Here is a 57671-nt window from a genome sequence, read left to right as displayed (position 1 = left end):
AGAGCCAGATAGGCCAGGGCGCCACGCGATTGCTTGTCGTAAGCCAGCGCCGGCATGCCGTAGCTCGGTGCTTCGGCCAGGCGAATGTTGCGCGGGATCACCGTGTCGTACAACTGATCGCCGAAGTGTTCCTTGAGCTGCGCCGAAACATCGTTCATCAGGCTCAGGCGCGGGTCGTACATGGTCCGCAGCAGGCCTTCGACCTTCAGGTTCGGATTGAGCAGCTCGGCGATGCGCTTGATGTTATCCACAAGGTCGCTCAAACCTTCCAGAGCGAAGTATTCGCATTGCATGGGGATAATCACCCCGTCAGCGGCGACCAATGCGTTGAGCGTGAGCATCGACAGCGACGGCGGGCAGTCGATCAGAATGTAATCGTAGTTATCCCTGATCGGCGCCAGCGCGCTGCGCAGACGGCTTTCCTTCATCTGCATTTCCAGCAGCACCACTTCGGCCGCGGTCAGATCACGGTTGGCCGGCAGCAGTTGATAACCGCCGTGCTCGGAGAAGTGCATCGCCTGGCCCAGGTCGCATTCACCGATCAGCAGATCGTAGACCGAGTTTTCCAGACCATGTTTATCCACACCGCTACCCATGGTGGCGTTGCCCTGTGGATCGAGATCGATCAACAGCACCCGGCGCTTGGTCGCGACCAGGGATGCTGCGAGGTTGATGCAGGTGGTGGTCTTGCCCACACCACCCTTCTGGTTCGCTATCGCGAATACCTTAGCCATTCTTGCTTGTGTTCCCAATCATGCCGTGCGGCGCAGTATCAGCAGATGGCGTTGGCCTTGGCAACCGGGGACGGCCAGGGCGTGTTCGCTATCGAGTTTGAAATCTGCCGGCAATGCTACCAGCTCATCGGCCGGATGAACGCCCTTCATTGCCAGCCAGCGTGTATCGGCATCGCCCAAGTGGCGAGTCCAGTTGGTGAAGTTTTCCATGCTGCTGAATGCCCGGGAAATGATCCCGTTGAATGGCTGCGCAGGCTGGAAGGCTTCGACGCGACTGTGGATAACTTGCAGGTTATCCAGCTTCAGCTCCAGTTTGACCTGAGTCAGGAAGCGGGTTTTCTTGCCGTTGCTGTCCAGACAGGTCACCTGCGAGTCCGGGTACAGGATCGCCAGCGGGATACCAGGCATGCCACCGCCACTGCCGACATCGAGCCAGCGACCGTTTTCGATAAACGACATCACGCTGAGACTATCGAGCAAGTGCCGCGAAACCATTTCGTCCGGATCGCGCACAGCGGTCAGGTTGTAGGCCTGGTTCCATTTGATCAACAGGGCCAGATAACCCAGCAGCAATTCGTGCTGGGTTTCACTGAGATTGACACCGAGCGCGCGGGCTCCTGTGGATAACTCTTCGGCGTGTTGCGAAGTGACCTTGGCACTCAAGCGCTTTGCTCCAACTGACGGCCCGCGCCGCGTTTTTTCAAATGAATCATCAACAGCGAAATCGCCGCCGGGGTTACGCCCGGGATTCGCGAAGCCTGGCCCAGCGTTTCGGGACGTGTGGCGCCGAGCTTGCTCTGGATCTCCTTGGACAGACCGGAGATGTTGGTGTAATCGATATCCACAGGCAATTTCGTGTCTTCGCTGGCGCGCAGACGGGCGATCTCGTCCTGTTGGCGGTCGATGTAACCGGCGTATTTGGTCTTGATCTCGACCTGCTCGGCGACCTGTGGATCTTCGGCGCCCTGCCCGGTCACTTCGACCAGACCGGCGTAATCGATTTCCGGACGGCTCAACAGGTTGAGCAAGTTGTATTCGTGGGTCAGCGGCGTGCCGAATTTCTCGGCAATCGCATCGCCCTGCGGGGTGTTCGGCCGCACCCAGGTGCTTTTCAGGCGCTGTTCTTCAAGCTCGATGCTTTCGCGTTTCTTGCAGAAGGCCGCCCAGCGCGCGTCATCGACCAGACCGAGCTCGCGACCTTTTTCGGTCAGACGCAGGTCGGCATTGTCTTCACGCAGAATCAGGCGGTACTCGGCGCGAGACGTGAACATGCGGTACGGCTCTTGGGTGCCGAGGGTGATCAGGTCGTCGACTAGAACGCCGATGTACGCTTCATCGCGGCGCGGACACCAGGCTTCTTTGCCCTTCGCGCGCAGTGCAGCGTTGGCCCCGGCGAGCAGACCTTGAGCGCCGGCTTCTTCGTAACCGGTGGTGCCGTTGATCTGCCCGGCGAAAAACAGACCGCCGATGACTTTGGTTTCCAGGCTGTACTTCAGGTCGCGCGGATCGAAGTAGTCGTACTCGATCGCATAGCCCGGACGCACGATGTGTGCGTTTTCCATGCCGCGGATCGATTGCACGATCTGCAATTGCACGTCGAACGGCAGGCTTGTGGATATCCCGTTCGGATACAGCTCATGGGTGGTCAGACCTTCCGGTTCGATGAACACCTGATGGCTTTCCTTGTCGGCAAAGCGATGAATCTTGTCTTCGATCGACGGGCAATAACGCGGGCCGACGCCTTCGATTTCACCGGCAGCGGAATACATCGGCGAACGATCGAGGTTCGCCGCGATGATTTCGTGGGTGCGGGCATTGGTATGGGTGATCCAGCAGCTGACCTGACGGGGATGCTGTTCCTTGTTGCCCATGAACGACATCACCGGGATCGGAGTGTCACCCGGCTGCTCGGTCATCACCGAGAAATCCACAGATTTCCCATCAATACGCGGCGGTGTACCGGTTTTCAGGCGCCCGACACGCAATGGCAACTCACGCAGACGGTGGGCCAGAGCAATCGACGGTGGATCACCGGCGCGACCGCCGGAGAAATTCTGCAAACCGATGTGGATAAGTCCGCCGAGGAAGGTACCGGTGGTCAACACCACGGAATCGGCGAAGAAACGCAGCCCCATCTGTGTAACCACACCACGGACTTGCTCCTGCTCGACGATCAGGTCGTCAGCAGCCTGTTGAAATATCCACAGGTTCGGCTGGTTTTCAAGAATTTCGCGTACAGCTGCCTTGTAGAGAATCCGGTCGGCTTGCGCACGGGTCGCCCGTACGGCCGGACCCTTGCGGCTGTTCAACACGCGAAACTGGATGCCGCCCTTATCGGTAGCCATGGCCATCGCGCCGCCGAGGGCATCGATTTCCTTGACCAGATGGCTTTTGCCGATGCCACCGATGGCCGGGTTGCAACTCATGGCGCCGAGGGTTTCCACGTTATGCGTCAGCAAGAGGGTTTTTGCCCCCATGCGAGCTGACGCCAGTGCTGCCTCGGTACCGGCATGACCGCCGCCGATGACGATCACTTCAAAACGGGAAGAGAAATCCACCACGCACCTCGTGCCTGCTTAAGTAGGTCATTCAGGAAATAGTTGAGCTCAGGTTTCTGGACCTGGTCGGCAAGTATAGGGACTTCGCCCTTTCTAAAGAACCCTTTGCACAAAATTTAACCAGCTGTGGAGAACTCGAGGTTAAAAGAATAAAAAAGAGAGAAATTTATAAAACCTTTGTTTTTATGTTTATTCTTACTGAACCACCTTTCTGTGGATAGATCGCTACAGGCCTTGTTTTTCAACATGTACAGAGATCCAAAACTCTGTGCTCATGTAGCAATGAGGCCATTGGATAACCGGTTTAAGCCTGTGGATGAAAGGGGTAGTTACCCACAGCGCAGGTTATATCCAGTTTTCAACCCCATTTATCAACTGCCCTCAGTGGCAGTTATTCACAGGGCTTAATCCACAGAAAATCGCCAACAAGGCTTTTTCCGGACGCAAAAAAGCGCCAGCGAAGGATCGGTGACGCTTGGCAAGCCAAGGGCAGGAAAATAAAAAGGCTATTGTGAGAGGACGTAACAGAGGCTAATAATAGCCATTATCATTAACTCGTCAGTTTTCCCATGTCCCTACCCGCCCACACCGCTGCGATCGAGCGAATATACGAGCAACATCATTCGTGGCTATATGGTTGGCTCAAGGGCAGACTGCACAACGGCTGCGATGCAGCCGATGTGGCGCATGACACGTTTTTGCGAGTTCTGGCCGCGCGCAATGCAGCTTATATTCGTGAGCCGAGGGATTACCTGACGACCATTGCACGCGGGCTGGTCATTGATCGTTATAGACGCAGGGCCATTGAAAGCGCTTATCTGCAGGCCCTCGCAGCTCGGCCGGAAGCGACGACCGTCAGCGAAGAAGACAGAGCGCTGATCATTGAAACCCTGGTTGCTGTGGATAAAGCATTGACCGGATTGGGCACGCGCACACGGCAGATCTTCATGCTTTCGCAAGTCGACGGACTGACTTATCAACAGATCGCTGTGCAATTGGAGGTTTCGCTGACCACAGTGAAAAAACACATGGTTCGCGCCCTGACTGAATGCGCCCTGATCATGGCGCAACCATGATGGCCGCCGCTGCAGATCGTCAGGTATTCGAAACTGCCGCCAGCTGGTATGTCCAGTTTCAATCCCAGCCACCGAGCCTTGCCGAACAAAAGGCCTGGCAGATGTGGATAGACAGCGATCCAGCGCATCTGGCGGCGTGGAACCAGATGGAACAATTGCAGCGCCACCTCGGTACGCTGCCGCAGGATCTGAAACGACGTGCGCTCAATAGCGGCCAACGAAGACGCCAGGTACTCAAACTGCTGTTGCTCGCAGCGGGAACAGGTTTCGTTGGCTGGAACGTTCAACGACACACATCTCTCGGCAACGTCTGGGCCGACTATAAAACCGGTGTAGGTCAGCGTCGCACCATCAGCCTGGCCGATGGCAGCCAGGTCCAGCTCAACACCGACTCGGCCATTGATGTCTCTTTCGATGCAGCACAACGCCTGATCCAACTGCGTGCCGGTGAAATCCTCGTCCAAACCGGCAAGCTTGGCGATCAGCGGCCGTTCTATGTGCAAACCCGTGACGGGCGGATCCATGCATTAGGCACCCGGTTCTCGGTGCATCAGATGCGGAACTCAACCCGGGTCGGCGTACTGCAGGATCGAGTCAGCGTTCAACCTGCGCAGTCATCCAGTGCTGCGCTCATCCTGAACGCAGGCGAAGGCGCGGATTTCGACAGTCGGCACATCGGCCTCAGGCATCCCTTCCAGTCATCAGAAGTGGCCTGGATCAGCGGCCAGTTGATCGTTCTCGATGCGCGCCTGGGCGATGTCATCACAGAGTTGGGGCGCTATCGCAGCGGTGTATTGCACTGTGATCGCCGCGCTCGGGATCTGCGGGTCTCCGGGACCTTCCGGCTCGATTCGACCGACGCAGTGCTGGCCAATCTCAAGGCTTCGTTGCCGATCAACGTCCGCTATTTCAGTCGTTACTGGGTCTCGATCAGCCACAACGTTTGATCAAAAAAACGCCTGGGAAAAATAATCGCAAACAGGGTTATCTTTTTGCGTCCTGAGCCGGCCCTACAGGTAATCGCGATCAACGCGGCTCTTCGCCACCTTCAGGGCTAATCCACACATGCGTCTTCCCACGTTCCGTCAGCGCTTTTCTCCACACTGCATTGCATACACCTTATTGATGGCCAGCACTGCGTCCTGTCTGGTGATCAGCAACAGCGCCTTCGCGGCGTCGACATCCCAGCGCTTCGCCATTGCCGCCGGCCCGCTGGATAGTGCCTTGAGCCAGTTCGCCGCTACCGCCAATGTGATTCTGTCGTTCTCGCCGCAGCAGACCAGCCGCTTGCGCAGTGCCGGGCTGAACGGCGACTTCAGCGTCGAACAAGGTTTCGCTCAATTGCTGCAAGGCTCGGGTTTACAGGCAGTGCCACAAGCACCCGGCAGTTTCATTCTGCAGAACGTGCCCAACGGTGACTCCCTGGAACTGGCGCCGACCAACATCAATGCGCAGTTGGGCAATCCAATGAATCTCGATTACGCCGCCGACGTCGGCTACAAGGCGCAAAACAGCCGGATCGGTACGAAAACCAGTACGCCGCTGTCGGAAACACCGCGTTCGGTGTCAGTGGTGACCGGGCAGCGGATCAGAGATCAGAAATCCCAGACACTCACCGACGTACTCGGCTACGTGCCGGGGATCTTCGCCCCACCTTTTGCCGCCGGCGACAGCTTGGCTGGCGACCTGTTCTATATCCGTGGTTTCAACGCCACCGATTACGGCTACGGTTTGCTGCGCGATGGACTGCGCGTGCAGGGCAATCGCTATGACACCAGCACCGAGCCGTACGGACTTGAGCGGGTCGAGGTGTTCCGTGGCCCGTCTTCGCTGCTGTATGGCGAAAATGCGCCAGGCGGTCTGGTCAATCTGGTCAGCAAACGCCCGACCGCCGCGCCTCAGGGCGAAGTGCAACTGGGCTATGGCTCGAACAATCGCCGGCAAATCGGCGTAGATGTCTCCGGCCAGCTCAATGACAGCGGCAACGTTCTCGGACGCGTGGTGATGCTGGGACGCAAATCCGATACCCAGACCGATCACGTGCCTGACGACCGTATTTATATCGCCCCTTCGCTGACCCTGAATTTCGACGATTTCAATACGCTGACGCTGCTGGCCAACTACCAAAAAGACCACACCAACATGGAGCTTGGCCTGCCCGCCGCCGGCACGTTGCTGAGCAATCCCAACGGCCAGCTATCCAAAGACACCATGCTCGGTGACCCGGACTGGAATACCTTCGAACGGGAAACCTGGAGCACCGGTTACGAGTTCAGCCACTCGTTCAACGATGACTGGCAGTTCCGCCAGAACTCGCGCTACATGCAGTCGCGCATCACTCGCCACGAAACCTGGCCGGGCAATCTGAACAACGCCGGTTTCGGCACGCGGTTGAACGTGACCGCCTACGATCGCTTCAACAAATCCATGGTGTATTCGCTGGATAACCAGCTCGAAGGCAAGTTCCAGGCGGGGGATCTGGAAAATACCGTGCTGTTTGGCGCCAGCTACGATCGCACCTCGTTCAACCAGGACTGGAATGCCGGCATTGTCGGGCCGATCGACATCTACAACCCGGTTTACCTGCGTGATCCGACCACGCCGATTGCCGTACAAAACACATTGCTCGAGCAGCAGATGAAGGGTGTTTATGCACAGATTCAGAGCAAGTACGACAACTGGCTGTTCCTGCTCGGCGGGCGCCAGGACTGGGTCGACAGTGACTTCCGCGACAAGGTGGCCCGAGGCAGCAACATCAGCTCCGAGGACAAGAAGTTCACCTATCAGGGCGGCGTGATGTATCAGTTCGACAACGGCATGACGCCGTATGTCAGCTATTCCACGGCGTTCGTGCCGGTGCAGCAGATTTCCAACGTCGGTGCGCCGCTTGATCCGATCACCAGCAGCCAGTACGAAGTGGGCTTGAAGTACGAACCGATCGGCTGGGACACCGCGTTCACCGCTTCGGTGTATGACCTGCGCAAGGAGGACGACACCTATTTCGACGCAACGACTTCGACCTATCGCCAGGTGGGCGAAAGCCGCGCCAAGGGCGTCGAGCTGGAACTAAACAGCAACCTGACGCAGAACCTCAATGTCACGGCGGCCTATACCTACACCGACGCGAAGATCACCAAGGATGCAGCAACATCGCTGGTTAAAGGACATCAAATGACCGGCGTGCCGCGTAATCAGGCCTCGGTCTGGGCGAAATATCGCTTCCTCGACAGTGATCTGAAAGGCTTGTATGTGGCCGGTGGCGTGCGCTACTTCGACAGTGCGTTTGCTTACACTTCGCCGTCTCTATACGGAAAGCTAGATGCCGGTGACGTTACATTGGTCGACGCGGCAGTTGGTTACCAGATCGATACACACTGGAGTGTCGATTTGAATGCGAAGAACCTGTTCGACAAGGAATATGTGTCGGGATGCAACGACGCCGGCCGCTGTTACTGGGGCGAGGATCGTACTTTGCTCGGTACGGTGTCCTATAACTGGTGACCAAAAAGGGGCTGCGGATGAATTATCCACAGCCCCTTCTTTTATTTGCCGATGCAGAAGCTGGAGAAAATCCTTCCGAGCAAATCATCAGAGCTGAACGCCCCGGTAATCTCACCCAGGGAATGCTGAGCCTGGCGCAGATCTTCGGCGAGCAATTCGCCTGCCCCGGCCAGGGTCAGTTGCGCGCGGCCATGTTCCAGTGCCGCGCTGGCGTGACGCAGTGCTTCCAGATGCCGGCGACGTGCGCTGAAGCTGCTTTCCGAAGTCTGCTCGTAACCCATGCACGCCTTGAGGTGGTCCCGCAGCAGATCGAGGCCTTCGGCGGACTTGGCGCTGAGACTGATGGTCACGTGGCCGTCGTCACTGGTCTCCAGAGAAACCGCATCACCGGTCAGATCGGCTTTGTTGCGGATAAGGGTGACCTTCGCCGGGTCCGGTCGAGACTCGAGAAATTCTGGCCATAAGGCAAAAGGATCCAGTGCCTCTGGTGCGGTCGCATCGACCACCAGTAAAACCCGATCCGCTTCACCAATGGCTTTCAAGGCCCGTTCAACACCGATTTTTTCCACACGATCATCGGTGTCACGCAGGCCTGCGGTATCGACAACGTGCAACGGCATACCGTCGATGTGGATATGTTCGCGCAGGATATCCCGCGTGGTGCCGGCAATCTCGGTAACGATGGCAGCCTCGCGACCGGCCAAGGCATTCAACAGGCTGGATTTACCGGCATTCGGCCGGCCTGCGATGACGACGGTCATGCCATCACGCAATAACGCGCCCTGCCCCGCTTCGCGCAATACTGTGGATAACTCATCGCGTACTTTGTCGAGCATGCTCAGCACATGGCCGTCGGCGAGAAAGTCGATTTCCTCTTCCGGGAAGTCGATGGCGGCTTCGACGTAGATACGCAAGCCGATCAGTTGCTCGGTCAGGTTATGCACACGCTGGGAAAACGCACCCTGCAATGAACGCAGCGCATTGCGCGCAGCCTGGGCAGAACTGGCTTCGATCAAATCGGCGATTGCCTCGGCCTGGGCCAGATCGAGTTTGTCATTGAGGAAGGCGCGCTCGCTGAATTCCCCAGGACGGGCCAGACGACAACCCAGTTCCAGGCAGCGCTTGAGCAACATGTCCAGCACGATCGGGCCGCCGTGACCTTGGAGTTCCAGCACGTCTTCGCCGGTGAACGAGTTCGGCCCCGGGAAATACAAAGCCAGACCTTCATCCAGCACTTGCCGGTCGTCACTGAAAAACGGCCCGTAATGGGCGTAACGCGGTTTCAGTTCTCGGCCGCTGATGGCTTTTGCCGCCATGCTGGCCAACGGCCCGGAAATACGGACGATGCCCACACCGCCGCGCCCTTGAGCAGTGGCGACAGCAGCGATGGTTTCACGGGGTGTGCTCATAAAGCGGCATCCAGACAAAAGTGGCAGATAGCAAAACGCCCCACTAGGGGGCGTTTTGAGTGGTTTTATCCACAGTGCAAGTTACGCCTCGGCTTTTTTCGTCGCCGCTTCGATCTTACGCGTGATGTACCACTGTTGTGCAATCGACAGGCAGTTGTTCACAACCCAGTACAGCACCAGACCAGCAGGGAACCACAGGAAGAAGAAGGTGAAGATGATTGGCATCATTTTCATGACCTTCGCCTGCATCGGATCCGGAGGCGTCGGGTTCAACTGCTGCTGGATGAACATGGTTGCGCCCATGATGATCGGCAGAATGAAGAACGGATCCTTGATCGACAGGTCAGTGATCCACAGCATGAACGGCGCCTGACGCATTTCCACGCTTTCCAGCAGAACCCAGTACAGCGACAGGAAGACCGGCATCTGTACGAGGATCGGCAAGCAGCCACCCAGTGGATTGATCTTCTCTTTCTTGTACAGCTCCATCATGGCCTGCGACATTTTCTGCCGGTCATCGCCATGTTGCTCTTTCAGCGCAGCCAGTTTCGGAGCCACGGCACGCATGCGCGCCATCGATTTGTAGCTGGCAGCCGACAGCGGGAAGAAAATCCCTTTGATCAGCATGGTCAGGAAGATGATCGACCAGCCCCAGTTACCGACAATGGCGTGGATATGTTGCAGCAGCCAGAAGATCGGCTGGGCAATGAACCACAGAATGCCGTAGTCGACGGTCAGTTCCAGACCTGGGGACAACTCTTTCAGTACAGCCTGACTTTTCGGACCGGCGTACAGCACAGCGCTGGTTTCAACTTTTGCACCTGGAGCAGCGGTCAGAGTAGGACCGGTGTAACCGATGATGTAGTTGCCTTTGCTGTCTTTACGGGTCTGGACGATGTTGTTTTCGCCCTTGGCCGGAATCCACGCAGTCACGAAGTAGTGCTGCAGCCAGGCTACCCAACCACCGGTGACGGTTTCCTTGAGCTGCGCCTTGTCCATGTCCTTCATCGACACTTTCTTGTACGGCTCGGAACTTGTCCACAGGGCAGCGCCCAGGTAAGTCGCGGTGCCAGTAGCAGTGGTCGACGAAGGATCAGCGCTGGCATCGCGCTTCAACTGGGCAAACATTGCGCCGTTCCAGGGCTGAGCGCTCTGGTTATCCACAATGTAGGAGACAGCAACGTCGTACAGGCCACGTTTCAGGGTGAAACGCTTGATGTAGTTGACGCCGTCCTTGCTGAATTTCAGGTCAACGACGAGTTGATCCTGACCGTCAGCCAGTTGGTAAACCTTCTTCTCCGAGGAATAAACCGGACGACCGGCCGGGTTTGCATCCGGGCCGTTGGTACCGATCAGACCGCTTTGCGCCAGATATACACGTTCGCCGCCGTTATCGAACAGCTGGAACGGAACGTCAGGACGATCCTGACGACGTGGATACAAAGGCAGAGTCAGTTGCGCAACGTCGCCACCCTGCGGATCGATCGCCAGATCGAGCACATCGGTCTTGACCTGAATCAGATCCTTGCTGGCGGCGACCGGCGTTTCGGCAGGTGCGCTGGTATCGCTGGCGGCGCGCGGAATATCGTCACTGGCGGCATTTGTGCCAGTGGCGGTGTCCGGCAAACCGGATGTAGTCGTACTGGAAGCAACATTCTGAGTCGGCAGGGCAGCCTGGCCATAATCCTGGTTCCATTTAAGAACCATGACGTAGGACACGATTGCCAGGGCGACGATCAGGATCGTGCGTTTGATATCCATGATTACTCGGCCATCGAAGAAGAACGGGAGGTAGGGACAGGTGGAACCGGGTCATAACCACCGGGATTCCACGGATGACAGCGACCTAAACGACGAAAGGTCAGCCAGCCACCGCGCAGAAGGCCATGATTTTCAATGGCTTCATACGCGTAGCAGGAACAACTGGGGTAGAAGCGACAGTGGCTGGCCATTAAAGGACTAATGGCATAGCGATAAAACTGGATCGGAACGAGGGCCAGTTTACGCATCGGTACTGTCTACCCCTACAGTTTCGGTTTTGACTGCCGGAACGGGCTTGTTGCGTGCCAGACGCTTCCAGAGTTTGCCGAAATGCTGAATCAATTCGGGGTTTTCTACATCACCCAAACCTTTGCGCGCGACGATAACGATGTCCCAGCCGACCAGTGAATCCTGGTGCAGACGGAACGATTCGCGCATCAGACGTTTGAGGCGATTGCGCTCAACGGAGAGCTTTACGCTCTTTTTCCCGATAACCAGCCCGAGACGGGGGTGATCAAGATCGTTGTTGCGTGCAAGGAGCAGGAGATTTTTCCCCGGAACCTTGCCGGTAGGGGAGTCAAAGACTGCCTTGAAATGCCGGGGGGTAAGCAGACGCTTTTCCCGACTGAAGTCCTGACTCACCTCCAGTACCGGATTATCAAACTGCCAGACGCGCACGACCTTTGGCGCGACGACGCGACAGGACTGCGCGGCCGTTCTTGGTAGCCATGCGAGCACGGAAACCGTGGGTACGAGCGCGTTTGATAGTGCTTGGTTGGAAAGTACGTTTCATGTCGTGTTACCTGGTTCGTCCACAACGGGCCGGAATGGCCCCCGTTTTAAGAGACCGGGGATTCTAGAGAAAGCAAGCCTTCAGGTCAATTTCCAACCAGCGTTTCCTTATAAATAGATCCGGGCAGGTTTTTAGCTTGAACGCCTGTCAGCCAGATATAGAAATAAAGAAGGGAATTATTTAAAGCTTTTCTGTAAAGCTTGTAAAAGCTAGGCACGCCATCTTCTGTGGATAACTGCCATGAAGCCTTATTCCACGGGATGTACAGAGAATGACAACTACAGTGGAAAACCGTGTTCAGCCTGTGCTGCGCTATCGGATAAGCTGTGTGTGGAATGGCCTGTTATCCACAGGCTGGTTATCCACCGGGTTTAGCCCCCAGTTGTCCAGTGCCCTCAGAGGCATTTATCCACAGGGCTTATTCACATGCCGTTGGTCGCCTTTTAATGCGTTAACGCGTTGATAAATGATGGTGACGAACCTACCTGCATGTGGATAAGTGAATCGCTCGCCGCTACAATGGCCGCTTGTTTTTGCCTCACCGGCTTTCAACTTAGGGGATATCCGTGTCAGTGGAACTTTGGCAGCAGTGCGTGGAGCTTTTGCGCGAAGAGCTGCCTGCCCAACAATTCAACACCTGGATCCGTCCACTACAGGTCGAAGCCGAAGGCGACGAGTTGCGCGTTTACGCACCGAATCGTTTCGTGTTGGACTGGGTCAACGAAAAGTACCTGGGCCGCGTCCTTGAACTGCTGGATGAGCACGGCAATGGCTCGACGCCGGCGCTGTCCTTGTTAATAGGCAGCAAACGCAGCTCGGCACCTCGTGCCGCACCCAATGCGCCACTGGCGGCCGCGCAGGTTGCTCAGGCGCAGGCCAATAATGTGCCAGCGAGCAATCCGGCACCGACGCCAGCCCCTGCTCCGGCCAAACGTTCCACACAGAAGGCCGCTGAAGTCAGCGAAGAACCTTCCCGCGACAGCTTCGACCCGATGGCCGGCGCCGCTTCGCAGCAGGCCCCTGTTCGCGCGGAGCAGCGCACCGTGCAGGTAGAAGGTGCGCTCAAGCACACCAGTTACCTGAATCGCACGTTCACCTTCGAAAACTTCGTTGAAGGTAAATCCAACCAGCTCGCCCGTGCGGCGGCTTGGCAAGTGGCGGACAATCCCAAGCACGGTTACAACCCGCTCTTCCTTTATGGTGGCGTCGGCTTGGGTAAAACCCACTTGATGCACGCGGTGGGCAACCATCTATTAAAGAAGAATCCGAATGCCAAGGTCGTGTACCTGCATTCCGAGCGCTTTGTGGCCGACATGGTCAAGGCGTTGCAACTGAACGCCATCAACGAATTCAAGCGTTTCTACCGGTCGGTGGACGCCTTGCTGATCGACGATATTCAGTTCTTCGCTCGCAAGGAGCGTTCCCAGGAAGAGTTTTTCCACACCTTCAACGCGTTGCTTGAAGGTGGTCAGCAGGTCATTCTCACCAGTGACCGCTACCCGAAAGAAATCGAAGGCCTTGAAGAACGCCTCAAATCCCGCTTCGGTTGGGGCCTGACGGTTGCTGTCGAGCCGCCGGAACTGGAAACCCGCGTGGCGATCCTGATGAAGAAGGCCGATCAGGCCAAAGTCGAGTTGCCTCACGATGCCGCGTTCTTCATTGCCCAGCGCATTCGCTCCAACGTCCGTGAGCTGGAAGGTGCGCTGAAACGCGTAATCGCCCACTCGCACTTCATGGGCCGCGACATCACCATCGAGCTGATCCGCGAATCCCTGAAAGACTTGCTGGCGTTGCAGGACAAACTGGTCTCTGTGGATAACATTCAGCGCACCGTCGCCGAGTATTACAAGATCAAGATTTCCGACCTGCTGTCCAAGCGGCGTTCGCGCTCGGTGGCTCGTCCGCGTCAGGTCGCCATGGCATTGTCCAAGGAACTGACCAACCACAGCCTGCCGGAAATCGGCGATGTGTTTGGCGGCCGCGACCACACCACCGTGTTGCACGCCTGCCGCAAGATCAACGAACTTAAGGAATCCGACGCGGACATCCGCGAGGACTACAAGAACCTGCTGCGTACACTGACCACTTGATGAACACCAGCGCAGCTTATTAAGGCAAGGGACTAGACCATGCATTTCACCATTCAACGCGAAGCCCTGTTGAAACCCCTGCAACTGGTCGCAGGCGTCGTCGAGCGCCGACAGACCTTGCCGGTACTGTCCAACGTGCTGTTGGTCGTCGAAGGCCAGCAACTGTCGCTGACCGGTACCGACCTGGAAGTCGAGCTGGTCGGTCGTGTGCAACTCGAAGAGCCGGCCGAAACGGGCTCGATCACCGTGCCGGCGCGCAAACTGATGGACATCTGCAAGAGCCTGCCCAACGACGCGCTCATCGACATCAAGGTCGACGAGCAGAAGCTGGTGGTGAAGGCCGGCCGTAGCCGCTTCACCCTGTCGACCCTGCCGGCCAACGACTTCCCGACTGTTGAAGAAGGCCCGGGCTCGCTGACGTGCAGCCTGGAGCAGAGCAAACTGCGTCGCTTGATCGAACGCACCAGCTTCGCCATGGCCCAGCAGGACGTGCGTTATTACCTCAACGGCATGTTGCTGGAAGTTTCCGCTGGTGTGATCCGCGCCGTGGCCACCGACGGTCACCGTTTGGCGATGTGCTCGATGCAGGCCGATATCGGTCAGCCGGATCGTCATCAGGTGATCGTACCGCGCAAAGGTATCCTCGAACTGGCGCGTCTGCTCACCGAGCCGGACGGCAATGTCAGCATCGTCCTTGGTCAGCATCACATCCGCGCCACCACGGGCGAGTTCACTTTCACCTCGAAACTGGTCGACGGTAAATTCCCGGATTACGAGCGCGTCCTGCCGAAAGGTGGCGACAAACTGGTACTCGGCGATCGTCAGGCATTGCGTGAAGCGTTCAGCCGTACGGCGATTCTGTCCAACGAGAAGTACCGCGGTATCCGTCTTCAGCTGGCCAGCGGTCAGTTGAAGATCCAGGCCAACAACCCGGAGCAGGAAGAAGCGGAAGAGGAAGTGGGTGTTGAATACAACGGCGGCTCGCTGGAGATCGGCTTCAACGTCAGCTACCTGCTCGACGTGCTGGGCGTGATGACCACTGAGCAGGTTCGCCTGATCCTGTCCGACTCCAACAGCAGTGCGCTGGTGCAAGAGTCCGACAATGACGACTCGGCTTACGTTGTCATGCCGATGCGTCTGTAATCAGCTGATCCTGAATGTCGTTAAGTCGTGTTTCGGTCACCGCGGTGCGTAATCTACACCCGGTGACCTTCTCCCCCTCCCCCCGCATCAATATTCTTTACGGCGCCAACGGCAGCGGCAAAACCAGTGTTCTGGAAGCCATTCATCTGCTGGGGCTTGCCCGTTCGTTTCGCAGCACGCGGCTGTTGCCGGTCATTCAGTACGAACAGCTCGCCTGTACTGTATTTGGTCAGGTTGAGCTGGCTGAAGGCGGACACAGTGCGCTGGGGATTTCTCGCGACCGTCAGGGCGAGTTCCAGATTCGCATCGATGGCCAGAACGCCCGTAGCGCTGCGCAGCTGGCGGAGATCCTGCCGTTGCAGTTGATCAACCCGGACAGCTTTCGTCTGCTGGAAGGCGCGCCGAAGATTCGCCGGCAGTTTCTCGACTGGGGTGTGTTCCACGTCGAGCCGCGTTTCATGGCCACTTGGCAGCGTTTGCAGAAGGCGCTGCGCCAGAGAAACTCCTGGCTGCGGCATGGTACACTTGACGCCGTTTCGCAAGCGGTTTGGGACAGGGAACTGTGCCAGGCCAGCGCTGAAATCGATGAATACCGCCGCGCTTACATCACAGCCTTGAAACCGGTCTTCGAACAGACCTTGAGCGAACTGGTTGAGCTCGAGGGTTTGACGCTCAGCTATTACCGAGGCTGGGACAAGGACCGCGAATTGAGCGCCGTGCTTGCCGGTTCCGTGCAGCGGGACCAGCAGATGGGGCACACCCAGGCCGGACCGCAACGAGCTGATTTGCGTCTCAGATTGGGCGCACACAATGCCGCGGACATCCTGTCCCGGGGTCAGCAGAAGCTTGTGGTCTGTGCACTACGGATTGCCCAAGGGCACCTGGTCAGCCAGGCCCGCCGCGGACAGTGTATTTATCTGGTGGATGACTTGCCGTCCGAGCTGGACGAGAGCCACCGTCGCGCGCTGTGCCGCTTGCTGGAAGACTTACGCTGCCAGGTGTTCATCACCTGTGTAGATCACGAATTACTGAGGGAAGGCTGGCAGACGGAAACGCCAGTCGCTTTGTTCCACGTGGAACAGGGCCGTATCACCCAGACCCACGACCATCGGGAGTGAAGGCATTGAGCGAAGAAAATACGTACGACTCAACGAGCATTAAAGTGCTGAAAGGCCTGGATGCCGTACGCAAACGTCCCGGTATGTACATTGGTGACACCGACGATGGCAGCGGTCTGCACCACATGGTGTTCGAGGTGGTCGACAATTCGATCGACGAAGCCCTCGCCGGCCATTGCGACGACATCAGCATCATCATCCACCCGGACGAATCCATCACCGTTAAAGACAACGGTCGTGGCATCCCGGTAGACGTGCATAAAGAGGAAGGCGTTTCTGCCGCTGAGGTCATCATGACCGTCCTCCACGCTGGCGGTAAGTTCGATGACAACTCCTACAAGGTTTCCGGCGGTCTGCACGGTGTAGGTGTTTCGGTAGTGAACGCACTGTCCGAAGAGCTGGTCCTGACCGTTCGCCGCAGTGGCAAGATCTGGGAACAGACCTACGTCCACGGTGTGCCTCAGGCACCGATGGCCATCGTTGGCGACAGCGAAACCACCGGTACCCAGATTCACTTCAAGGCTTCCAGCGAAACCTTCAAGAACATTTACTTCAGCTGGGACATCCTCGCCAAGCGCATTCGTGAACTGTCCTTCCTCAACTCCGGTGTCGGCATCGTCCTCAAGGACGAGCGCAGCGGCAAGGAAGAGCTGTTCAAGTACGAAGGCGGCCTGCGTGCGTTCGTTGAATACCTGAACACCAACAAGACTGCGGTCAATCAGGTGTTCCACTTCAACATTCAGCGTGAAGACGGCATCGGCGTGGAAATCGCCTTGCAGTGGAACGACAGCTTCAACGAGAACCTGTTGTGCTTCACCAACAACATTCCGCAGCGCGACGGCGGCACCCACCTGGTGGGCTTCCGTTCGGCACTGACGCGTAACCTGAACAACTACATCGAGCAGGAAGGTCTGGCGAAGAAGCACAAAGTCGCCACCACCGGTGACGATGCCCGTGAAGGCCTCACCGCGATCATTTCGGTGAAGGTGCCGGATCCGAAGTTCAGCTCGCAGACCAAAGACAAGCTGGTGTCTTCCGAAGTGAAGACTGCGGTCGAGCAGGAGATGGGCAAATACTTCTCCGACTTCCTCTTGGAAAATCCGAACGAAGCCAAGCTGGTAGTCGGCAAGATGATCGACGCCGCCCGTGCCCGTGAAGCCGCGCGCAAGGCCCGTGAGATGACCCGCCGCAAAGGCGCGCTGGACATCGCCGGCCTGCCGGGCAAACTCGCTGACTGCCAGGAGAAAGACCCGGCGCTGTCCGAACTGTACCTGGTGGAGGGTGACTCCGCGGGCGGTTCTGCCAAGCAGGGACGTAACCGCAAGACCCAGGCGATCCTCCCGTTGAAGGGCAAGATCCTCAACGTCGAGAAAGCCCGTTTCGACAAGATGATCTCGTCCCAGGAAGTGGGCACGCTGATCACCGCGCTGGGCTGCGGCATCGGTCGCGAAGAGTACAACATCGACAAGCTGCGCTATCACAACATCATCATCATGACCGATGCTGACGTCGACGGTTCGCACATCCGCACCCTGCTGCTGACCTTCTTCTTCCGTCAGCTGCCGGAGCTGATCGAGCGTGGCTACATCTACATCGCCCAGCCACCGCTGTACAAGGTCAAGAAAGGCAAGCAAGAGCAATACATCAAAGACGACGACGCCATGGAAGAGTACATGACGCAGTCGGCGCTTGAAGATGCAAGCCTGCACCTGAACGAAGAAGCCCCGGGCATTTCCGGTGAAGCGCTGGAACGTCTGGTCAATGACTTCCGCATGGTCATGAAGACACTCAAGCGTCTGTCGCGCCTGTACCCACAGGAGCTGACCGAGCACTTCATCTATCTGCCGGCCGTCAGCCTTGAAACCTTGGGCGACCACGCGGCGATGCAAGAGTGGCTGGTGCAGTACGAAGTCCGTCTGCGTACCAACGAGAAGTCGGGCCTGGTCTACAAGGCCAGTCTGCGCGAAGACCGTGAACGTGGCGTCTGGCTGCCAGAGGTCGAACTGATCTCCCACGGCCTGTCGAACTATGTCACCTTCAACCGCGACTTCTTCGGCAGCAACGACTACAAAACCGTGGTCACCCTGGGCGCGCAACTGAGCACCCTGCTCGACGAAGGCGCGTACATCCAGCGTGGCGAGCGCAAGAAAGCCGTTACCGAGTTCAAGGAAGCCCTCGACTGGCTGATGGCCGAAAGCACCAAGCGCCACACCATCCAGCGCTACAAAGGTCTGGGTGAAATGAACCCTGATCAGCTGTGGGAAACCACCATGGACCCAAGCGTGCGACGCATGCTGAAAGTCACCATCGAAGACGCCATCGGTGCAGACCAGATCTTCAACACCCTGATGGGTGATGCGGTCGAACCTCGCCGAGACTTCATCGAGAGCAACGCACTGGCGGTTTCCAACCTGGATTTCTGATCCTGATTGCTACCCGCTCATGAAAAACCCCGGCCAATGCCGGGGTTTTTTTTGCCTCACTCATTCCCAGTGCCGACACTTTCCAACCGATACCCATACCCATAAATTGTCAGCAACTGCCAACCCCGATCCGCTGTCAGCCCGAGCTTGTTGCGCAATCGGTATATATGCGTATCCAGCGGCCGCGAGGAAGTTGTCTCTTCGTTCGGCCAGAAGCGCTCGTACAGATAATCCCGCGACAATGGCCGCCCCAGGTTGCTGAACAGGCAGCGCGCCAGGCGGTATTCGCGTTCAGTCATGAGGATCGGTTTGCCTTCACGGGTGACGGTCAGTTCGGCGTCGTCGAATGTCAGATCGTGGAACGTCTGTACTTCGCCCGCCGCGCTGCGCGGTTGGCTATGCCGACGCAAGACCGCTGCCACCCTCGCCTTCAACTCATTCGGGCGAAACGGCTTGCTGACATAATCGTCGGCCCCGGCATTCAAGGCTTGAACGATATCGCTCTCGCCATCGCGGCTGGTGAGCATGATTGCAGCGGGTGGCGCGTCCATGTGTTCGCGGGTCCAGCGCAGCAGTGCCAAGCCCGTGAGATCAGGAAGTTGCCAATCGAGAATCAACAGGTCGAAGGTTTCCCGGCGCAACTGGCGCAACAAGTCTTCGCCGCGCTCGAAGCTGTGCAGTGACCACGGCTGTTCGCCAGCTTCGGCCATTTGCTCCAGGGTTTGCTCGACCCGGCGCAGTTCGGCGGGTTCGTCGTCCAGAATGGCAACGCGCATCGGCGGTGTTCCTTATCGCTGGGGCTGGGATGTCGACAATAGCGACTCCCCGGCCGCGATGAAAGAAGCAGCCCGTCGTTGGTCGACGTCCGCTATGATTCTTCGGGTCTACGCCTCAGACCTGAGACCTATGAAACCATTCCCACTGCCCTGCCCTGTGCCTCATGCATAACACTCAACGCCGACGTGAAAGTCGTGAGCCGAGCCAGGTCCAGCGTCTGTTCCGCCGGCTGGTGCGCGAGTGGTTGTGGATAAGTCTAGTGCTGTTGCCGCTGACTGCCTTGTTGTCTTATCGCGCCCAGATCAATCTGCACAATCCGTCGCCAGCGCCCGGCGCGCTGTTGTCCGTGGCGATGGTCGCCGGTGTGCTGGGATTGTTGCTGTGGCGGCCGCGTTGGGCGCTGTGGGTAACCTTGGTCGGTATGGCCTGTGCGCTGATCGCCAGCGCCCTGCTGGCCGAAGTCCGCTACTGGTGGTCGCCAACGCCAGCAGCCCTGGGGATGTTGTTCGGTTACCTGATCTGGAACTGGCGACGCCTGAGCGTGGTGCTGACCTATTTCGGCTGGGAGCTGGCGCGTCTGGACAACGAGCCGAAAGTTTTTCCGGAGCGACGCCGGACCCGCTTCACCGGTGCCGACCGTTTGCAGGGCCAGATCATGGCGCTCGAACAAGCCATGAGCCGCACCCGCGACACCCGGCGGTTCATTGCCGATGGCCTGGAATACCTGCCGGTGGCGACGCTGATCAGTGATCCGCAGGGCAAGATTCTGCTGGGCAATCGCAAGGCGCGCGAACTGTTCGAAGATTCGCTGGTGGGCGATGATGTACTCGAGCAACTGGCGCGGCTCGGCTATCCGGAATTATCCACAGCGCCGCGACCGCCGCTGGCCACCCTGCCGCTGCTGGAATTTCGCGATCACAAGGAGCGCAGCCTGCGCCTGGAAAGAGCGGCGCTGCTGCCGGTCGACGGCGATACGCCGATCGGTTGGCTGCTCAGCCTGACGGATTTGAGTGCCGAGCGTGCGGCCGAGGAGCAGCGCGGCGTCCTGCTGCGTTTTCTTTCCCACGACCTGCGCGCCCCCCATTCGGCGATCCTCGCCCTGCTGGATGTGCATCGTCATCAGGCGGGCGCTGATGCGCCGTTGTTCGAGCAGATTGAGCGTCAGGTGCGCCGTGCACTGGATCTGACCGATGGTTTCGTCTTGTTGGCGCGGGCTGAGTCCGAGACCTACCAGTTCCGCCCGACATTGTTTGCGATGCTGGTATTGGACGTCATCGATCAGGCCCTGCCTATCGCTCAGCAGAAACGCATCGAGCTTCTCAACGAAGTTGACGAGGAATGTCAGGAGCGGCTGATTCTGGCCGATCAGGGATTACTGACGCGCGCCCTGTTCAACCTGTTGGAAAACGCGATCAAGTACAGCCCGGCAGACAGCACGGTGCAACTGACCGTCAGCTGTGATGGGCAGTGGCTACGCTGCGAATTGTCCGATCAGGGCAAGGGCATTGCCGCCGATGAATTGCCTGACCTGTTCAGCCAGTATCGGCGTTTCTCCTCCGCCCAGGGCATCGACGGCGTAGGCCTGGGTCTGTCGATGGTCAAAGCCGTGATTGATCATCATGGCGGCACAATCGAGTGTCGCAGCGTGGTCGACGCGGGAACCACATTCCGCATCGATTTGCCGCTGATTTCTGAATGAAAAAGAGGCACAAAAAAACCGGCTATAACGACCGGTTTTTTTACATCCGAATAAAACTTATGCACGGATTTCGTTCAACTTATCGATTTAAAAATATCGATGAAAATCAATAAGTTACAAAACGATCACGGTCTTTTGAAGCAAAAGCGTACACAGGTTATCCACAAAATTCAGACAGCCAGTTGATCACTCGCGGCCGGTGCCTGTGGCGCCGGTGGCAGCGAGCCCATTTCGCGCTGGGTCTTCTCGTTCCACGCCTGCACACGGTCATTCAGATCAGCGATGGCGCGCGGCCCGCTGCCTTCGGCATACATCGGTTCGCCAATGACCACGGTGATCACTCCAGCCTGTTTGCCCCAGCCGATTTTTGGCCAGAATTTGCCGGCATTGTGTGCAATCGGCAGCACCGGAAGCGCCGCATTCACAGCCAATGCGCTGCCACTGCGAGAGAATTTTCCGACAGTGCCGTAGGGGACTCGTGTGCCTTCGGGGAAGATCAGCACCCAGACGTTGTCCTTGAGCAGCTCGTCGCCTTTGGCCGCGACTTGTTTGAGCGCGGCCTTCGGGTTATCGCGGTCGATGGCGATCGGGCGCAGCATGGCCATGGCCCAGCCGAAGAACGGCACGTAAAGCAATTCGCGCTTGAGCACTTGGCTCAATGGCGAGAAATAAGCGGAGAGAAAGAACGTCTCCCATGTGCTCTGGTGGTTCGATTGAATCACGCAGGGCCGGTCTGGCACGTTCTCCGCGCCTTTGATTTCGTAGCGGATGCCGAGGAAAACCTTGGTCAGCCACAGGGCGCAACGGCACCAGTACACGTTGATGAAACGATAGCGCGCCTTGAAGGACAGAAACGGCGCGATGAAAAAGCTCAGGCTGCACCACAGCAACGCTGTTGTGCCCAGCAGCAGGTAGAAAAGAAAGATTCTGAAGGCCCGCAGTATCGACATGGCGACGGTTACCGTTACGGGGCAATGCCCGACTGTTCAAGCGCACTCCCGAGCAATCCCTGGCCAGGAAATTCAGAAGTACTCTAGTTGTGGATAAGTTCTGCGGCAATCGCCGCCAGATCGTCAAAAATCAGAGTGCCAACCGGCAGGGTTTTGCCCTGAGTCTTTTCGCCTTTCCCGGTCTTCACCAAAACTGGCTGTGAATCGACGGCTTTGGCGGCCTCCAGGTCACCAAGGCTGTCGCCGACGAACCAGACGTTGGTCAACGGCGCCGTGTAATGCTCGGCAATGGTTTTCAGCATTCCCGGTTTCGGTTTGCGGCAATCGCAGCCTTCGTCCGGGCCATGCGGGCAATACACGATCAAACCGACTTCGCCGCCCTGCTCCGCGACCAGCTCGCGCAGGCGCGCGTGCATGGCCTCGAGGGTGGCGAGGTCGTAATAGCCGCGAGCAATGCCCGACTGGTTGGTGGCCACCGCCACCGTCCAGCCGGCCTTGCTCAACTGCGCAATCGCTTCGATCGAACCGGGCAGCGGAATCCACTCCTCCACCGACTTGATGTAGGCATCGGAGTCGTAATTGATCACGCCGTCACGATCAAGAATCAGCAGTTTCAACAGCAATCCCTCAACCCAGCAGCGAAATGTCGGCAACACCGAGGAACAGGCCACGCAGACGCGCCAGCAGCGCGTAACGGTTGGCCCGCACATTGGCATCGTCGGCATTGACCATCACCGCGTCGAAGAACGCATCGACCGGCTCGCGCAGTGCCGCCAGGCGTGCCAGCGATTCGTTGTACTGACGCGCCGCGGCCATTGGCTGCACCGCTTGATCCGCTTGCTGGATTGCCGAATACAGCGAGAACTCGTTGGCGTTGTCGAAATACTTGGCCTCGACCACGGTTGGCACCGAGCCTTCGACCTTGCTCAACAGGTTCGACACACGCTTGTTCACCGCCGCCAGCGCTGCCGCTTCAGGCAGTTTGCGGAAGGCCTGCACCGCCTGCACACGCTGGTCGAAGTCCAGCGCCGAACCCGGCTTCAGTGCACGTACCGACAGGTAGGTGGCGACGTCGACGCCTTCGTCTTCATAACGCGCACGCAGGCGGTCGAAGATGAATTCCAGCACGGCTTCGTTGAGACCGGCAGCCTTGACCTTGCCGCCTAACGCAGTCACCGCGAAAGCCACGGCGTCGTTCAGGTCCAGATCCAGTTGTTTCTCGATCAGGATCCGCAGCACGCCCAGTGCTGCACGGCGCAGGGCATAAGGGTCTTTGCTGCCGGTTGGCAGCATGCCGATACCGAAGATGCCGACCAGAGTGTCGAGCTTGTCGGCGATGGCGACAGCTGCACCGGTCAGGGTCGCCGGCAATTCAGCCCCGGCACCGCGTGGCATGTACTGCTCGTTCAGTGCCAGCGCGACATCCTGTGGCTCGCCGTCATTGAGGGCGTAGTAGTAACCGGCGACACCTTGCATCTCCGGGAACTCGCCGACCATTTCGGTGGCCAGGTCGCACTTCGACAGCAGGCCCGCACGGGCAGCCCACGAGGCGTTGCCGCCGATGCGTGCGGCGATGTACGCGGCCAGTTTCGATACGCGCTCGGCCTTGTCGTAGACGCTGCCGAGTTTTTCCTGGAACACCACGTTCTGCAGGCGCAGGTTGAAGTCTTCAAGTTTCTGCTTCTTGTCCTGCTTGAAGAAGAACTCGGCGTCGGTCAGGCGTGGGCGAACCACTTTCTCGTTACCGGCGATGATCTGCTGCGGGTCTTTGCTTTCGATGTTGGCCACGGTAATGAAACGTGGCAGCAACTTGCCGTCGGCATCCAGCAGGCAGAAGTACTTCTGGTTGTCCTGCATGGTGGTGATCAGCGCTTCCTGCGGCACGTCGAGGAAGCGTTCCTCGAACGAGCACACCAGCGGCACCGGCCATTCGACCAGCGCGGTCACTTCGTCAAGCAATGCCGGCGGAACGATCGCCGTGCCTTCCTGACGGGTGGCCAGCTCTTCGGTGCGCTTGCTGATGATCTCGCGACGCTCGTTGGCATCGGCCAATACATAAGCGGCACGCAGGTCGGCGAGGTAGCTCGACGGCGAACCGATGCGTACGGCTTGCGGATGGTGGAAACGGTGACCACGAGATTCACGGCCAGCCTTCTGCGCGAGGATCGTGCAGTCGATGACCTGATCACCGAGCAGCATCACCAGCCACTGGGTCGGACGCACGAACTCTTCCTTGCGCGCACCCCAACGCATGCGTTTCGGAATCGGCAGGTCGTTCAGCGAATCTTCGACGATGGTCGGCAGCAGGCTCGCAGTCGGCTTGCCGGCGATGTTCTGGCTGTAGCGCAGTTTCGGACCGCTCTGGTCGATTTCGCTCAGCTCGACGCCGCACTTCTTGGCGAAGCCCAGGGCGGCCTGAGTCGGATTGCCATCAGCGTCGAACGCGGCCTGACGTGGCGGGCCATCGAGGTTGATGCTGCGATCCGGCTGCTGAGTGGCCAGCGCAGTGATCAGCACGGCCAGACGACGTGGCGCGGCATAAACGGTTTTGCTTTCGTAGCTCAGGCCGGCGGCTTGCAGGCCCTTGTCGATACCGGCGAGGAACGCATCAGCCAAAGTGTTCAGGGCTTTGGGTGGCAGTTCTTCGGTGCCCAGTTCAACCAGAAAATCTTGCGCACTCATTGTGCAGCCTCCAGCTTGGCCAGTACTTCGTCACGCAGGTCCGGGGTCGCCATCGGGAAGCCCAGCTTGGCGCGGGCCAGCAGGTAGGCTTGCGCAACGGAACGCGCCAGGGTGCGTACGCGCAGAATGTATTGCTGACGCGCGGTCACCGAGATCGCCCGGCGCGCATCCAGCAGGTTGAAGGTGTGCGACGCCTTCAGCACCATTTCGTAGCTCGGCAACGGCAGCGGCTGGTCGAGTTCGATCAGGCGCTTGGCTTCGCTTTCATAGAAGTCGAACAACTCGAACAGTTTGTCGACGTTGGCGTGTTCGAAGTTGTAGGTGGACTGCTCCACTTCGTTCTGGTGGAACACATCGCCATAGGTGACTTTACCGAACGGGCCGTCAGCCCAGACCAGGTCGTAGACCGAATCGACGCCTTGCAGGTACATCGCCAGACGCTCGAGACCGTAGGTGATCTCGCCGGTCACCGGGTAGCACTCGATGCCGCCCGCTTGCTGGAAGTAGGTGAACTGGGTGACTTCCATGCCATTGAGCCAGACTTCCCAGCCCAGACCCCAGGCGCCGAGGGTCGGCGATTCCCAGTTGTCTTCGACGAAGCGGATGTCGTGTACCAGCGGGTCGAGGCCGACATGCTTGAGCGAGCCCAGGTACAGTTCCTGGAAGTTGTCCGGGTTCGGCTTCAGGACTACCTGGAACTGGTAGTAGTGCTGCAGACGGTTCGGGTTTTCGCCGTAACGGCCGTCAGTCGGACGGCGGCTTGGCTGCACGTACGCGGCGTTCCAGGTTTCCGGGCCGATGGCGCGCAGGAAGGTCGCGGTGTGGAAAGTGCCGGCGCCTACTTCCATATCGTAGGGCTGAAGTACCACACAACCTTGCTCGGCCCAGTATTGCTGGAGCGCGAGGATCAAGTCTTGGAAGGTACGCACGGCTGGCGTAGGCTGGCTCACGAAATTCACCTGTTTCTTGGGCTGCGATTTAAAGAGCGGGAGTATACCCGATTCGTTGCTGCGCACGCCCCCTGGAGCCTTATGCCACGCTGCTTTTGGTGTACCGAAGATCCGCTGTACATGGCTTATCACGACCAGGAGTGGGGCACGCCGCTACGCGATGCGCAGGGTTTGTTCGAGTTGCTTTTGCTCGAAGGGTTCCAGGCCGGGCTGTCGTGGATCACTGTGTTGCGCAAACGTGAGCGCTATCGCGAGGTGCTGTTCGGCTTCGATGTGCAGCGCGTGGCGCAGATGAGCGATGCCGAAATCGACGAGCTGATGCTCGACCCGGGCATCATCCGCAATCGCCTGAAACTCAACGCCGCGCGGCGCAATGCCCAGGCGTGGCTGGCGCTGGAGGATCCGGTGGCATTGCTCTGGTCGTTCGTGGGCGACCAACCGATCATCAATCATTTCAAGGATCGCAGCGAAGTCCCGGCGATCACCCCCGAAGCGCTGGCAATGAGCAAAGCGCTGAAAAAAGCCGGATTCACCTTCGTCGGTCCGACCATTTGCTACGCGCTGATGCAGGCCTCGGGCATGGTCATGGACCACACCCAGGATTGCGACCGCTACGCGCAGCTCGCCAACGCCGGTTAGAATGCCCGCCTCGCGCACAGCACAAAGATCAGGAGTGACCTGTGGAAAAGTTTAAAGGCGCCTTGCTGGTAGGCGCTCTGCGGCTGTTTGCCCTGCTGCCATGGCGAGCCGTGCAGGCCGTGGGTTCGGCGATCGGCTGGATCATGTGGAAAACCCCCAACCGTTCCCGCGACGTGGTGCGGATCAACCTGTCCAAGTGTTTTCCACAGATGGATGCGGCCGAACGTGAGCGCCTGGTCGGGCAGAGTCTGAAGGACATCGGCAAGTCGCTGACCGAAAGCGCCTGCGCGTGGATCTGGCCGGCGCAGCGCTCGATCGATCTGGTCCGTGAAGTCGAAGGCCTTGATGTGTTGAAAGACGCGCTGGCCTCGGGCAAAGGCGTGGTCGGCATCACCAGCCACCTCGGCAACTGGGAAGTGCTCAACCACTTCTATTGCAGCCAGTGCAAACCGATCATTTTCTACCGTCCGCCGAAGCTCAAGGCAGTGGATGAATTGCTGCGCAAACAGCGCGTGCAGCTGGGCAACAAGGTCGCAGCATCGACAAAGGAAGGCATTCTCAGCGTCATCAAGGAAGTGCGTAAGGGCGGTGCCGTGGGCATTCCCGCCGACCCGGAACCGGCCGAATCCGCCGGGATTTTCGTGCCGTTCTTCGCCACTCAGGCGCTGACCAGCAAATTCGTGCCGAACATGTTGGCCGGCGGCAAAGCGGTCGGTGTGTTCCTGCATGCCCTGCGCCTGCCTGACGGCTCGGGCTACAAAGTCATTCTCGAAGCCGCGCCAGAAGCGATGTACAGCACCGATACCGCCGAGTCCTGCGCAGCCATGAGCAAAGTGGTCGAGCGTTACGTCGCGGCGTATCCGAGCCAGTACATGTGGAGCATGAAACGCTTCAAGAAGCGTCCGCCGGGCGAGGCGCGCTGGTACTGAGCAACTTCGATGGGGTGACGGTTGATGCAGACGGGCTCGCCTTGCTCAATCGGTAGCTCAAGGCGCCTGCCGCTCGAGCTTTTTCAGGAATACCGTCATCTCCTTCTCGGCCTGTTTGTCACCGTGGGCGCGGGCCGCTTCCAGGCCCTGTTCCCAGGCCTGACGCGCAGCGGCGTGATTGCCTTGCGCCAGCTGCGCCTTGCCCAGCAGCTTCCACGCCGCCGAGTATTTCGGATCGAATGCGACACAACGCTGAAAATGCTCGGCAGCCTTGGAGTTTTCACCCAAGTCCAGATAACCCTTGCCCAGACCGAAGCGCAGCAGAGCGTTATCCACACCCTTGGCGAGCATTTTTTCCAGGGATTCGAGCATTTTTTGCAACCTCGTTTGAGTGATCGTTCCCACGCTCCGCGTGGGAATGCCTCAATGGACGCTCTGCGTCCGCTTATGGGGCGCAGAGCGTCCCGGGCTGCATTCCCACGCGGAGCGTGGGAACGATCAACCTCAGAAAAAGCTCAACCCCACATGAAACAGCTTCTCCACATCGCGAATATGCTTTTTATCCACAAGGAACAGAATCACGTGGTCGCCCGCTTCGATCACCGTGTCGTCGTGGGCGATGATCACTTTCTCATTGCGGATCACCGCGCCGATGGTGGTGCCGGGCGGCAGGCCGATCTTCTCGATCGGCTTGCCGATGACCTTGCTGGATTTCGCATCACCGTGGGCAATCGCCTCGATCGCTTCCGCCGCGCCGCGTCGCAGTGAGTGCACGCTGACGATATCGCCGCGGCGCACATGGGCGAGCAAGGTGCCGATGGTTGCCAGTTGCGGGCTGATGGCGATGTCGATGTCGCCGCCCTGGATCAGGTCGACGTAGGCCGGGTTGTTGATGATCGTCATGACCTTCTTCGCCCCCAGCCGTTTGGCCAGCAGCGACGACATGATGTTGGCTTCGTCATCGTTGGTCAGGGCGAGGAAGATATCGGCGTCGGCGATGTTCTCTTCCAGCAGCAGATCGCGGTCCGAGGCACTGCCCTGCAAGACCACGGTGCTGTCGAGGGTGTCGGAGAGGTAGCGGCAGCGCGCCGGGCTCATCTCGATGATCTTCACCTGATAACGGCTTTCGATGGCCTCGGCCAGGCGCTCGCCGATCTGCCCGCCACCGGCGATGACGATGCGTTTGTAGGTTTCGTCGAGGCGGCGCATTTCGCTCATCACCGCGCGAATGTCCTCGCGAGCGGCGATGAAGAACACTTCGTCATCGGCCTCGATCACCGTGTCGCCCTGGGGCAGGATCGGCCGGTCACGGCGGAAGATCGCCGCGACGCGGGTTTCGACGTTCGGCATGTGCTCACGCAACTGGCGCAGTTGCTGGCCCACCAGCGGCCCGCCGTAATAGGCGCGCACCGCCACCAGTTGCGCCGCGCCTTCGGCGAAGTCGATCACCTGCAAGGCGCCGGGGTGCTGGATCAGGCGCTTGATGTAATTGGTCACGACCTGCTCGGGGCTGATCAGCACGTCGACCGGAATCGCTTCGTTCTGGAACAGTTGTTCCTCGCGATTGAGGTACGACGCTTCGCGCACCCGGGCGATTTTGGTCGGCGTGTGGAACAGCGTGTGCGCGACTTGGCAGGCGACCATGTTGGTCTCGTCGCTGTTGGTCACCGCGACCAGCATGTCGGCGTCGTCGGCACCGGCCTGGCGCAGCACCGACGGCAGTGAGCCCCGGCCCTGCACGGTGCGGATGTCGAGGCGGTCGCCGAGGTCGCGCAGGCGCTCGCCATCGGTGTCGACCACAGTGATGTCGTTGGCCTCGCTGGCCAGATGTTCGGCCAGCGAACCGCCGACCTGTCCCGCACCGAGGATGATGATTTTCATCCAGTCACTCCATGAATCCGTTTAGCCGCGCGCGGCGGCGATCTTGATCAGCTTGGCGTAGTAGAACCCGTCATGCCCGCCCTCTTGGGCCAGCAACTGGCGACCATGGGGCTGCTTGATACCGGCCGCGGTGGCCAGATCCAGTTCCCGCGCGCCGGGGGTGCGCTCGAGGAACGCGGCGATGACTTCGGTGTTCTCGGTCGGCAGCGTCGAGCACGTGGCGTAGAGCAGGATGCCGCCGACTTCGAGGGTTTTCCACATGGCGTCGAGCAGTTCGCCTTGAAGTTGCGCGAGCGCGACGATGTCGTCGGGCTGGCGGGTCAGTTTGATGTCCGGATGGCGGCGGATCACCCCGGTGGCCGAGCATGGCGCGTCGAGGAGGATGCGCTGGAACGGTTTGCCGTCCCACCATTTGTCGATATCGCGACCGTCGGCGGCGATCAGTTCAGCGTCGAGGCCGAGGCGCTCGAGGTTTTCCTTTACGCGCACCAGACGCTTGGCCTCCAGATCCACCGCCACCACCCCGGCCAACGCCGGTTCGGCTTCGAGGATGTGGCAGGTCTTGCCGCCAGGGGCGCAGCAGGCGTCGAGCACCCGCTGGCCCGGCGCCAGATCGAGCAGGTCGGCGGCCAGTTGCGCGGCTTCGTCCTGCACGCTGATCCAGCCTTCGGCGAAACCCGGCAGGCTGCGCACATCGGCGGCGGTTTCAAGGACGATGCCGTCGCGGCTGTAAACGCACGGCGTCGCGGCGATTCCGGCTTCGCCCAGCAACGCAAGATAAGCATCACGGCCGTGATGACGGCGGTTGACCCGCAGGATCATTGGCGGATGCGCGTTGTTCGCTGCGCAGATGGCTTCCCACTGTTGCGGCCAGAAGGCTTTCAGGGATTTTTGCAGCCAGCGCGGGTGAGCCGTGCGCACCACCGGGTCGCGTTCCAGTTCGGCGAAGATCGTCTCGCTTTCGCGCTGGGCATTGCGCAGCACCGCGTTGAGCAGACCTTTGGCCCAAGGCTTTTTCAGCTTGTCGGCACAACCGACGGTTTCGCCGATGGCGGCGTGGGCCGGCACGCGGGTGTAGAGCAATTGGTACAGACCAACCAGCAGCAACGCCTCGACATCAGCGTCGGCGGCCTTGAACGGTTTCTGCAGGAGTTTTTCCGCCAGTGCCGACAGACGTGGCTGCCAGCGTGCAGTGCCGAAGGCCAGATCCTGAGTGAAACCGCGATCGCGATCCTCGACCTTGTCCAGTTGCGTCGGCAGGGAGCTGTTCAGCGAAGCCTTGCCGCTGAGTACGGCAGCGAGAGCCTTGGCGGCGGCCAGACGCGGGTTCATTGCGCATCCACCGCTGCGCCGAGGACGCTGCCGACGGCGAATTTCTCGCGGCGGCTGTTGAACAGGTCGCTGAAGTTCAGCGCCTTGCCGCCGGGCAATTGCAGGCGGGTCAGACACAGCGCTTGTGCACCGCAGGCGACAATCAGGCCGTCCTTGCTGGCGCTGAGGATTTCACCCGGAGCGCCAGTGCCGTCGGCCACGGTCGCGGCCAGCACTTTCAACGCTTCGCCATTGAGCGTGCTGTGGGTGATCGGCCATGGATTGAAGGCGCGGACCAGACGTTCCAGCTCCACCGCCGGACGGCGCCAGTCGATGCGCGCTTCGTCTTTGTTGAGTTTGTGTGCGTAGGTGGCGAGTTCGTCATTCTGCACTTCGCCTTGCAGGGTGCCGGCAGCCAGACCGGCAATCGCCTGCACAACGGCGGGCGGCCCCATCTCGGCGAGGCGATCATGCAGGGTACCGCCGGTATCTTCAGCGCTGATCGGCGTGACGACCTTGAGCAACATCGGCCCGGTATCCAGCCCGGCCTCCATGCGCATCACCGTTACACCGCTTTCGGCATCGCCGTGTTCGACCGCGCGCTGGATCGGCGCCGCACCGCGCCAGCGCGGCAGCAACGACGCATGGCTGTTGATGCAACCCAGACGCGGAATATCCAGCACCGCTTGCGGCAGGATCAGACCGTAGGCGACCACCACCATCAGATCCGGCTTCAGCGCGGCCAGCTCTGCCTGAGCCTCGGCATTGCGCAAGGTCGGCGGCTGCAATACCTGGATATTATTTTCCAGGGCCAGTTGTTTGACCGGGCTCGGCATCAGTTTTTGCCCACGGCCGGCCGGGCGATCCGGCTGGGTGTAGACCGCGACGATCTCGTACGGGCTGCTCAGCAGGGCCTTGAGGTGTTCGGCGGCGAATTCCGGGGTACCGGCAAAAACAATGCGCAGTGGCTCAGTCATGAAAGGCGTCTCATAAAAAGAAAAAGGCTTGCCGCAGCAAGCCTTTGAAGAGGGGCATCAAGCGTTCTGGCGGTGCAGCTTTTCCAGCTTCTTCTTGATCCGGTCGCGTTTGAGTGTGGACAGGTAATCGACGAACAATTTGCCGTTGAGGTGGTCGCATTCGTGCTGGATGCACACCGCGAGCAGGCCTTCGGCGATCAGCTCATAGGGCTTGCCGTCGCGGTCCAGCGCCTTGATTTTGACCTTTTGCGGGCGGTCGACGTTTTCGTAGAAGCCCGGTACCGAGAGGCAGCCTTCCTGATACTGGTCCATCTCGTCGGTCAGCGGTTCGAACTCGGGGTTGATGAACACCCGTGGCTCGGTGCGGTCTTCGGACAGGTCCATCACGACGATACGTTTGTGCACGTTGACCTGGGTCGCGGCGAGGCCGATGCCCGGCGCTTCATACATTGTTTCAAACATGTCGTCGACCAACTGACGCACTTCGTCGTCCACTACAGCCACTGGTTTGGCGATAGTGCGCAGACGCGGGTCCGGAAATTCGAGGATGTTTAAAATGGCCATAGGCTTCGATTGCTGCACACGTTGAGTAAAGTCGGGTCGATGGCCTGGCGGGTCCGAAGATGCAGGCTACCGTTGTGAAGCGTAGCTTCTGAAAAACAGAAGCGAGCCACGGGGGCTCTGACGATTCACGCGAATGCACATGATAAAGGGATTCACTGCATGAGGAAAACACTACTCGCCCTGCTGCTCCTGGCTTCGGCCGGCGCCGCGCAAGGGCAAGTGCAACTCAGGGATGGTTTTCCACAGCAATACACGGTGGTTTCCGGGGACACGCTCTGGGATATCTCCGGCAAATACCTGCGCGAGCCCTGGCAATGGCCACAACTGTGGCGGGCCAACCCGCAGATCGAAAACCCCAACCTGATCTATCCCGGCGACACGCTGACCCTCAGCTACGTCAACGGCCAGCCGCAACTGACCGTCCATCGTGGCGAGTCGCGCGGCACCATCAAGCTCTCGCCACGGATTCGCACCAGCCCGGTGGCCGAGGCAATTCCGAGCATTCCGCTGAAATCGATCAACAGCTTTTTGCTGAGCAACCGTATCGTCGACAAGGCCGAAGAATTCGACAAGGCGCCGTACATCGTCGCCGGCGATGCCGAACGGGTGCTCAGCGGTACCGGTGACCGCATCTTCGCCCGTGGCCATTTCGATCCGGAGCAGCCGGTGTACGGCATCTTCCGTCAGGGCAAGGTCTACACCGACCCGCAGACCAAGGAATTCCTCGGCATCAACGCCGACGATATCGGCGGCGGCGAGATTGTTGCCACCGAAGGCGACGTCGCCACCCTCGCCTTGCAACGCACCACCCAGGAAGTGCGCCTCGGTGACCGCTTGTTCGGCGGTGAAGAACGTTCGATCAATTCAACGTTCATGCCCAGCGCGCCGAAGCGTTCCATCGACGGGCTGATCATTGACGTGCCACGCGGCGTAACGCAGATCGGTGTAATGGACGTGGTTACCCTGAACAAAGGCAAGCGTGACGGTCTGGCCGAAGGCAATGTTCTGGCGGTGATGAAAACCGGCGAAACCGTGCGCGACCGGATCACCGGCCAGCCGCTGAAAATTCCCGATGAACGCGCCGGCCTGCTGATGGTGTTCCGCACCTACGACAAACTCAGTTACGGCCTGGTCCTCAATGCTTCACGTTCGCTGGCGGTGCTCGACAAGGTGCGAAATCCGTAAGCTTGCTTAACAAGTTACCAACAGAGTTATCCACAGCTTGTTCCGAATGGTTCGGAGCATAGAACGGTCAAGGATGATCCATTCATGTTGTCTGTCAGTACGGCCATTTCCCCGGCGGAACTGGAGGCGCGTCTGCGCCTGCACCGCATGCCGGATATCGGCCCCAAGCGTTTTGCCAAATTGCTCGAAGCCTTCGGCTCGGCGTCGAAAGCCCTCAGCGCACCGGCCAGTGCCTGGCGCTCACTGGGGTTGCCGGCGGCCTGCGCCGAAGCACGGCGTTGTCCAGCGGTGCGCGACGGCGCCAGCCACGCAATGCGCTGGCTAGAGCACTCCGACCAACATTTATTGATGTGGGACCAAGCGGATTATCCAGCGTTGCTGGCGCAAATTGCCGATCCACCGCCGCTGTTATTCGTCGCCGGCGATCCGTCGATTCTGGAAAAGCCGCAACTGGCGATGGTCGGCAGCCGCCGCGCTTCGCGCCCGGGCATGGACACGGCGGCGGCGTTTTCCCGCAGTCTGGCCGGGGCCGGTTTTGTCATCAACAGTGGTCTGGCGCTGGGCATCGATGCCGCTGCCCACCAGGCTGCTCTGGATGTTGGCGGCTTGACCGTGGGTGTGCTCGGCACGGGGCTGGAAAATTTTTATCCACAACGCAATAAACGCCTGGCCGAGGCGATGATTGCCTCGGGCAGCGCGGTGCTTTCCGAGTTTCCGTTGGACGCCGGGCCGAGCCCGAGCAACTTCCCCCGGCGCAACCGCATCATCAGCGGGTTGTCCCTCGGCGTGCTGGTGGTCGAGGCCAGTGTTGCCAGCGGTTCGTTGATCACCGCGCGGCTGGCAGCCGAACAGGGTCGCGAGGTTTATGCCATTCCGGGCTCGATCCATCACCCCGGCGCGCGCGGTTGTCACCAATTGATTCGCGACGGGGCGGTGCTGGTGGAGACTATCGAACACATCCTCGAAGCCCTGCGCGGCTGGCAGCAGCCGTTGCTATCCACAGCGGCGGTGCAGGCCGATCACCCGTTGCTGGCGCTGCTGCACGCGGCGCCGCACACCAGCGAGGCCTTGGCCGCGAGTTGTGGCTGGGCGTTGCCGAAGGTGCTGGCAACGTTGACCGAGCTGGAAATCGAAGGCCGTGCGGTATGCGAAAACGGTCGCTGGCTGGCGCGGTCGAGCTAGGTTTTACGAGGAAGATCGGTAAACTGCGCGAAACCTGTTTGTGGAGAGTTTTTTCATGGTCAACAGTTGGCGTGTGCAACAAGCCGCGCGTGAAGTTCGCGCCGGCGCGGTGATTGCCTATCCAACCGAAGCCGTCTGGGGGCTGGGTTGCGACCCGTGGAATGAAGACGCGGTGGACCGCTTGCTGGCGATCAAGAATCGCTCGGTGAGCAAAGGGCTGATCCTGGTCGCCGACAACATCCGCCAGTTCGATTTCCTCTTCGAGGACTTCCCGCAGGACTGGATCGACCGCATGGCCAGTACCTGGCCGGGGCCGAACACCTGGCTGGTGCCGCACCAGAACCTGTTGCCGGAATGGGTCACAGGCGTGCATGACACCGTGGCGCTGCGGGTCAGCGATCACCCCCAGGTGCGCGACCTGTGCTCGCTGGTCGGGCCATTGATTTCCACATCGGCCAACCCACAGGGGCGACCGCCGGCGCGCACGCGTTTGCGCATCGAGCAGTATTTCCGTGGTCAGGTCGATCTGGTGCTGGGCGGCAGCCTTGGCGGGCGCAAGAATCCCAGCGTGATCCGCGACCTGGCCACCGGTAGCGTCGTTCGTCCTGACTGACGCCATTCTTTTTATTTTTTTGCGGACTCCTCGGCGTCGACGAGGAGTTCTGCGCATGCCCGCACTTTATTCCTGCATTCGTTCAAAACTTATCCGTTGCCATTGTTCTTTCATGCGTCAGACGAATCTTTGAGTCTGAAATATCTGTAAGTTTTCCCACGTGATTCTCAGAACGCGTGCAGTGGCGAGATTTCCAAAAGCATCCATTCTTTCAATGTGCTTGAAGCAACTTCGAAATATTAATGGCTGCGGAGAAGTAATGGATATTACCGATTTACACCTCAAGGATTATCTGCAGGGCTTTCAGGAGACACTCAAGAATCAACAGGCCGACTATCGTGTGGCCATTGTTGAGGCAGGATCGGATGCCGGGGAATTTGAACGCTTCATCAATCGACAGTTTCGCCTGCGATTGCAGCATTACATGCTCACCTCCAGAGCCCGGGCGCTGGAAACTCGACTGGCGATCACCTCACGCAGCACGCACTTTCTGTTGTATCAGCGTGATCAGCTTATTGCGGTGCTGCGGGCAACTCCGGCGCCCTTCGAATGGGCTTCACTGGCGCAGCATCATGTGTCTCCCACTGTGGCATTGGCGCGCCACGTCGAGTTCAGCCGTCTGATCACCCATTCCCAGCAGCACCGGCCGGTGTCGGTCAATGGTCTGCTTGCCACCGCTGCGGAATGGGCGATCGATCGCGGATATCACGGGGTGACGGCCTTGTGCAGATCGCCACAGCGGCAACTGTATCAGCGCTTCGGCCTGACACCGATCGCTTCGCAGGCAATGCATATCGAGCAGCGTGCCCGGGGCGATTATTGGCTGTTATCCGCCGAATGGCGGCAAATCCTGATGGCCCTGGATCAGCCTGTGAACATGAACGCGCATCAGCCGGAGTATCGTGATGTTTTTAACCGTCAGTATTGATCCGCCAGTGATTGAAGAGTGGGCTGAGAAATGGCTCGTATATGAATCGAAGAAGTTGCGCAGGAAGTTTGCCGGTCGTAGGCCTGCGGCGAAGAAACTTCACCGCAAGATGTACTTGATATAGCTGAAAGATACTCGGCGAACTCATGGAGGAGTTCGCCGAGTATCAACTTGAGGCTTTATGGCAGCAGAATTGTGGAACCGGTCGTGCGCCGTGCCGACAGTTCGGTTTGTGCTTTTGCCGCATCCGCCAGTGCATGGCGCTGGCTGATGTCGACCTTCAGCTTGCCGCTGATGATCATCTCGAACAGCTCGTCGGCCATGCGTTGCAGGTTCTCGGCGTTGTTGGCGTAGGTCGCCAGCGTAGGCCGGGTGACGTACAACGAGCCCTTGGCGGCGAGAATGCCCAGATTGACGCCATCGACCGCGCCGGAAGCATTGCCGAAGCTCACGACCAGGCCACGTGGTGCCACGCTGTCCAGAGACGTGAGCCAAGTGTCCTTGCCGACGCCGTCATACACCACCGGGACTTTCTTGCCGTCAGTCAGCGCCAGCACGCGCTCGGCAACGTTTTCTTGGCTGTAGTCGATGGTGGCCCAGGCGCCGTTGGCTTTGGCCAGCTCGGCTTTCTGCTTCGAGCTGACGGTGCCGATCAGCTTCACGCCCAGCGCTTTGGCCCATTGGCAGGCCAGCGAGCCGACGCCACCGGCTGCGGCGTGGAACAGAATGGTTTCGCCGCCCTGCAGTTGGTAGGTCTGGCGCAGCAGGTATTGCACGGTCAGGCCCTTGAGCATGACGCCGGCGGCAGTTTCGAAACTGATTTCATCGGGCAGGTGCACCAGATTGTCCTGCGGCAGAACATGCAGCTGGCTGTAGGCGCCGAGCGGGCCGCTGCCGTATGCCACACGATCGCCGACCTTGAACCGGGTGACTTCGCTGCCCACCGCTTCGACCGTGCCGGCGCCTTCCGAACCCAGGCCGGACGGCAACGCGGGTGGCGCATAGAGGCCGCTGCGGTAATAGGTGTCGATGAAGTTCAGGCCGATCGCCTGATTGGCCACGCGCACCTGATTCGGCCCGGGCGCAGCGGGTTCGTAGTCAACATATTCGAGCACTTCGGGACCGCCGTGGGCGCGGAACTGGATACGCTTTGCCATCTGCCTGCTCTCCTTGGGTCGTTGCTAAGCCCTCTATCCAACTCCCCTGCTTGATCTTCGTCAACTGCGGCGCGCCGGTCTGCGATGGTATGCTACGCGCCCATTTGCGCCGCCCGCCTGCCGGGGCGCCGCCCGATTCAAGGTGAAGCCATGACGACCCGCACCGACGCCGTAAAGGCCTATCTGCTCGATCTGCAAGACCGCATCTGCGCTGCACTGGAAACCGAAGACGGCGGCAAATGCTTCGTCGAAGACGCCTGGACCCGGCCGGCGGGCGGTGGCGGGCGCACCCGCGTGCTGGAAAACGGCACGCTGATTGAAAAGGGCGGGGTCAACTTTTCCCACGTGTTCGGCAGCGGTCTGCCGCCGTCGGCCAGTGCCCATCGGCCGGAACTGGCCGGGCGTGGTTTCGAGGCGCTCGGCGTGTCGCTGGTGATCCACCCGCACAACCCGCATGTGCCGACCTCCCACGCCAATGTGCGTTTTTTCATTGCTGAAAAAGAAGGCGAAGAACCGGTCTGGTGGTTCGGCGGCGGTTTCGACCTGACCCCGTACTACGGCGTTGAAGAAGACTGCATCCACTGGCACCGCGTCGCCGAGCACGCCTGTGCGCCGTTCGGTGCGGACGTCTACCCGCGCTACAAGGCCTGGTGCGACACCTATTTCCATATCAAGCATCGTCATGAGCCACGTGGCATTGGCGGTCTGTTCTTCGACGATCTGAACGAGTGGGATTTCGACACCAGTTTCGCCTTCATGCGCGCCATCGGCGATGCCTACATCGAGGCCTACCTGCCGATCGTGCAGCGGCGCAAGAACGACGCCTTCACTGCTCAGCAGCGCGAATTCCAGGAATTCCGTCGTGGCCGCTACGTCGAATTCAACCTGGTTTACGACCGTGGCACGCTGTTCGGCTTGCAGTCGGGTGGCCGTACCGAATCGATTCTGATGTCGCTGCCGCCGCAAGTGCGCTGGGGGTATGACTGGAAGGCCGAGCCGGGCAGCGCAGAAGCGCGCCTGACCGATTATTTCCTGCAGGATCGCGACTGGCTGGCCGAGGCCTGAGGACGGGTGATGGATCGTTACGTCGTTTTCGGTAATCCGATCGGCCACAGCAAGTCGCCGATGATTCACCAGTTGTTTGCCGAACAGACCGGCCAGCGCCTCGATTACAGCACGCTGCTGGCGCCGCTGGATGATTTTTCCGGCTGCGCCACGGCGTTCTTTCGCGAAGGGCGCGGCGCCAATGTGACGGTGCCGTTCAAGGAAGACGCTTACCGTCTGGCCAACAGACTGACCGCCCGCGCGCAGCGCGCCGGTGCGGTGAACACCTTGAGCAAACTGGACGACGGTTCGCTGCTCGGCGACAACACCGATGGCGCCGGCCTGGTCCGTGATCTGACGGTGAATGCCGGGTTCAGCCTGACCGGCAAGCGCATCCTTTTGCTCGGCGCCGGCGGCGCGGTGCGCGGTGCGCTGGAGCCGTTGCTGGCAGAGAAACCGGCCTCGGTGATCATCGCCAACCGCACGGTGGACAAGGCAGAACTGCTCGCCGAGTTGTTTGGCGATCTGGGGCCGGTGTCGGCCAGTGGTTTCGACTGGCTGCGCGAGCCGGTGGACGTGATCATCAACGCCACTTCCGCCAGCCTGACCGGCGACGTGCCGCCGATCGCGCCAAGTCTGATCGAGCCGGGCCAGACGCTGTGCTACGACATGATGTACGGCAGGGAACCGACCGCGTTCTGTCGCTGGGCCACTGAGCACGGCGCGGCGCTGGCGATGGATGGTCTGGGCATGCTTGCCGAACAGGCCGCCGAGGCATTCTGGCTGTGGCGGGGCGTACGCCCGGATACCGCGCCGGTACTTGCCGAGCTGCGCCGCCAGCTGGCCCTTTAACTTTTGCTCCCACATTGAAATGCGATCAATGTGGGAGCGAGCCTGCTCGCGAATCGCATCACCACCAATGTCAGCTCAATCCTCAAACCTGATCGGGCACTTCTCCGCCCCCTCCAGCTTCCTCAGTTCCTCCACCACTGGCGGCCGCGCCCGGCGCAAGGTCAGGCTGCGACCCTGGCCCAGCAGCCGTCGCGCTTCCTGATGCAGCATCTCTACCCCTGAATAATCGATGAAGTTGATCTGCTGTGCCTCGATTACCACCCGCGCGCCATGCAGGCGTTGCAGGCGTACTTGCAGGTAATGGCTGGCGCCGAAAAAGATCGAACCGCCCACACGCAGCACATCGTCCTCACCGTCGCGCAAATGCTGCACCCGTGGTTGCGAGGTGCGCTTGAGGTAAAAGAACAACGAAGCCAGCACCCCGGCGTAAATCGCCGTCTGCAATTCCAGCAGCAAGGTCGCGAGACAGGTCAGGGCCATGACCACGAACTCGGCACGGCTGACTCGCAGCAAAGCGCGAATGCCCCGGTGATCGACCAGACCCCAGGCAATCAACAGGATGCTGCCGGCCATGGCCGGGATCGGAATGTGCGCGATCAGCCCGGCGCCGAACACCGCGAACAGCGCCACCCAGAGCGCCGAAAATACCCCGGCCAGCGGCGAGCAGGCACCCGCCTCATAACTCAATCCCGAGCGAGTAAACGATCCGGCGGACAGCGACCCGGAAAAGAACGCACCGACGATGTTCGACAGACCCTGTGCGCGGACTTCCTGATTGGCGTCGAGCAACTGTTGCGAGCGCGCCGATATCGAACGGGCGATCGACAGACTGGTGACCAGCCCGAGCATGCCCACCGCCACCGCGCTTGGCAGCAGGCGCAGGATCACCTCCAGATCCAGCGGCAAGGCGCTCAGCGGCGGCAGGCGTCCGACGAAAGCGCTGACCAGATGCACATGACCGAACATCGCCGGCCAGATCCACACCAGCAGACTGGCCAGCACCAGCGTGAGCAACAGCGTCGGCCAGCGCGGCAGAAGCTTTTTCAGGGCCACGCCGACGATTACCGTGGCGACGCCGAGCATCAGTGAAGGCTTATCCACAGCCCCCAGATGTCGCAGCAGATCCATCAGGCTGGCGAGCGCTGTGGTGTTGGCCGGCAAATCCAGCCCGAGCAGATTGGGCAATTGCCCGATGGCGATCACCACGGCGGCACCGAGGGTGAAGCCGAGCACTACCGAATGCGAAACGAAATTCACCAGTGCGCCAAAGCGCAGCAAGCCGAGCAACCACTGGAAAATCCCGGCGAGGAACGTCAGCAGCAGGATCAGGGTGATGTAGTCCTCGGACGCAGGCACGGCGAGCGGGCTGACGCTGGCGTACAGCACGATGGAAATCGCCGCCGTCGGGCCGCAGATCAGATGCCATGACGAACCCCACAGGCACGCGATCAACACCGGGATGATCGCCGCATACAGCCCGTATTCCGGTGGCAGCCCGGCAATCAGTGCGTAGGCAATCGACTGGGGTAAGGCGAGTATCGCACCGCTGAGGCCGACGATCAGGTCCCGCCCGACGCTGGCACGGGATTGCCGTGGCAACCAGCTCAGGAAAGGAAAAAGTGAATGGCGGCTGGGTAAGGCCATGGGTCCTCGCGGTTGGGGTTTTGTTCAAGGTTATCAGGGTGTCAGGTGTAAAAGCCCTCACCCTAGCCCTCTCCCTGAGGGAGAGGGGACTGACCGAGCTGTTTGTTGAAGATTCACCGACCTGCGATTTCGGCGTTGAACGCAGGTCTTGATTCAACAGCGATCGGCTCCCTTTCCCCCTCGCCCCCTTGGGGGAGAGGGCTGGGGTGAGGGGGCAAAAATCTCCAGCCGAACGCTATTCCAGCAACCCTGAGATCAAAGCTTGGCCTTCACCGCCACCAACGCATCCTTGCCATCCACGGTCTTCACGCCATCCAGCCACTTGTCCAGCACCGCCGGATTGGCTTTGATCCACGCCTTCGCCGCTTCGGCATTGCTGACCTTCTTGTTCACCACCTCGGCCATGATGCTGTTCTCCATGTCCTGAGTGAACGACAGATTGGTCAGCAACTTGCCCACATTCGGGCAGGCCTCGGCGTAGCCCTTACGGGTCAGGGTGAAAACGTTGCCAGTGTCGCCGAAGTATTTTTCGCCGCCCTTGAGGTAACGCATTTTCAGCTGCACGTTCATCGGGTGCGGGGTCCAGCCGAGGAAGGTGACGAATTTCTGTTTCTTCACCGCCCGCGACACTTCGGCGAGCATCGCCTGTTCGCTGGACTCGATCAGCTTCCACTGGCCCATGTTGAAGTCGTTCTTCTTGATGATTTCCTGCAGCGAAATGTTCGCCGGCGCGCCTGATCCGATGCCGTAGATTTTCTTGTCGAACTTGTCGGCGAATTTGTTCAGGTCGGCAAAATCATGCACACCCGCCTCCCAGACATAGTCGGGGACGGCAAGGGTGAATTCGGTGCCTTCGAGGTTTTTCGCCAATTGCGTCACATCACCGGTGGCGACGAACTTGTCATAGAAGCCCTGCTGCGCCGGCATCCAGTTGCCGAGGAACACGTCCACCTGGCCATCCTTCAAGCCGCCAAAGGTGATCGGCACCGCGAGGGTGTCGACTTTGGCCTTGTAGCCCATGCCGTCGAGCAGAAATCCGGTGATGGCATTGGTCGCGGCGATGTCGCTCCAGCCCGGATCGGCCATCTTCACGGTTTCGCAACTTTGCTCGGCGAAGGCCGAGGTGCTGCTCAATGCGATCAGGCCAACAGTGACAGCTGTGGATAACTTGCGCATGGACTTCCCCTTAACGTTATTGGTTTTGGCAGGGTTGTGGATAACGGGCCTTGCGCTCCAGATCATCAAGGTCGATGTGGTTGCGCATGTACTGCTGACTGGCATCGACCAGCGGCTGGTGATCCCAGCTCTTCAGCTTGCCGATGGTTAACGCATCGGCGACGAAACGGCGTCGGCGCTGGCTGGCCAGTACGTCCCGATGGATCGACGGAATGTCCCACTTGGCCCGCGCTTCCGCGAGAAAGTCTTCGAACAGCTGACGATGTTGCGGCGATTGGCTCAGTTCCTCTTCTTCGCGCGGATCGTTATCCACATCGAAGAGTAGGCACGGGTCGCTTTCGCTGTAGATAAATTTGTAGGCGCCGCGGCGGATCATCATCAGCGGGCTGACAGTGCCTTCGGCCATGTATTCGCCGAACACCTCGTCATGCCCGCCCTGCCCTTGCAGGTGCGGCAGCAACGAACGACCGTCCAGTGGCAAGCCGGGCTCAAGCGTGCCACCGGCCAGATCCACGAAGGTCGGCAGCAGGTCGGCGGTGGATACGGCGGCACTGACCCGGCCGGCCTCGAATTGTCCCGGTGCGCTGATCAGCAGCGGCACCCGCGCGGCCATCTCGAACCAGTGCATTTTGTACCAGAGGCCTTTCTCACCGAGCATGTCGCCGTGGTCACCGGAGAAGACGATGATGGTGTCATCGAGCAACCCGGTTTCCTCGAGGGTTTGCAGCAGTTTGCCGACATTGGCATCGATATAGCTGCAAGCACCGAAGTAGGCGCGACGGGCATCGCGGATCTTATCCACAGGCAGCGGCTTGTCCCACAGGTCGTAAACCTTGAGCAGACGTTGCGAGTGCGGATCGAGTTCGTCCTGGTTCAAGGCTGTAGGCAACGGAATATCAGCATCGTCATACAGATCCCAGAAAGCCTTGGGAATCGTGTACGGATCGTGCGGGTGGGTCATCGACACGGTCAGGCAGAATGGCTGGTCGCCATCCTCGCGGATGTGATCGAACAGATACTGCTGCGCCTTGAACACCACCTCTTCGTCGAAATCCAGCTGATTGGTGCGCACGCACGGCCCGGCCTGCAATACCGAAGACATGTTGTGATACCAGCTCGGCCTTACGTTCGGCTCGTCCCAGTTCACCGCCCAGCCGTAATCGGCCGGGTAGATGTCGCTGGTCAGGCGTTCTTCATAACCGTGCAACTGGTCCGGCCCGCAGAAATGCATCTTGCCCGACAGCGCGGTGCGGTAGCCGAGACGCCGCAGGTAATGCGCGTAAGTTGGAATGTCGGCGGGGAAATCGGCCGCGTTGTCGTAGGCGCCGATCTTGCTCGGCAACTGGCCACTGACCAGGGTGAAGCGCGACGGCGCGCACAGCGGGCTGTTGCAATAGGCAGCATCGAACACCACGCCTTGGGCGGCGAGGCGGGACAGATTCGGCAGTTTGATCGGCGATGGGCCGTAGAACGGCAACATTGGCGCGGCCATTTGATCGGCCATGATGAAAAGAATGTTCTTGCGCTTCATGGGATCGCGGCATTCCATGTTGAATATTTATGCGAGAGTGCTGCGATCGAGCATGGATTCCATGCCTGTTCCGGTAAAGCCCGCGCCCGACAATGACTAGGATAAGTACAGCTTATGTATGACGCCCTCGGTGACCTTTCCCTCGATCTGCTGCGCGCTTTTGAAGCGGCGGCCCGCCATCGCAGTTTTACCGCTGCTGCGGTGGAGCTTGGCACTACGCAGCCGGCGATCAGCCAGCAAATGAAACGTCTGGAACAGCAGCTCGGTACGCGCCTGTTCGACCGGATTTACCGGGGTATCGAGTTGACAGAGGTTGGTGCCCTGCTGTTCGAGCAAGTTACCCTCGGTTTGCAGAATATCTACGCAGGATTGAGCGCAATCAGCACTCAGCAGCAACATGAAGTGCTGCAAGTGGCCACGGATTTCGCTTTCGCCGCTTATTGGCTGATGCCGCGCCTGCACCGCTTTCACGAGGCCAATCCGCACATCGATGTCAGCCTGGTCACCAGCGAGCGCAACCACAACATGCTGCGCACCGACATCGACGTGGCGATCCTGTTTGGCGATGGTCGATTCAAGCAGGGCGAGAGCCACTGGCTGTTCAGCGAAGAGGTGTTCCCGGTGTGCAGCCCGCTGCTGCTCAAGGAGCGTTCATTGCCGCTGCCCGCGCAGGCACTGCTGGAATTTCCGCTGTTGCATCTGCGCGGCGAAAACAGCAGCAACTGGTTCGACTGGAGTGGCTTGTTTCGTCAATTGGGCCTGACTACGCCGCCAGCGCCGGGGCAATTGCGCTTCGACAATTACACCTTGCTGATTCAGGCGGCGATTGGCGGACAAGGCGTGGCGATTGGCTGGCGGCACCTTGTGGATAACTTGCTGGTGCAGGGTTTGCTGTGCCGGCCGCTGGCGGAAACCACGCTGTCGCGCCTTGGCTATTACGTTGTGCTGCCGCAACGCAAACGTCGGGGTGCGTTGATTCAGGAATTTGTTGATTGGTTAATGGCGGAACAGGCCAGCAGTGCCGAATCGCTCAACGGTCTGGCCCTGCCCTCAATTGCGGTGTGAAGAGCAAAAGATCGTCCGATCTTTTACGAATCAGAAGCCGCCACAAAATTCACATGCTGCCCCACATGCAGGTTCAACCGCAGCTCATCGGCGATGCCCACCGCGACACGGTTCAATCGCTCCAGCGGTTCGGCCAGTCCCGGTTCGAGATTGCCGCCGACCTGACTGAAGTGCTCGATGGTCAACCCGGCCACGCCATGCGGCGCATTGACCAAGGTCCAGCGCAGTGAGCTGCTTTGTACCGCCTCGAGGATTTCTTCGGCAGCGTGACGTTGCAGACGCTCGTCATTGTCAGGCTCGTCGAGCACACCGAAGTTGCCGACCAGAAACAGGCGCGGCACGCTGGCCAGTTGCAAACCTTCGACCAGCGCGTCGACTGCCAGCACTTGTTCCACCGGCCCCAGCGTCACCGAGCGTTCAACGTGGTCGCTGCTGAACGGCAACCCCGGCGCGTCCAGCAGGCAGATCACCGCCGAGCTGCCGGCGACGCTTTGATTGACCCGCTCGGCATCGAACAGATCGCCGGTCTTGGTGCGCAACCCCGGACGCGGCGCAAGTGCGGTGAGATCGTCGAGGATGGCGATGACTTCGTGTTGGCGACGGAGCAATTCAGCCATCAATGCACCGCCCAAGCTGGCCATGGCACCATAAAGCACCACTTTGACCACTGGGGTCTCGGCATTTTTCATGGCTGTTTTCCTTATAGTTGTCCTATATGACCTGTGACGGTGGAAACAGCCAAGGGTTCGAACCGATTGAGAGGCGACACGATGCAAGGGATCAAGGGCTATCACGCCCATGTCTATTTCGACGCGCAAACCATCGACCAGGCGCGGGCCTTGTGCGAACAGGCCGCGCAGTTGTTTGCGCTGAAAATGGGTCGCGTGCACGAACGCCCGGTGGGGCCGCACCCCGACTGGAGCTGCCAACTGGCTTTCGGTCCCGAGCTGATTGGCGAGGTGCTGCCATGGCTGGCACTCAACCGCAAAGGCCTGGTGGTGTTCCTGCATCCGGACACGGGCGATGACTTGCTCGACCACACCGAACACGCGATCTGGATGGGCGCGGTGCGGCCGCTGGATCTGTCGATTTTTTAGCCAGATGCTGACGCTGAACTGATAACGGATGTGTCCAGACCGCCAGCCAGCGCTGTCTGTGCGTTTACCCGCATCGCTACCAACCCCGAATTTATTGGCTCTCGCTGCTTCCGATCGCCGGTTGACCGTTCATTCATCGCTTTCGCTCGCGAAAGGTAGCTGAAAGCTTCCCCGATTAGGATCGCCCCACTCCCGGCAACAGACCGGTTGGCCCAAGCCCTGTGTTTGTTCCACAGGCCCGGCCCAATTAACAACAACAATGGTGATTCTGATGTCTTCTGCAACCCGCCGTTTCTCCCGCTTCCTGCTGGTCACTCCGCCCGTACGCCTCGCGCCTGCCGTTCTGCGCTGATCCCGCCCGATCCGCTCATTCCATTAGCCGCGCTACGCCTGGAGTATTCCCATGCTGACTTTCCTTGGCTTCGCCATGGTCATCACGTTCATGTTCCTGATCATGACCAAGCGCCTGTCCGCGCTGATCGCCCTGATCATCATCCCGATCCTGTTCGCGCTGTTCGGTGGTTTCGCGCCGAAAATCGGCCCGATGATGCTTGAAGGCATCACCAAACTGGCGCCGACCGGCGTGATGTTGATGTTCGCCATTCTGTATTTCGCCCTGATGATCGACTCCGGCCTGTTCGACCCGGCCGTGCGCAAGATCCTCAAACTGGTCAAGGGCGACCCGTTGAAAGTTTCGGTCGGTACCGCCGTTCTGGCGCTCGTCGTTTCCCTCGATGGTGACGGCGCGACCACTTACATGATCTGTGTGGCCGCGATGCTGCCGCTGTACAGCCGCATCGGCATGAGCCCGCGGATCATGGCCGGTCTGATCATCCTCGCCGGTGGCGTGATGAACATGACCCCGTGGGGCGGCCCGACCGCCCGCGCGGCGAGTGCCCTGCATGTCGACCCGTCGGACATTTTCGTACCGATGATCCCGGCCATGGCCGCCGGTGTCGTGGCGATCCTGGTGATTGCCTACTTCTACGGCAAGCGTGAACGCGCCCGTCTCGGCGAGCTGCATCTGGTCGGCGACGAGATCGATCACAGTGAAATCAGCGTCTCGCAATTCCCTGACGCACGCCGTCCGAAGCTGATCTGGTTCAACGCCGCACTGACTTTCGGCCTGATGTGCACACTGATCGGCGGCCTGTTGCCGCTGCCGGTGCTGTTCATGGTGGCCTTCAGTATTGCCATGATCGTCAACTACCCATGCCTGCAAATGCAGAAGGATCGCGTCGCCGCGCATTCCGGCAGCGTGCTGGCAGTGGTCGGGCTGATCTTTGCGGCCGGTATCTTCACCGGTATCCTGTCGGGCACCGGCATGGTCGATGCGATGTCGAAGAGCCTGTTGGCGGTGATTCCGGATTTCCTCGGCCCGTACCTGGCGGTGATCACGGCACTGGTGAGCATGCCGTTCACCTTCTTCATGTCCAACGATGCGTTCTATTACGGTGTATTGCCGGTGCTGACCGAAGCGGCCAGCCACTATGGGATCACTGCGGTGGAAATGGCCCGTGCCTCGATCGTCGGCCAGCCCGTCCACTTGCTGAGCCCGTTGGTGCCGTCGACCTATCTGTTGGTGGCGCTGGCCGGCATCGATTTCGGTGATCACCAGCGTTTCACCCTGAAATGGGCGATCCTGGTGTGCATCTGCATTCTGATTGCTGCACTGCTGTTGGGGACTTTCCCGATGTTCAGCACTCTATAAGCCCAAGACTCACCGTTACGGGTCCTGGCTTCGCGGTTTGAAGCCCGGACCTTTTCCGGTTCAACAATTGCTCAAAGGAATACACATGGATTGGCTGACCAACCCCGAAATCTGGGTTGCCTTCTTTACCCTGACCGCCCTGGAAATCGTCCTCGGTATCGATAACATCATCATGATTTCGATCCTGGTCAGCCGCATGCCCAAACACATGCAGCAGCGCACGCGGATCTTCGGTCTTGGCCTGGCCATGGTCACCCGGATCCTGTTGCTGCTGTCGATCACCTGGGTCATGCGCCTCACTGCCGATCTTTTCGAAGTGTTCGGCCAGGGCATCTCCGGTCGCGACCTGATCCTGTTCTTCGGTGGCCTGTTCCTGTTGTGGAAGAGTTCGCAGGAGATGTACCACGCGCTGGAAGGCGAAGACGAAAGCGACGACGCGCCATCGGGCAAGGGCGGCAACTTCCTCTACACCATCATCCAGATCGCGATCATCGATATCGTCTTCTCGCTGGACTCGGTGATCACTGCGGTCGGCATGGTCTCCCACGTTCCGGTCATGGTCGCGGCGATCGTCGTGGCAGTGCTGGTGATGATGCTGGCGTCGGGCAAGATCAGCGAATTCATCGACAAGCACCCGTCGCTGAAAATGCTCGCCCTGTCCTTCCTGCTGGTGGTCGGTACCGTGCTGATCGCCGAATCGTTCGACGTGCACGTGCCAAAAGGCTACGTCTACTTCGCCATGGCGTTCTCGCTGGCGGTGGAAGCGATCAACATCAAACTGCGCGGCGCGATGGCCAAGAAGAGACAGCAACAGGATCCGGTGAAACTGCGCAAGGATGTGCCGGGCCAATAATCCGGTAGTCCCGGCAGCACGCTACACCCCTGTGGGAGCGAGCCTGCTCGCGAAGATGGAGTGCCAGTCGACAACAATGTTGGCTGGCCCACCGCTTTCGCGAGCAGGCTCGCTCCCACAGTTGTTTTGGGCAACAGAGGGGAAACGTGTCGGATTCGGTGAGTGGATGCATTTGTTTTGATGACACTTTTGTTTCAATCCACGCTTTAGCTGTGCAATGCTGGCGCCGAGACCGTTCGCCAACTACAGCTTAAGTATCAAGAACGTAGAAACCGCGCGGTGCCGTCCACTTGCCCCTCTGGGGCGCTGCTACTACAGGGGGTCTGCATGCTCACCCTGCTCAATCTGTTGTCCGCCGTCGCCCTGTTGATCTGGGGCACGCACATCGTCCGAACCGGCATCCTGCGGGTTTACGGCACCAATCTGCGACATGTCATCGGCCAGAACATGTCGAAGAAATGGCTGGCGTTCATCGCCGGTATTCTCGTCACTGCCATGGTGCAGAGCAGCAACGCCACGGCGATGCTGGTCACTTCGTTTGTCGGTCAGGGCCTGATGGCGCTGACCCCGGCGCTGGCGACCATGCTGGGCGCCGATGTCGGTACCGCTTTGATGGCGCGGGTGCTGACCCTCGATCTGTCGTGGCTGTCGCCGCTGCTGATCTTCCTCGGGGTGATTTTCTTTCTGTCGCGCAAACAGACGCGGCTCGGGCAGATGGGCCGGGTGTCGATTGGTCTCGGGCTGATCATTCTCGCCCTGCAATTGATCGTCGAGGCCGCTGCGCCGATCACTCATGCGCAAGGGGTGAAAGTGATTTTCGCCTCGCTGACCGGCGACATTCTTCTCGACGCCCTGGTCGGCGCGCTGTTCGCGATGATTTCCTACTCCAGCCTCGCCGCCGTGCTGCTCACCGCTACATTGGCCGGTGCTGCGGTGATCAGCCTGCCGGTGGCGATCGGTCTGGTGATCGGCGCCAACATCGGCAGCGGCATCCTTGCCTTCATGAGCACCAGCATGCAGAACGCCGCCGGCCGCCAGGTTGCGCTGGGCAGTCTGTTGTACAAATTGATCGGTTTGCTGCTGATCATCCCGGTGCTCGACCCGCTGGTGCACTGGATCGACAGCCTTGATTTCAGCCCGCAGGAAATGGTCATCGGCTTCCACCTGCTCTACAACACCGCGCGCTGCCTGATCCTGCTGCCCAGCGTCGGGCCGATGGCGCGGCTCTGTGCTTGGCTGTTGCCGGAGCGGCCGGAGGTCAACGGCACCGCCAAGCCGCGCCATCTCGACCCGACCGCGCTGGTCACGCCGAGCCTGGCGCTGGCCAACGCCGCGCGGGAAACCCTGCGCATGGGCGATCTGCTCGACAACATGCTCGATGCCTCCCTTGATGTGCTGCGCGGCAAGCAGACTGCCGTCACTCAGGAAATGCGCCGCCTGACCGACGACGTCGAGGCCCTGTACAGCGCGATCAAGCTGTATCTGGCGCAGATGCCCCGCGAGGATCTCGGCGAGCACGACAGTCGGCGCTGGGCCGAGATCATCGAACTGGCGATCAACCTCAAACTCGCCGCCGACCTGATCGAGCGCATGCTGCGCAAGATTCAGCAGCAGAAGACTTCGCAGCGCCGTTCGTTTTCCGAAGAAGGCCTGGAAGATCTTGCCGGGCTGCAACAGCAACTGATCGCCAACCTGCGCCTGGGCTTGTCGGTGTTTCTCAGCGGCGACCGCGAAAGCGCGCGGCAGTTGTTGCGGGAGAAACGCCGCTTTCGTGCGCAGGAACGGCGTCTGGCCCATGCGCATGTCAGCCGTTTGCAACGCAAGATCGTGCAGAGCCTTGAGACCAGCTCGCTGCATCTGGAGTTGATCGCCGACATGAAACGGCTCAATTCGTTGTTCTGCAGCAGCGCCTATGTCGTGCTGGAAACGGCGGACACCGGCGCGCTGGCGGTGGATGACATGGCCGACATTACGCATTCGCCTTGAACGTCTGAGGCTGGGGTCAGTCAGTTACAGTGGTTCAGCCTTGAGACCGTCATCGCTGGCAAGCCAGCTCCCACAGGGTTTCGTGAGCGCCGCAGATCCTTGTGGGAGCTGGCTTGCCAGCGATGGGGCCTGACTGACGACACGGATCTCCAAATCAGCCGTATGGAAGCCTGTTATGCGTTGCCTGTTGTTCGCCTGTCTGTTGCTCGGTTCCCTGCCCGCCTTTGCCCTGGATCGCTTTCAGGTCGAAGGCTATGCGCTGCCCAACGGTTTGCAACTGATGCTCAAGCCCGGCACCGAGCGTGGGCATGTGGCGATCCGGCTGGTGGTCGGCGTTGGCCTCGATGACTTCGATTGCGACGAAAAAGAGCTGCCGCATTTGCTCGAACACCTGCTGTTCAGCGGTATCGACGCCACCGGCGAAGGCGGTCTGGAAGAACGCATGCAGGCGCTGGGCGGGGACTGGAATGCGTTCACCAGCAACGCCGACACCACGTTCGTCATCGAAGCCCCGGCGAAAAACCAGCGCAAGGTGCTTGACCTGCTGCTCGCGCTGCTGACCCAGACACGCATTGACGACAACGCAATCAACGCGGCGAAACGGGTGGTCGAGCGTGAGGACGGCGGGCATTACACCAGGCTGCAACGTTTCCTCGACCGTCAGGACCTCGGTCATACCGCGAGCAATCAACTGGCTGTCGAGCTGGGACTGAAATGCCCGCAGCGTGCCGAAGTCGGCCATCTGACCCAGGAACAATTGGAGACGGTGCGCAAGGCCTGGTACGCGCCGAACAACATGACCCTGATCGTTGTCGGCGAACTCGACAAACTGCTGCCAGCCTATCTCGAGCGTACCTGGGGTGAGCTGGAGCCGGTCGAGCCGAGCGAACACCGGGCGCTGCCGGACATCCGCACCAGCGCCGCCCATGAGCGCACCCTCACCCGTGGCTTCATTGGCGACAGCGCCAAGCTGCACTGGCTGGTGCCGGAACCGGTGCTCGACGATCAGTACGACCAGACGTTCGACATTCTCAAGGATTATCTCGACTGGGCGCTGTACCGGCAGATTCGCCTCAACCACGGCTTGTCGTACGGGCCGTGGGCCGAGCGTGAAGTATTCGGCGGTGTCGGCTTCATGAGCCTCAACGCGGACCTGGATCGCGATGACGTCGACGAAGCCATCCAGGTACTCGATGACCTCAAAGCCGACCTGCTGAAAAACGGCCTCGACCCGAGCACCTTCGCCCGCATCAAACAAGCCGCCATCGCCCACCAGGCCTGGGCCGTGCAGGGCAACAGCGCGCTGGCAGACTATTACTGGAGCGCGCTGGCCGACTATCAGGATGGCCGCTTTGCCAATCCCGCGCGGGAGTTGCAAGGGGTGACGCTGGAAGCGGCGAACAAGGCGATGCGCGAGCTGTTGCTGCAGCCGGGGTATATCCGGATCGAGAAGCCTTTGATCAGTGATGATCAGGTGTTGTGGCTGGTCGCTGGTGGAATCGGGTTGTTGCTGCTGATCGTGATCGGCTGGCGCCTGCATCGCCGCCACAAAATTGCCGGAAGCCATTAACCCTGTGATGAGTGAGCACTTGTGGCGAGGGGATTTATCCCCGATGGGCTGCGCAGCAGCCCCAATAAGGGCAGCTCGGTATAGCCAGACAAAATTCGCTTGCAGGATCTACGACGGCTGCGCCGCCGATCGGGGATAAATCCCCTCGCCACAGGGGTCATGCGGCGTTAACCTTTCCGGGATTTTCCCCATATCGTCGTGAACCGCCAAAATGCCAAAACTGACCCTCCTTATCCAGCGCCTTCTCGAGCTGATGAAGCGCTACCCCGGGTTGATCGCGGCGGGTGGTTTCATTTCCGGGGTCGGCAGTTTCATCCTCGTCGATCGCCAACAGGGGCTGGCCAGCTGGATCACGGTGATCATGCTGCTCAGCTGGATCTGGCTGATGCTGGAAAACACCCTGACCGGGCTGTTCACACGGATTTTCAAGCGCGAGATTCCCCAGCCGCTGCTGCGCTACGCGACGCAGATGATCCATCAGGAAAGCCTGTTTTTCGTTCTGCCATTCTTCTTCATCACCACCACGTGGAACAGCGGCCAGTTTGTCTTCACGGGGCTGCTCAGCGTTGCTGCACTGATCTCTATCGTCGATCCGCTGTACTACAAATGGCTGGCGCCACGGCGCTGGGCGTTTCTCGCGCTGCACACCCTGACCCTGTTCGCCGCCCTGCTCACCGCGCTGCCGGTGATCATGCACCTGACCACCGCGCAGAGTTTCAAATGGGCGCTGGGGATTGCCGTGCTGCTGTCGTTCCCGAGCCTGGCATCGATCTTCCCGATCCGCACGGTGCGCAATGCCCTGGCGATTCTGTTCATCACAGTCGGCATCGGCGGCGTCGGTTGGGCGCTGCGTTCGTGGGTGCCGCCGGCAACGCTGTGGATGACCGACGTGGCGATCAGCACGCAGCTGCAGGATCGCACCCCCGGCGCCAGCCTCGAAACCGTCAGCGCCGAGCAGATCCGCAGCGGCGGGCTCTACGCCTACACCGCAATCAACGCGCCGCGCGGCCTCGATGAGCGGATTTATCACGTGTGGACCTTCAACGGCAAAGAGGTCGACCGCATCGCCCTCGACATCCATGGCGGGCGCAAGGAAGGCTACCGGGCGTGGACGCACAAGCAGAACTTCCCCGGCAACCCGGCGGGCAAATGGCAGGTGCGGGTGTTGACCGAGGACGGGCAGTTGATCGGCGTGCTGCGTTTCGCAATCACCGACAGCACACCGGCCAAAGAAAAGTAATCCGGTTCGTGCTATTACGTAGGATCTCGTAACGGCCGTACAAGCACGGAGCTTATGACCAGCAGCCCAACCCCCGGCAGTGCCCACCTGGACACCGCGTTCAGCCCTGCCCGCCTGCGCGTCAGCGGCGACTGGACGCTCGCCCACTACACCGCGCTCAAGCACCTGAGCGAAAAGCTCCGCGGCCAGTACGATGCCAACACTTCCATCGATCTGAACGGCCTCGGTGCCCTCGACACCGCCGGCGCCTCGTTGCTGGTCGAGCTGCTCGGTTCCGAGCGCTTGGGTAAAACCGCCGAACACCCCGATTGCACCCTTTCAACTGCCGACCGCGCCTTGCTGCAAACCGTGTACTGCTCGCTGAGCGATTTCTGCGTGCCGATCAAGGAGCCGGAAATCAGCGTCAGCGTGCAACTGCTGACGCGCATTGGCCGCGCGGTGGACAAGGTCTGGACCGACACGATGCAACTGCTCGGCTTCGTCGGCCTGATCCTTGAAGTCATCGCCCGTGGGCTGTTGCGGCCCAAGCGCTGGCGCATCACGCCGATGATCGCGCACATCGAGCAAACCGGCCTCGACGCCGCGCCGATCGTGGCCCTGCTGACGTTTCTGGTGGGCGCGGTGGTGGCGTTTCTTGGCGCCACAGTGCTGGCCAGTTTCGGCGCGACGATTTTTACCGTGGACCTGGTCGGCTTCTCGTTCCTGCGCGAATTCGGCGTGCTGCTCACGGCGATCCTGATGGCCGGGCGCACCGCCAGTGCTTTTACCGCACAGATCGGCTCGATGAAGGCCAACGAAGAAATCGACGCGATCCGTACTCTCGGCCTCGACCCGATCGAATTGCTGGTGGTGCCGCGCGTGCTGGCGCTGCTGGTGGCGCTGCCGATGCTGACGTTTCTGGCGATGCTCTCGGGGATCGTCGGCGGCGGTGTGGTGTGTGCGGTGTCGCTGGACATCTCGCCGGCGATGTTCCTCTCGCTGCTGCAATCGGACATCGGCATTCAGCATTTTCTGGTCGGGCTGGTGAAGGCGCCGATCTTCGCCTTCCTGATCGCGGCGATCGGTTGCCTGGAAGGTTTCAAGGTCAGCGGCAGCGCCGAATCGGTCGGCGCGCACACCACCTCCAGCGTGGTCCAGTCGATTTTCGTGGTGATCGTGCTCGATGCGGTGGCCGCGCTGTTTTTCATGGAGATGGGCTGGTGAGTCGTCTACCCCGCGCGCCCTCGGAGGCGGTGATCGAAGTCCGTGGCCTGTGCAATCGCTTCGGCCCGCAGAGCGTGCACGAAAACCTTGATCTGGACGTGTACAAGGGCGAGATCCTCGCCGTGGTCGGCGGCTCCGGTACCGGTAAATCGGTGCTGCTGCGCAGCATCGTCGGGCTGAATCGGCCCAGCGAAGGCATGGTCAAGGTCTTCGGCCAGAACCTGCCGAATCTGCCCGAGCATGAGCGCTCGCTGATCGAAAGGCGCTTTGGTGTGTTGTTCCAGAAGGGCGCGCTGTTCTCGTCGTTGACCGTGACCGAGAACGTCGCCCTGCCCCTTATCGAACACGCCGGCCTCAGCCGTCACGACGCCGAGCACCTGGCGGCGGTGAAACTGGCGCTGGCCGGGCTGCCGCTGTCGGCGGCGGACAAATACCCGGCGTCGCTGTCCGGCGGCATGATCAAGCGCGCGGCGCTGGCGCGCGCCCTGGCGCTGGATCCGGACATTCTGTTTCTCGACGAACCCACCGCCGGCCTTGATCCGATTGGCGCGGCGCAGTTCGATCAATTGATCCTGACCCTGCGTGATGCGTTGGGTCTGAGCGTGTTTCTGGTGACCCACGACCTCGACACGCTGTACACCATCACCGATCGCGTGGCGGTGCTGGCGCAGAAGAAAGTGCTGGTCGCCGGCCCTATCGACGACGTCTCGGAAACCGACGACGCGTGGATTCACGAATACTTCCACGGCCCGCGCGGCCGCTCGGCGCTGGACGCCGCCAAACTGCTCAACGAGGTCTGATATGGAAACCCGAGCCCATCATGTGTTGATCGGCCTGTTCACGGTGATCGTCGTGGCCGGCGCCCTGCTCTTCGGCCTGTTTCTGGCCAAATCCAGCGTCGACACCGAGTTCAAGGATTACGAAGTGGTGTTCAACGAGGCGGTCAGCGGTCTGTCCAAGGGCAGTTCGGTGCAGTACAGCGGGATCAAGGTCGGTGACGTGGTCAGCCTGCGCCTCGACCCGCAGGATCCGCGCCGGGTGCTGGCGCGGATTCGTCTGGCGGGCGACACGCCGGTCAAGGAAGACACCCAGGCCAAACTGGCACTGACCGGCATCACCGGCACGTCGATCATCCAGCTCAGCGGCGGCACACCCGAGAGCCCGAAATTGCGCGGGCATGACGGCAAGCTGCCAACTCTGGTCGCCTCGCCCTCGCCTATTTCCCGCCTGCTCAACGACAGCAGCGACTTGATGACCGGCATCAGCGCCCTGCTGCAAAACGCCAACCACATGTTCTCCGCGGAAAACGTCGAGCGCGTGAGCAAGACCCTCGCCCATCTGGAACAGACCACCGGCACCATCAACGACCAGCGCGGCGACATCAAACAAGCCATGCAGCAACTGGCGACCGTCGGCAAACAGGCCGGCAGCATGCTCGAGCAGACCTCACTGCTGATGCGCAACGCCAACGGCCTGCTTAACGATCAGGGCAAGCAGGCCTTGGGCAGTGCCGAACAGGCGATGAAGTCGCTGGAGCAAAGCAGCGTGACCATCAACGGCTTGCTCAGCAAAAACCAGAATTCGCTGGATAACGGCATGCAGGGCCTCAACGGCCTGGCCCCGGCGATTCGCGAACTGCGCGAGACGCTGACCTCGCTGCGCGCCATTTCCCAACGCCTTGAGGCCAACCCCAGCGGCTACCTGCTGGGCAGCGACAAGAACAAGGAATTCACCCCATGAAGTTGACTCGAATCGCCCTGCTCGGCGCTGGCCTGACCCTGATCGGCGCGTGCTCGATCTTGCCCAAGTCGGAACCTTCGGACGTCTACCGCCTGCCCGCTGCGCAAGCGCCCGCCTCGGCCAGCCCGGCGGCGACGCAGTCGTGGTCGCTGCGCTTGAATAAATTGCAGGCCAGCGAAGCACTGAACCGGCCGAGCATTGCCGTTATCCCGCAGGGCGATGTGATCAGCAGCTACAAAGGCTCGCGCTGGAGCGATCCGGCGCCGGTACTGCTGCGCAATCGCCTGCTCGATGGATTCCAGCGTGACGGCAGAGTGACGTTGCTGAGCACCGACGACAGCAACTTCCAGGCGGATCTGGAACTGGGCGGCAGTTTGCAGGCGTTTCAGACCGAATATCAGGGCACCCAGGCCGGCGTTGTGGTGCGGGTCGATGCGTTGCTGGTGCGTGGTTACGACCAGCGCATCCTCGCCAGCCGCCGTTTTGAAGAGCGCCAGCCGTTGAGCGATGTGCAGGTGCCAGCGGTGGTCGCCGGGTTTGGTCAGGCCAGTGATCGCCTTACGGCCAAGGTTGTGGCTTGGGCCGTGGAGCAAGGCCAGAAACTCGCCCCGCAACCGCGCTGACACACCACAGCTCCTGTGGGAGCGAGCCTGCTCGCGAAAGCGGTGTATCAGTCACTTAAGCGTTGACTGACACTCCGTCTTCGCGAGCAGGCTCGCTCCCACATGGGAATTTTGCTCAGCCGAAGAACCAGTAGCAGACCCCGATAGCGCCCACCACTCCGGCAAACTCAGCCAGCAACGCACACCCGACCGCGTGCCGCGCGCGCTGAATGCCCACCGCGCCGAAGTACACCGCCAGCACATAGAACGTGGTTTCGGTACTGCCCTGCACCGTCGCCGCGACCAGCGCCGGGAAGCTGTCGACGCCGGAAGTCTGCATGGTCTCGATGAGCATCGCCCGTGCGGCGCTGCCGGAGAACGGTTTGACCATCGCCGTCGGCAGCGCATCGACGAAGCGCGTGTCCCAGCCGGCCCACTCGACCAGATGGCGAATGCCGTCCAGGCCGAAATCCAGCGCACCAGAGGCGCGCAGCACGCCAACCGCACAGAGCATCGCCACCAGATACGGCAAGAGGTTCTTTGCCACATCAAAGCCTTCTTTCGCGCCTTCGACGAACGCCTCGTACACCTTGACCTTGCGCAGCGCGCCGATCAGCAGAAACAGCATGATCAGGCCGAACAGCGTGAGATTGCCGAGGATCGACGACAATCCCGCCAGCGCTGTCGCGGAAAGCGTGCCGAGCAGGGCCATGAAGCCGCCAAGGATCAGCGCGCCGGGCAGCAGATAGGCGAGGACCACCGGGTCCCAGATGCGCAGGCGTTGCATGAAAGCTACGGAGAGGAAACCGACGATAGTCGAGCAACTGGTCGCCAGCAGAATCGGCAGGAACACCAGCGTCGGATCCGGCGCGCCTTGCTGGGCGCGGTACATGAAGATGGTCACGGGCAGCAGGGTCAACGACGAGGCATTGAGCACCAGAAACAGGATCTGCGCATTGCTGGCGATGGTGGAGCTGGGATTGAGCTCCTGCAGCGCTTTCATGGCTTTCAGGCCGATCGGCGTGGCGGCGTTGTCCAGGCCAAGGCCGTTGGCGGCAAAGTTCAGCGTGATCAGGCCTAGGGCAGGGTGGCCGGCGGGGACTTCCGGCATCAGCCGCAGAAACAGCGGGCCGAGCACCTTGGCCAGCCACTCGACGATCCCGGCCTTTTCGGCGATGCGCAGAAAGCCCAGCCACAGGGTAAGGGTGCCGAACAGCAGCACCATGACTTCGACCGACAGCTTGGCCATGGCGAAAATGCTTTCCACCATCGCCGCGAAGATCCCGGCGTTGCCGCCGATCAGCCACTGCGCCAGCGCCGACACGGC

At 60.1% G+C, this 57671-nt stretch carries 51 protein-coding genes (1 of these 51 running past the window's edge); 27 read left to right on the top strand and 24 right to left on the bottom strand.

What is annotated here, in order from left to right; translation table 11 throughout:
- The 3 genes in view from D8U61_RS26680 to mnmG are tightly spaced (at most 18 nt apart) and all read right to left on the bottom strand, a layout consistent with a single transcriptional unit that may run on beyond the window.
- On the bottom strand, window positions 1–734 hold the 5' portion of the coding sequence (locus tag D8U61_RS26680; protein ID WP_016772400.1) for a ParA family protein. The gene continues 64 nt to the left of window position 1, outside the view; the window shows 734 of its 798 coding nt (coding positions 1–734); the start codon lies at window positions 732–734; its stop codon lies off the left edge, out of view.
- Window positions 735–752: 18 nt separating this feature from the next.
- Window positions 753–1397, bottom strand: coding sequence for a 16S rRNA (guanine(527)-N(7))-methyltransferase RsmG (gene rsmG, locus D8U61_RS26675; protein WP_130927993.1), 645 nt, complete (start codon window positions 1395–1397; stop codon window positions 753–755).
- Complete coding sequence (gene mnmG / locus D8U61_RS26670) at window positions 1394–3292, bottom strand: tRNA uridine-5-carboxymethylaminomethyl(34) synthesis enzyme MnmG (RefSeq protein WP_130927992.1); 1899 nt, start codon at window positions 3290–3292, stop codon at window positions 1394–1396. Before mnmG ends, rsmG begins: the two co-directional genes overlap by 4 nt.
- A gap of 569 nt (window positions 3293–3861) precedes the next feature.
- Here mnmG and D8U61_RS26665 point away from each other — a divergent pair.
- From D8U61_RS26665 to D8U61_RS26655, 3 genes are all read left to right on the top strand, one after another.
- Window positions 3862–4368 (top strand): sigma-70 family RNA polymerase sigma factor, encoded by a 507-nt coding sequence (locus D8U61_RS26665; protein ID WP_130927991.1) that lies wholly within the window; start codon window positions 3862–3864, stop codon window positions 4366–4368.
- On the top strand, window positions 4368–5315 hold the full coding sequence (locus tag D8U61_RS26660; RefSeq protein ID WP_130927990.1) for a FecR domain-containing protein: 948 nt from the start codon (window positions 4368–4370) through the stop codon (window positions 5313–5315). The genes D8U61_RS26665 and D8U61_RS26660 overlap by 1 nt, the downstream gene beginning before the upstream one ends.
- A 118-nt stretch (window positions 5316–5433) precedes the next feature.
- Window positions 5434–7869 (top strand): TonB-dependent siderophore receptor, encoded by a 2436-nt coding sequence (locus D8U61_RS26655; RefSeq protein ID WP_130927989.1) that lies wholly within the window; start codon window positions 5434–5436, stop codon window positions 7867–7869.
- A gap of 41 nt (window positions 7870–7910) precedes the next feature.
- On the opposite strand, the gene mnmE is transcribed toward D8U61_RS26655, so the two are convergent.
- From mnmE to rpmH, 5 genes are all read right to left on the bottom strand, one after another.
- On the bottom strand, window positions 7911–9278 hold the full coding sequence (gene mnmE / locus D8U61_RS26650; RefSeq protein ID WP_130888860.1) for a tRNA uridine-5-carboxymethylaminomethyl(34) synthesis GTPase MnmE: 1368 nt from the start codon (window positions 9276–9278) through the stop codon (window positions 7911–7913).
- 81 nt (window positions 9279–9359) lie between these two features.
- Window positions 9360–11039, bottom strand: coding sequence for a membrane protein insertase YidC (gene yidC, locus D8U61_RS26645; RefSeq protein WP_071173916.1), 1680 nt, complete (start codon window positions 11037–11039; stop codon window positions 9360–9362).
- 2 nt (window positions 11040–11041) lie between these two features.
- Window positions 11042–11287, bottom strand: coding sequence for a membrane protein insertion efficiency factor YidD (gene yidD, locus D8U61_RS26640; RefSeq protein ID WP_027901580.1), 246 nt, complete (start codon window positions 11285–11287; stop codon window positions 11042–11044).
- Entirely contained in the window at window positions 11280–11681 is a 402-nt protein-coding gene (gene rnpA, locus D8U61_RS26635) for a ribonuclease P protein component (protein WP_024014946.1), read from the bottom strand. The genes yidD and rnpA overlap by 8 nt, the downstream gene beginning before the upstream one ends.
- A 16-nt stretch (window positions 11682–11697) precedes the next feature.
- Window positions 11698–11832, bottom strand: a complete 135-nt coding sequence (rpmH, locus tag D8U61_RS26630) for a 50S ribosomal protein L34 (protein ID WP_003213577.1) — start codon at window positions 11830–11832, stop codon at window positions 11698–11700.
- Between the two features lie 566 nt (window positions 11833–12398).
- Between rpmH and dnaA the strand changes: the two genes are divergently transcribed.
- The 4 genes from dnaA to gyrB are packed head-to-tail and all read left to right on the top strand — an operon-like array spanning window position 12399 to window position 18606.
- On the top strand, window positions 12399–13922 hold the full coding sequence (gene dnaA / locus D8U61_RS26625) for a chromosomal replication initiator protein DnaA (RefSeq protein WP_024014947.1): 1524 nt from the start codon (window positions 12399–12401) through the stop codon (window positions 13920–13922).
- Window positions 13923–13961: 39 nt separating this feature from the next.
- Window positions 13962–15065, top strand: coding sequence for a DNA polymerase III subunit beta (dnaN, locus tag D8U61_RS26620; protein ID WP_016772390.1), 1104 nt, complete (start codon window positions 13962–13964; stop codon window positions 15063–15065).
- A 14-nt stretch (window positions 15066–15079) separates the two neighbouring features.
- Entirely contained in the window at window positions 15080–16183 is a 1104-nt protein-coding gene (gene recF, locus D8U61_RS26615) for a DNA replication/repair protein RecF (RefSeq protein WP_016772389.1), read from the top strand.
- 5 nt (window positions 16184–16188) lie between these two features.
- On the top strand, window positions 16189–18606 hold the full coding sequence (gyrB, locus tag D8U61_RS26610; protein ID WP_130927988.1) for a DNA topoisomerase (ATP-hydrolyzing) subunit B: 2418 nt from the start codon (window positions 16189–16191) through the stop codon (window positions 18604–18606).
- Between the two features lie 56 nt (window positions 18607–18662).
- Here the strand turns inward: gyrB and D8U61_RS26605 are convergent, their stop codons facing one another.
- Window positions 18663–19382 (bottom strand): response regulator transcription factor, encoded by a 720-nt coding sequence (locus tag D8U61_RS26605; RefSeq protein WP_024014949.1) that lies wholly within the window; start codon window positions 19380–19382, stop codon window positions 18663–18665.
- A gap of 164 nt (window positions 19383–19546) precedes the next feature.
- On the opposite strand from D8U61_RS26605, the gene D8U61_RS26600 reads away from it, so the two are divergent.
- A complete protein-coding gene (locus tag D8U61_RS26600; protein WP_130927987.1) occupies window positions 19547–21082 on the top strand; it encodes a HAMP domain-containing sensor histidine kinase in 1536 nt (511 codons plus the stop codon).
- A gap of 170 nt (window positions 21083–21252) precedes the next feature.
- On the opposite strand, the gene D8U61_RS26595 is transcribed toward D8U61_RS26600, so the two are convergent.
- From D8U61_RS26595 to glyQ, 4 genes are all read right to left on the bottom strand, one after another.
- Window positions 21253–22032: a lysophospholipid acyltransferase family protein gene (locus D8U61_RS26595; RefSeq protein ID WP_130927986.1), complete on the bottom strand. Its 780-nt coding sequence runs from the start codon at window positions 22030–22032 to the stop codon at window positions 21253–21255.
- Between the two features lie 83 nt (window positions 22033–22115).
- Window positions 22116–22655 carry a D-glycero-beta-D-manno-heptose 1,7-bisphosphate 7-phosphatase gene (gene gmhB, locus D8U61_RS26590; RefSeq protein ID WP_177318475.1) on the bottom strand — a complete coding sequence of 180 codons (540 nt, stop codon included), beginning with the start codon at window positions 22653–22655 and terminating at the stop codon, window positions 22116–22118.
- 4 nt (window positions 22656–22659) lie between these two features.
- Entirely contained in the window at window positions 22660–24714 is a 2055-nt protein-coding gene (glyS, locus tag D8U61_RS26585; RefSeq protein WP_130927985.1) for a glycine--tRNA ligase subunit beta, read from the bottom strand.
- Entirely contained in the window at window positions 24711–25664 is a 954-nt protein-coding gene (glyQ, locus tag D8U61_RS26580; RefSeq protein ID WP_003187265.1) for a glycine--tRNA ligase subunit alpha, read from the bottom strand. The genes glyS and glyQ overlap by 4 nt, the downstream gene beginning before the upstream one ends.
- Window positions 25665–25745: 81 nt before the next feature.
- On the opposite strand from glyQ, the gene D8U61_RS26575 reads away from it, so the two are divergent.
- On the top strand, window positions 25746–26303 hold the full coding sequence (locus tag D8U61_RS26575) for a DNA-3-methyladenine glycosylase I (protein ID WP_024014954.1): 558 nt from the start codon (window positions 25746–25748) through the stop codon (window positions 26301–26303).
- A 41-nt stretch (window positions 26304–26344) separates the two neighbouring features.
- Entirely contained in the window at window positions 26345–27232 is an 888-nt protein-coding gene (locus tag D8U61_RS26570) for a lysophospholipid acyltransferase (RefSeq protein ID WP_039757181.1), read from the top strand.
- 57 nt (window positions 27233–27289) lie between these two features.
- Here D8U61_RS26570 and D8U61_RS26565 read toward each other — a convergent pair whose 3' ends face one another.
- The 5 genes from D8U61_RS26565 to def form a co-directional block, all read right to left on the bottom strand.
- Complete coding sequence (locus D8U61_RS26565) at window positions 27290–27604, bottom strand: tetratricopeptide repeat protein (protein WP_130927984.1); 315 nt, start codon at window positions 27602–27604, stop codon at window positions 27290–27292.
- 132 nt (window positions 27605–27736) lie between these two features.
- Window positions 27737–29113: a Trk system potassium transporter TrkA gene (trkA, locus tag D8U61_RS26555; RefSeq protein WP_016772381.1), complete on the bottom strand. Its 1377-nt coding sequence runs from the start codon at window positions 29111–29113 to the stop codon at window positions 27737–27739.
- 21 nt (window positions 29114–29134) lie between these two features.
- Window positions 29135–30445: a 16S rRNA (cytosine(967)-C(5))-methyltransferase RsmB gene (gene rsmB, locus D8U61_RS26550; RefSeq protein ID WP_130927983.1), complete on the bottom strand. Its 1311-nt coding sequence runs from the start codon at window positions 30443–30445 to the stop codon at window positions 29135–29137.
- Window positions 30442–31401: a methionyl-tRNA formyltransferase gene (gene fmt / locus D8U61_RS26545; protein WP_130927982.1), complete on the bottom strand. Its 960-nt coding sequence runs from the start codon at window positions 31399–31401 to the stop codon at window positions 30442–30444. Before fmt ends, rsmB begins: the two co-directional genes overlap by 4 nt.
- 57 nt (window positions 31402–31458) lie before the next feature.
- A complete protein-coding gene (gene def, locus D8U61_RS26540) occupies window positions 31459–31965 on the bottom strand; it encodes a peptide deformylase (RefSeq protein WP_016772378.1) in 507 nt (168 codons plus the stop codon).
- Between the two features lie 159 nt (window positions 31966–32124).
- On the opposite strand from def, the gene D8U61_RS26535 reads away from it, so the two are divergent.
- The 4 genes from D8U61_RS26535 to D8U61_RS26520 all read left to right on the top strand — a co-directional run bounded on the left by D8U61_RS26535 (window position 32125) and on the right by D8U61_RS26520 (window position 35873).
- Window positions 32125–33150, top strand: a complete 1026-nt coding sequence (locus D8U61_RS26535; RefSeq protein WP_122880245.1) for a LysM domain-containing protein — start codon at window positions 32125–32127, stop codon at window positions 33148–33150.
- Between the two features lie 84 nt (window positions 33151–33234).
- Window positions 33235–34332, top strand: a complete 1098-nt coding sequence (dprA, locus tag D8U61_RS26530) for a DNA-processing protein DprA (protein WP_130927981.1) — start codon at window positions 33235–33237, stop codon at window positions 34330–34332.
- A gap of 55 nt (window positions 34333–34387) precedes the next feature.
- Window positions 34388–34945 carry an L-threonylcarbamoyladenylate synthase gene (locus D8U61_RS26525; RefSeq protein WP_016772375.1) on the top strand — a complete coding sequence of 186 codons (558 nt, stop codon included), beginning with the start codon at window positions 34388–34390 and terminating at the stop codon, window positions 34943–34945.
- Window positions 34946–35204: 259 nt separating this feature from the next.
- Window positions 35205–35873: a hypothetical protein gene (locus tag D8U61_RS26520; protein ID WP_016772374.1), complete on the top strand. Its 669-nt coding sequence runs from the start codon at window positions 35205–35207 to the stop codon at window positions 35871–35873.
- A gap of 179 nt (window positions 35874–36052) precedes the next feature.
- On the opposite strand, the gene D8U61_RS26515 is transcribed toward D8U61_RS26520, so the two are convergent.
- On the bottom strand, window positions 36053–37030 hold the full coding sequence (locus tag D8U61_RS26515) for a quinone oxidoreductase (protein WP_130927980.1): 978 nt from the start codon (window positions 37028–37030) through the stop codon (window positions 36053–36055).
- A 150-nt stretch (window positions 37031–37180) separates the two neighbouring features.
- Between D8U61_RS26515 and hemF the strand changes: the two genes are divergently transcribed.
- Window positions 37181–38095 carry an oxygen-dependent coproporphyrinogen oxidase gene (hemF, locus tag D8U61_RS26510; RefSeq protein ID WP_130927979.1) on the top strand — a complete coding sequence of 305 codons (915 nt, stop codon included), beginning with the start codon at window positions 37181–37183 and terminating at the stop codon, window positions 38093–38095.
- A 9-nt stretch (window positions 38096–38104) separates the two neighbouring features.
- The gene (gene aroE / locus D8U61_RS26505) at window positions 38105–38926 is read left to right on the top strand and encodes a shikimate dehydrogenase (protein ID WP_130927978.1); all 822 of its coding nucleotides are present in this window, start codon (window positions 38105–38107) and stop codon (window positions 38924–38926) included.
- Between the two features lie 75 nt (window positions 38927–39001).
- Here the strand turns inward: aroE and D8U61_RS26500 are convergent, their stop codons facing one another.
- From D8U61_RS26500 to betC, 3 genes are all read right to left on the bottom strand, one after another.
- Window positions 39002–40570, bottom strand: a complete 1569-nt coding sequence (locus tag D8U61_RS26500) for a SulP family inorganic anion transporter (protein WP_130927977.1) — start codon at window positions 40568–40570, stop codon at window positions 39002–39004.
- A gap of 255 nt (window positions 40571–40825) precedes the next feature.
- Entirely contained in the window at window positions 40826–41746 is a 921-nt protein-coding gene (gene choX / locus D8U61_RS26495; protein WP_125927323.1) for a choline ABC transporter substrate-binding protein, read from the bottom strand.
- Window positions 41747–41762: 16 nt separating this feature from the next.
- A complete protein-coding gene (gene betC / locus D8U61_RS26490; RefSeq protein ID WP_130927976.1) occupies window positions 41763–43277 on the bottom strand; it encodes a choline-sulfatase in 1515 nt (504 codons plus the stop codon).
- A 114-nt stretch (window positions 43278–43391) separates the two neighbouring features.
- Here betC and D8U61_RS26485 point away from each other — a divergent pair, with 114 nt between their 5' ends.
- On the top strand, window positions 43392–44342 hold the full coding sequence (locus tag D8U61_RS26485) for a LysR family transcriptional regulator (RefSeq protein ID WP_130927975.1): 951 nt from the start codon (window positions 43392–43394) through the stop codon (window positions 44340–44342).
- Window positions 44343–44365: 23 nt separating this feature from the next.
- Here D8U61_RS26485 and D8U61_RS26480 read toward each other — a convergent pair whose 3' ends face one another.
- A complete protein-coding gene (locus D8U61_RS26480) occupies window positions 44366–45031 on the bottom strand; it encodes an NAD(P)H-binding protein (RefSeq protein WP_041476500.1) in 666 nt (221 codons plus the stop codon).
- 81 nt (window positions 45032–45112) lie between these two features.
- On the opposite strand from D8U61_RS26480, the gene D8U61_RS26475 reads away from it, so the two are divergent.
- The 10 genes from D8U61_RS26475 (at window position 45113) to D8U61_RS26430 (ending at window position 56365) form a co-directional block, all read left to right on the top strand.
- The gene (locus tag D8U61_RS26475) at window positions 45113–45439 is read left to right on the top strand and encodes a DOPA 4,5-dioxygenase family protein (RefSeq protein WP_056791177.1); all 327 of its coding nucleotides are present in this window, start codon (window positions 45113–45115) and stop codon (window positions 45437–45439) included.
- Between the two features lie 403 nt (window positions 45440–45842).
- Window positions 45843–47150 (top strand): CitMHS family transporter, encoded by a 1308-nt coding sequence (locus D8U61_RS26470; protein WP_073470799.1) that lies wholly within the window; start codon window positions 45843–45845, stop codon window positions 47148–47150.
- Window positions 47151–47235: 85 nt separating this feature from the next.
- Window positions 47236–48003, top strand: a complete 768-nt coding sequence (locus D8U61_RS26465; protein WP_122698793.1) for a TerC family protein — start codon at window positions 47236–47238, stop codon at window positions 48001–48003.
- A gap of 327 nt (window positions 48004–48330) precedes the next feature.
- Window positions 48331–49989, top strand: coding sequence for a Na/Pi cotransporter family protein (locus tag D8U61_RS26460; protein ID WP_122612878.1), 1659 nt, complete (start codon window positions 48331–48333; stop codon window positions 49987–49989).
- 175 nt (window positions 49990–50164) lie between these two features.
- On the top strand, window positions 50165–51559 hold the full coding sequence (locus tag D8U61_RS26455; RefSeq protein WP_130903176.1) for an insulinase family protein: 1395 nt from the start codon (window positions 50165–50167) through the stop codon (window positions 51557–51559).
- Between the two features lie 211 nt (window positions 51560–51770).
- Window positions 51771–52799, top strand: coding sequence for a DUF5924 family protein (locus D8U61_RS26450; protein WP_122705410.1), 1029 nt, complete (start codon window positions 51771–51773; stop codon window positions 52797–52799).
- A gap of 54 nt (window positions 52800–52853) precedes the next feature.
- A complete protein-coding gene (locus tag D8U61_RS26445; protein ID WP_125927316.1) occupies window positions 52854–54002 on the top strand; it encodes an ABC transporter permease in 1149 nt (382 codons plus the stop codon).
- Window positions 53999–54802 carry an ABC transporter ATP-binding protein gene (locus tag D8U61_RS26440; RefSeq protein ID WP_130888801.1) on the top strand — a complete coding sequence of 268 codons (804 nt, stop codon included), beginning with the start codon at window positions 53999–54001 and terminating at the stop codon, window positions 54800–54802. The genes D8U61_RS26445 and D8U61_RS26440 overlap by 4 nt, the downstream gene beginning before the upstream one ends.
- Before the next feature lies 1 nt (window position 54803).
- Complete coding sequence (locus tag D8U61_RS26435; protein ID WP_016772359.1) at window positions 54804–55742, top strand: MlaD family protein; 939 nt, start codon at window positions 54804–54806, stop codon at window positions 55740–55742.
- Window positions 55739–56365 (top strand): ABC-type transport auxiliary lipoprotein family protein, encoded by a 627-nt coding sequence (locus D8U61_RS26430; RefSeq protein ID WP_123441936.1) that lies wholly within the window; start codon window positions 55739–55741, stop codon window positions 56363–56365. Before D8U61_RS26435 ends, D8U61_RS26430 begins: the two co-directional genes overlap by 4 nt.
- Before the next feature lie 115 nt (window positions 56366–56480).
- Here D8U61_RS26430 and D8U61_RS26425 read toward each other — a convergent pair whose 3' ends face one another.
- Window positions 56481–57668: a spore maturation protein gene (locus tag D8U61_RS26425; protein ID WP_177433376.1), complete on the bottom strand. Its 1188-nt coding sequence runs from the start codon at window positions 57666–57668 to the stop codon at window positions 56481–56483.
- Window positions 57669–57671 lie beyond the last annotated feature (3 nt).

The organism is Pseudomonas sp. Sample_14, assembly GCF_004307515.1.
Lineage (GTDB): Bacteria > Pseudomonadota > Gammaproteobacteria > Pseudomonadales > Pseudomonadaceae > Aquipseudomonas > Aquipseudomonas atacamensis.
The sequence above is the reverse complement of the archived record's forward strand: the minus strand, read 5'-3'. Positions and strand labels throughout refer to the sequence as shown.

Bases quoted from the DNA above. Each gene is read 5' to 3' on its own strand.
- D8U61_RS26665 (WP_130927991.1), top strand. From the start codon at position 3,862: ATGTCCCTACCCGCCCACACCGCTGCGATCGAGCGAATATACGAGCAA.
- D8U61_RS26660 (WP_130927990.1), top strand. From the start codon at position 4,368: ATGGCCGCCGCTGCAGATCGTCAGGTATTCGAAACTGCCGCCAGCTGG.
- D8U61_RS26655 (WP_130927989.1), top strand. From the start codon at position 5,434: ATGCGTCTTCCCACGTTCCGTCAGCGCTTTTCTCCACACTGCATTGCA.
- mnmE (WP_130888860.1), bottom strand. From the start codon at position 9,278: ATGAGCACACCCCGTGAAACCATCGCTGCTGTCGCCACTGCTCAAGGG.
- yidC (WP_071173916.1), bottom strand. From the start codon at position 11,039: ATGGATATCAAACGCACGATCCTGATCGTCGCCCTGGCAATCGTGTCC.
- yidD (WP_027901580.1), bottom strand. From the start codon at position 11,287: ATGCGTAAACTGGCCCTCGTTCCGATCCAGTTTTATCGCTATGCCATT.
- rpmH (WP_003213577.1), bottom strand. From the start codon at position 11,832: ATGAAACGTACTTTCCAACCAAGCACTATCAAACGCGCTCGTACCCAC.
- dnaN (WP_016772390.1), top strand. From the start codon at position 13,962: ATGCATTTCACCATTCAACGCGAAGCCCTGTTGAAACCCCTGCAACTG.
- recF (WP_016772389.1), top strand. From the start codon at position 15,080: ATGTCGTTAAGTCGTGTTTCGGTCACCGCGGTGCGTAATCTACACCCG.
- D8U61_RS26605 (WP_024014949.1), bottom strand. From the start codon at position 19,382: ATGCGCGTTGCCATTCTGGACGACGAACCCGCCGAACTGCGCCGGGTC.
- D8U61_RS26600 (WP_130927987.1), top strand. From the start codon at position 19,547: ATGCATAACACTCAACGCCGACGTGAAAGTCGTGAGCCGAGCCAGGTC.
- D8U61_RS26595 (WP_130927986.1), bottom strand. From the start codon at position 22,032: ATGTCGATACTGCGGGCCTTCAGAATCTTTCTTTTCTACCTGCTGCTG.
- glyS (WP_130927985.1), bottom strand. From the start codon at position 24,714: ATGAGTGCGCAAGATTTTCTGGTTGAACTGGGCACCGAAGAACTGCCA.
- D8U61_RS26575 (WP_024014954.1), top strand. From the start codon at position 25,746: ATGCCACGCTGCTTTTGGTGTACCGAAGATCCGCTGTACATGGCTTAT.
- D8U61_RS26565 (WP_130927984.1), bottom strand. From the start codon at position 27,604: ATGCTCGAATCCCTGGAAAAAATGCTCGCCAAGGGTGTGGATAACGCT.
- trkA (WP_016772381.1), bottom strand. From the start codon at position 29,113: ATGAAAATCATCATCCTCGGTGCGGGACAGGTCGGCGGTTCGCTGGCC.
- rsmB (WP_130927983.1), bottom strand. From the start codon at position 30,445: ATGAACCCGCGTCTGGCCGCCGCCAAGGCTCTCGCTGCCGTACTCAGC.
- fmt (WP_130927982.1), bottom strand. From the start codon at position 31,401: ATGACTGAGCCACTGCGCATTGTTTTTGCCGGTACCCCGGAATTCGCC.
- def (WP_016772378.1), bottom strand. From the start codon at position 31,965: ATGGCCATTTTAAACATCCTCGAATTTCCGGACCCGCGTCTGCGCACT.
- D8U61_RS26535 (WP_122880245.1), top strand. From the start codon at position 32,125: ATGAGGAAAACACTACTCGCCCTGCTGCTCCTGGCTTCGGCCGGCGCC.
- dprA (WP_130927981.1), top strand. From the start codon at position 33,235: ATGTTGTCTGTCAGTACGGCCATTTCCCCGGCGGAACTGGAGGCGCGT.
- D8U61_RS26525 (WP_016772375.1), top strand. From the start codon at position 34,388: ATGGTCAACAGTTGGCGTGTGCAACAAGCCGCGCGTGAAGTTCGCGCC.
- D8U61_RS26520 (WP_016772374.1), top strand. From the start codon at position 35,205: ATGGATATTACCGATTTACACCTCAAGGATTATCTGCAGGGCTTTCAG.
- D8U61_RS26515 (WP_130927980.1), bottom strand. From the start codon at position 37,030: ATGGCAAAGCGTATCCAGTTCCGCGCCCACGGCGGTCCCGAAGTGCTC.
- hemF (WP_130927979.1), top strand. From the start codon at position 37,181: ATGACGACCCGCACCGACGCCGTAAAGGCCTATCTGCTCGATCTGCAA.
- aroE (WP_130927978.1), top strand. From the start codon at position 38,105: ATGGATCGTTACGTCGTTTTCGGTAATCCGATCGGCCACAGCAAGTCG.
- D8U61_RS26500 (WP_130927977.1), bottom strand. From the start codon at position 40,570: ATGGCCTTACCCAGCCGCCATTCACTTTTTCCTTTCCTGAGCTGGTTG.
- choX (WP_125927323.1), bottom strand. From the start codon at position 41,746: ATGCGCAAGTTATCCACAGCTGTCACTGTTGGCCTGATCGCATTGAGC.
- betC (WP_130927976.1), bottom strand. From the start codon at position 43,277: ATGAAGCGCAAGAACATTCTTTTCATCATGGCCGATCAAATGGCCGCG.
- D8U61_RS26485 (WP_130927975.1), top strand. From the start codon at position 43,392: ATGTATGACGCCCTCGGTGACCTTTCCCTCGATCTGCTGCGCGCTTTT.
- D8U61_RS26480 (WP_041476500.1), bottom strand. From the start codon at position 45,031: ATGAAAAATGCCGAGACCCCAGTGGTCAAAGTGGTGCTTTATGGTGCC.
- D8U61_RS26475 (WP_056791177.1), top strand. From the start codon at position 45,113: ATGCAAGGGATCAAGGGCTATCACGCCCATGTCTATTTCGACGCGCAA.
- D8U61_RS26470 (WP_073470799.1), top strand. From the start codon at position 45,843: ATGCTGACTTTCCTTGGCTTCGCCATGGTCATCACGTTCATGTTCCTG.
- D8U61_RS26465 (WP_122698793.1), top strand. From the start codon at position 47,236: ATGGATTGGCTGACCAACCCCGAAATCTGGGTTGCCTTCTTTACCCTG.
- D8U61_RS26460 (WP_122612878.1), top strand. From the start codon at position 48,331: ATGCTCACCCTGCTCAATCTGTTGTCCGCCGTCGCCCTGTTGATCTGG.
- D8U61_RS26455 (WP_130903176.1), top strand. From the start codon at position 50,165: ATGCGTTGCCTGTTGTTCGCCTGTCTGTTGCTCGGTTCCCTGCCCGCC.
- D8U61_RS26450 (WP_122705410.1), top strand. From the start codon at position 51,771: ATGCCAAAACTGACCCTCCTTATCCAGCGCCTTCTCGAGCTGATGAAG.
- D8U61_RS26445 (WP_125927316.1), top strand. From the start codon at position 52,854: ATGACCAGCAGCCCAACCCCCGGCAGTGCCCACCTGGACACCGCGTTC.
- D8U61_RS26435 (WP_016772359.1), top strand. From the start codon at position 54,804: ATGGAAACCCGAGCCCATCATGTGTTGATCGGCCTGTTCACGGTGATC.
- D8U61_RS26430 (WP_123441936.1), top strand. From the start codon at position 55,739: ATGAAGTTGACTCGAATCGCCCTGCTCGGCGCTGGCCTGACCCTGATC.